Genomic DNA, 56,754 nt, shown 5'->3' with positions numbered 1-56,754 from the left:
TACTGTGGCAAGAGCGGCCTGCGCCTGCCCGCGCTGTCGCTGGGCCTGTGGCATAGCTTCGGCCACGTTCAGCCCCTTGATTCCCAGCGCGCGCTGCTGCGTAAAGCCTTCGACCTCGGTATTACCCATTTCGATCTTGCCAACAACTACGGACCGCCTGCGGGAAGCGCGGAAGAGAACTTTGGCCGCCTGCTGCGTGAGGACTTTGCCCGGTATCGCGACGAGCTGATTATCTCCACTAAAGCCGGTTACGACATGTGGCCAGGCCCGTACGGTTCAGGCGGCTCACGCAAGTATCTGCTCGCCAGTCTCGACCAGAGCCTGAAACGTATGGGCATCGAATACGTGGATATTTTCTATTCCCACCGCGTGGATGAAAATACGCCAATGGAAGAGACGGCCTCCGCGCTGGCTCATGCTGTTCAGAGTGGGAAAGCGCTGTACGTGGGCATTTCCTCCTACTCTACCGAGCGCACACAAAAAATGGCCGCGCTGCTGCACGAGTGGAAGATCCCGCTGCTGATCCACCAGCCGTCCTATAACCTGCTTAACCGCTGGGTCGATAAGACCGGCTTGCTGGATACGCTGGAAGCAAACGGCACGGGGTGTATTGCCTTTACCCCGCTGGCGCAGGGTCTGCTGACCGGAAAATACCTGAACGGTATTCCGGAAGGTTCTCGTATGCAGCGCGAGGGGAACAAAGTGCGCGGCCTGACGCAGAAAATGCTGACGGAAGCTAACCTGAACAGTCTTCGTCTGCTTAATGAGATGGCGCAGGCGCGCGGGCAGACAATGGCGCAGATGGCGCTGAGCTGGCTGCTGAAAGATGCTCGCGTGACGTCAGTGCTGATTGGCGCGAGCCGCCCGGAACAGCTGGAGGAGAACGTTCAGGCGCTGGGTAATCTGCGCTTTACGGAAGATGAACTGACGCGGATTGACCAGCACGTGGCGGACGGGGAACTGAATTTGTGGCAGGCGTCGTCGGATAAATAGTGTGGTTCGTTGCTTTCTCCCCTCACCCTAACCCTCTCCCCGGCAGAGGGTTAGGGTGAGGGGAGAAATGTGTACCTTATTTCTTACTGATCTTATCCAGATACCCCATCACAAACGCCGACAGCACAAACGTCAGGTGGATAATCACATACCACATCAGCTTATTATCCGGGACGTTTTTCGCGTCCATAAACACGCGCAACAGGTGGATAGAGGAGATTGCCACTATAGATGCCGCAACTTTATTCTTCAGCGACGAGGCGTCCATTTTCCCCAGCCAGCTGAGCTTTTCTTTATGCTCGGCGATATCAAGCTGAGAGACGAAGTTCTCATAACCGGAAAACATCACCATCACCAGTAAGCCGCCCACCAGCGTCATATCCACCAGCGACAGCAGAACCAGAATTAAATCAGCTTCCGCCACGGAGAAAATGTTAGGCAATACGTGGAAAATCTCCTGGAAGAACTTGATCGTCAGGGCGACCAGCGCCAGGGAAAGACCGAAATAGACGGGGGCGAGCAGCCAGCGAGAGGCATACATTGCGTTTTCAAAGAAGCGTTCCATAAAATCCTGTCTGCAAACGAAACCAGCGCTCAGTATATCTCAACGGCGCTGACTGTTTGCAAGAACTAACCAGTACGCCACTCAGACGTCGTCCGGGTTAACCTCAGGACGCGCATACTCCGGCCAGACCAGCACCACCAGCTCCGGGTAGGCTTCCAGGCTAAACTCGCGAAAACACTGGCGAAGGTTTAATACATCCAGGTCTGAATACGAGACCTTCTCACCGTTAAGACAGCGCTTTTTGATGTTGTCGTAATATTTATAAACCGCTGAATTCAGATCGCTACAGCGACGCTGCGCCTCAAACAGACCGGGCGTGTCATTAATTTCCGACATTTTCATGCGCTTAATTGTCGCGTGTAAGAAGTCGATATATTCATGATTCACCCGCCAGTACCAGACAGGCGTAACGGAGTTCATCAAAACAGAGAAATGATCTTCTCCTTCCTCTTTTGTCATCAGTTCAGGTTGTGGCGGTTCACTGGTGTCTTTCGACACTTTCGTTTTATTGAACTCCTGCATCAATAAAAGCACACCAGCGGTCAGTAATAGTAATGTGATGACCGTAAAAAAGATGCTGTTCATGGGTTGGCTCCATTTTTTTTGATTTTAAAATTGCCTCATGATATTGTCAACGAATCTCACGCCTTTACCAACCCCACCCTGTTGAAATTAAAGGAAATTAAAAATGCTGCCCGACTATCTCGTCCCGGCTAAGTACCACATTATGCCTGTGGAACAGCAACCGACGGAAGAAGAAAAAAAGGCCAGTTTCACTCAGGGGAAAAGAAAGCTCTCTGATTTCGAGCCTGATATATTAATTGGCGTTTCTCACACTGGCAAATCCCGTAATATGCTGCTGGAAGAGCACGATCGCCATATAAAAGACCGCTTATTTCGCGCTATAAAAATTGAAGCCTTCGTCCACCTGCTGAATGACCTGCAGGCAGAAGGCGAAATAGATGCCCAGAAACTAAGTCAAATAATGGCTGAAAAAACGAAGGAAATAAATGAGGCCGGCAATGAAATTTGGCTTAATCTAATTACGCGAGAAAAAAACAACCCTATTTTTTATACCCTGGGGGAAGATTAACGTGAAAGAAGTTAAAGACAATAACGTTTATTTGACTTTAGATGATAAAAAAAGTGATGAATTTATCTTAAAGCAAAATCTCGAAGCATTAAAAAAGAGTAAAAATGAAGAAATGACACGTATTACCCAGGATCTGGTATCGATCCCGGCCACGCTCGTGCGCCTGAAATGGCAGAACCGCCGCGAAATATACCCGTTACAGGTGAAAGAAGAGATCTACGGTGCCGTGATGAATGCCATCATTGAGCAGCGCCCGGAGCTGAAAGAGAAGCTTCTGGGACGTCTGGAGGCAAATTATCAGTATCTGCTGGCGAGAGAGACCGCGACGCTGCGCCTGACCTGTAAACTGTCTGAGGGGGATTATCACACCTCAAACGTCACCCACGTCGCGCTTGATGAAGACGCGCTGGCAACCCGCCCCCCCGAAACTAAAAGCTAAATACTCTTTTCTTCTTCCTGTTCGCAGAAAATCACAACTCCTGCGCGCTTGTTGTAATACGATTGCGCGCAGAAAAAATCACCGACTTAAATGATGTGTATCAATGTTCAAGGATTGATCATGGGTAAATATCCCCAAAAATCAAACTGCAAGGATGCAATTATGGCTGTACTGCCTCTCATGCCGACCAGAGGAACGAGCATTGTTTTAGACAACATGCGCGAAGCCAGCACGCATAGCGTGGGACGTAATATGGCGCTACCGCAAACCTATTACTGGTTTTATCAACAGGTCAGAAATCATGGTCCGTGGGATTACAAACAACAGCGCCGTGACCTGGCTAATTTTGGTAATTTTAATTATGGTGCTACCGGGTTTGCAGCGGGTATACCAGAAAAAATGCTTTATATGGGCGCAGGTTTCGCGCAAAGCAGGGCTGGAACATCAAACCCACAGTGGGGAGCATGGTACGGTGAACTACCTTATGGGGATGACCCGCACGACCAGTTTTGGATTAAACAAGGAATTGATTATGCCAGGCAGCACGGTTATTAAATGGTTGCATCGCGCGCTGACTGTCGCACTACTCGTTTTTGTGGTATTTCAGTATTACGCCAGCCAGCCGCCAGATGATGAACTTTATTCAGAACAACAAATTACATCTGATATGTATTTATACATCACTAAGTACAAGGGCGGAGGAGCGACGGTTTCAGACGTGTACCGCTATTATCTTGACGCTAAGCATCAGGTAAACCCGCTTAACCATCTGAAAAAGAGGACACCGTTTATGGTTGCTGATACCGGCAGCGCCAGAATCACTGGGTACGGTTCGCACGTCAACGCAACCATTACCGGACGTATTTATTCGTTTACTAATTCAGATCTCTTTTACGCCGGTAATGTGGCTATCATGCCCGTTATCAACCTCAACGCGACCGGAACACGTTGAGAGGAAACCATATACGCTATTACTCGTTAGATTGACCGTGCTCCCTCACACACAATGAAAAAAGCTGGCTTTCGCCAGCTTCCTTATCACTTCGCGGCCGCTTTTTCTTCGCCGACCAGACCAATCTTCAGGTACCCCGCCTGATGCAGCGTGTCCATTACCTTCATCATGGTTTCGTAGTCGACGGTTTTGTCCGCCCGGAAGAAGACGGTGGTGTCCTTCTTGCCGCCGGTCAGCTGGTCCAGCGCCGGAATAACGGAGGTATCCGTTACAGGGTCGTTCCCCAGGAACATGGATTTATCCGCTTTCACCGACAAATAAATTGGCTTTTCCGGACGCGGCTGCGGCTGGCTGGAGGAGGCAGGCAGATTCACCTTCACGTCGACCGTCGCCAGGGGTGCTGCCACCATGAAGATAATCAGCAGCACCAGCATGACGTCGATAAACGGCGTCACGTTGATTTCGTGCATTTCGCCGTTATCGTCCAGATTTTCGTTTAGACGCATTGCCATACAATCAACCTACGCGCAGTTTAGACGCCGCATGCACCGGCTTCACGGCGCTGGCATTCAGGTCGAGATCGCGGCTTTGCAGCAGCAGAACCTGAGCGGCAACGTCGCCGAGCGTGGCTTTGTAGTTGCCGATCATACGCGCGAAAATGTTGTAGATAACCACCGCCGGAATTGCCGCGACCAGACCGATTGCCGTCGCCAGCAGCGCTTCCGCGATACCCGGGGCAACTACCGCCAGGTTGGTGGTTTGGGTCTGGGCAATGCCGATAAAGCTGTTCATGATGCCCCAGACCGTACCGAAAAGACCGATGAACGGTGAAATCGCGCCGATGGTCGCCAGATACCCATTGCCGCGTCCCATGTGTCGGCCAACGGCCGCAACGCGACGCTCCAGACGGAAACCGGTACGCTCTTTAATACCTTCGTTATCTTCACTGCCGGCGGAGAGTTCCAGCTCGTTCTGAGCTTCATTCACTAACAGAGTGGTCAGGCTTTTCGGGTGGAAGGATGAGGTCATCTCAGAAGCCTGATCCAGAGAGCGGGCTTCTGCCAGCTGCTGCTGTTCCCGCTTGAGGCGACGCTTCTGCGAAAGCAGCTCGGCGCTTTTGCTGAAGAAGATAGCCCAGGTGACAACGGACGCCAGAATCAGGCCGATCATCACAATCTTAACCACGATGTCAGCATGATGATACATGCCCCAAACGGAGAGATCCGTCTGCATCAAATTATTACCCACTCTGTATCTCCAGGACGCAAATCACAAAATCTGAACGTAATAATATCAAAAAGCCGTCGAATTGATAGTCGTTCTCATTAGTATTTACATGGTGCCGTAATTTTCGCTCAGTTTCCTTGCGCTTACGCAGTAAAAATTTCTTATGCGCTTTTTTGCTAATATTTTCTGCTTATTCGATAAGCATGCGGGTGCAGTTTTTTACAATCATGGTAGTCTGGACGTCCAGACGTATAAAAACAGGGTTAGCGAACATGACGAAGAAGCATCTTGATACCACGCTGGTGCAGGCGGGACGCAGCAAGAAATACACTCAGGGATCGGTCAACAGCGTGATTCAACGCGCCTCCTCGCTGGTGTTTGATACCGTTGAGGAGAAAAAAATCGCCACGCGTAACCGCGCGAAAGGTGGGCTGTTCTACGGTCGCCGCGGCACGCTAACCCATTTTTCGCTGCAGGAAGCGATGTGCGAGCTGGAGGGGGGCGCGGGCTGCGCGTTGTTCCCGTGCGGTGCGGCGGCGGTCGCCAACACCATTCTGGCGTTTGTGGAACAGGGCGACCATATCCTGATGACCAACACCGCCTATGAACCCAGCCAGGATTTCTGCACCAAAATTCTCAGCAAGCTCGGCGTGACCACCAGCTGGTTTGACCCGCTGATTGGTGAAGGCATTGCTGAACTTATCCAGCCAAACACGCGCATTGTGTTCCTGGAATCTCCTGGCTCCATCACCATGGAAGTGCACGACGTTCCGGCTATCGTGAAGGCCGTGCGCAGCAAAGCGCCAGAGGCGATTATCATGATCGACAACACCTGGGCGGCAGGTGTACTGTTTAAGGCGCTGGAATTCGATATTGATATCTCGATTCAGGCGGCAACGAAATACCTGATTGGACACTCTGACGGGATGATTGGCACCGCGGTTTCCAACGCGCGCTGCTGGGACCAGCTGCGGGAAAATGCCTACCTGATGGGCCAGATGGTGGATGCAGACACGGCATACATGACCAGCCGGGGCGTTCGTACGCTCGGCGTGCGTCTGCGTCAGCATCATGAAAGTAGCCTGAAAATCGCTGAATGGCTGGCGCAGCATCCGCAGGTTGAGCGCGTGAACCATCCGGCGCTGCCGGGTAGTAAAGGCCATGAGTTCTGGCAACGTGACTTTACGGGCAGCAGCGGGCTGTTCTCGTTTGTGCTTAAAAAACGGCTGAGTAATGACGAACTGGCAAGCTATCTGGATAATTTTACCCTCTTCAGCATGGCCTACTCCTGGGGCGGTTTTGAATCTCTGATCCTGCCGAATCAGCCGGAGCAGATCGCGGCCCTGCGCCCCGGCGGAGAAGTGGACTTCAGCGGCACCCTCATTAGATTGCATATCGGTTTAGAAAATGTGGACGATTTAATTGCGGATTTATCTGCAGGCTTTGAACGTATCGTGTAGAGTGCGGGCTGAAAATGTACTCCCCGGACGCTTTTGTGAACACTGCATGCAGAAAAGTCTGCATGAGTTGCGCCTGCGATCAATCCCGACAGGTGAAATTGGGAGTACAATAGCGTTATCTCTGCTGTTCCACAGGAAAGTCCATGGCTGTTATTCAAGATATTATCGCGGCGCTCTGGCAACATGATTTTGCCGCCCTGGCGGATCCCCACGTTGTAGGCGTCGTCTATTTCGTGATGTTCGCGACGCTGTTTCTGGAAAATGGATTACTGCCAGCCTCGTTTTTACCCGGTGACAGTTTGCTTTTGCTTGCCGGGGCGTTGATCGGCAAAGGCGTCATGGACTTTACGCCAACGATGGTTATCCTTACCTCCGCCGCGAGCCTGGGCTGCTGGCTGAGCTATCTGCAGGGCCGCTGGCTGGGGAACACGCGCGTGGTGAAGGGCTGGCTGGCGCAGTTACCGCATAAATACCATCAGCGTGCGACCTGCATGTTTGACCGCCACGGCCTGCTGGCGCTGCTCGCCGGGCGTTTCCTGGCGTTTGTGCGCACCCTTCTGCCCACCATGGCGGGTATTTCCGGGCTGTCTAACCGCCGCTTCCAGTTCTTCAACTGGCTGAGCGCCCTGCTGTGGGTTGGCGTGGTCACCACCCTCGGCTACGCGCTGAACATGATCCCCTTTGTGAAGCACCATGAAGATCAGGTGATGACCTTCCTGATGATCCTGCCGATATTCCTGCTAGTTGCTGGGCTGGTGGGTACCATTGCAGTGGTGATTAAGAAAAAGTATTGCAGTGCATAAACAAAAGCCGGGTGGAGCTACTGCTTTCCCGGCCTACGTTTCCCCTCAGGCGCCCTGCATCGTTCTTATACGTGACGCATCCTCTCCCGGCGTGACGCCGAAATAGCGCTTAAACTCCCGACTGAACTGCGACGCACTTTCATAGCCGACGCGCATGGCCGCCGCGCTGGCCTTCATGCCGTCGTGGATCATCAACATCCGTGCCTTATGCAAACGGTAGGTTTTGAGGTACTGCAGCGGCGAGGTGCTGGTCACCGACTTAAAGTTGTGGTGAAAGGCCGAAACGCTCATGTTCGCTTCCGCCGCCAGCTGGTCAACGCTGAGGTTCTCCGTGTACTGGCTTTCAATACGCTTGAGCACGCGGCTGATCAGGCTGAAGTGGGTCTGTCGGCTCACCAGCGCGAGTAACGCCCCGCCGCCCGGCCCCAGCAGCACGTGATAAAGAATTTCGCGGATAATCTGCTTGCCGAGAATACGCGCGTCCAGCGGCCTTTCCATGACGTCCAGCAGGCGCTCAATGGCGCAGAGGATCTCTTCCGACAGCGTCGCCGAGTTAATCCCGCTGGAGGCCATCGACGGCTGGAAAAGCTCGTCTTCGCCAATCTCCATCAGCAGCTCCTGCAGCTGAAGAATATCGACGTTGACGCGAATACCCGCCAGCGGGACCGCCTCCGTCGCGAAGGTTTCACATTCGAAGGGTAAAGGTACCGTCAGGAGCAGATATTCATTGGTGTCGTAGCGGAACACCCGCTCGTTGATATAGCCAATCTTATGACCTGAAAAGAGAAAAACGATGCCCGGCTGGTACATCACCGGCGTGCGCGTCCCGGGCTGCGTGCCGTAGAGCAGGCGAATGTCCGGCAGCAGGTCGCCAACATTATTTTCTTTATCTATCAGCCTTTTAATCTGCGAGGTAAGCTGAAGGCAGATCGCTTCACGGTTCATTTTACGTTACTCCGGGTACGGTTTCCGACCCTCACAGTCTGCGCATTTTTACGAAGTTTCTCCAGCGCTCTGTAGAAATGGGCAAGACATCGGCAGGAATGTGCATTGAGAGCCTGGCCCCGGACGGCCACAATGAGCAGCATCAGGTAGCCATCAGCGCCACCACGGTTTTTCACCCACTAAAGGGAACGAGCAATGAACAACTTTAATCTTCACACCCCAACCCGCATTCTGTTTGGTAAAGACGCTATCGCCGACCTGCGCGCGCAGATCCCTGCTGACGCCCGCGTGCTAATCACTTACGGTGGCGGCAGCGTGAAAAAAACCGGCGTGCTGGATCAAGTTTACAGTGCTCTGGACGGACTGGACGTGCGTGAGTTCGGCGGCATTGAGCCAAACCCGTCTTACGAAACGCTGATGAACGCGGTGAAAATCGCCCGCGAAGAAAACATCACCTTCCTGCTGGCGGTCGGCGGCGGCTCCGTGTTGGACGGCACTAAATTCATCGCGGCAGCAGCGCACTACGCTGATGGAATCGATCCGTGGCACATCCTGGAAACCCGCGGCAGCGACATCAAAAGCGCGATCCCGATGGGATCCGTATTGACCCTGCCAGCGACGGGTTCTGAATCCAACAAGGGCGCGGTGATCTCCCGCAAAACCACCGGCGACAAGCAGGCCTTTATGAACGAACACGTTCAGCCTGTCTTTGCCATTCTGGATCCGGTTTACACCTATACCCTGCCCGCGCGTCAGGTGGCGAACGGCGTGGTCGACGCCTTTGTACACACCGTCGAGCAGTACGTGACCTACCCTGTTAATGCCAAAATTCAGGATCGCTTCGCGGAAGGCATTCTGCTGACGCTGATTGAAGACGGCCCGAAAGCGCTGAAAGAGCCGGAAAACTACGACGTGCGTGCCAACGTCATGTGGGCCGCGACGCAGGCGCTGAACGGCCTGATCGGCGCTGGCGTGCCGCAGGACTGGGCAACCCATATGCTGGGCCACGAGCTGACGGCGATGCACGGCCTGGACCACGCCCAGACGCTGGCCGTTGTGCTGCCTGCGCTGTGGAACGAAAAACGGGATACCAAGCGTGCCAAGCTACTGCAGTACGCCGAGCGCGTGTGGAACATCACCGAGGGTTCTGACGATGCGCGTATTGATGCCGCCATTGCAGCGACCCGTAACTTCTTTGAAAGCCTGGGCGTGCCAACGCGTCTGTCCGGCTACGGCCTGGACGGCAGCTCCATTCCTGCCCTGCTGGCAAAACTTGAAGAGCACGGCATGACCCAGCTGGGCGAGCACGGTGACATTACACTGGACGTCAGCCGTCGAATCTACGAAGCGGCACGCTAAGCGTTTTTGGCATCCTGACTTTCGTTTTTTGACATTTCGTCCAGACTTAATGCACACCCCATCGCCGGAGTCCCCCTCCGGCGATGCGCACCTGAAGGAGGAAAAATGGCAAACCAAACCGTAATCAAGCTGCAGGACGGCAACGTGATGCCCCAGCTGGGGCTAGGTGTATGGAAAGCCGGTAACGACGAGGTCGTCTCCGCCATTCATAAAGCACTCGAAGTCGGCTATCGGTCGATTGATACCGCCGCCGCGTACAAAAACGAGGACGGCGTGGGGACCGCGCTGGCCAGCGCCGGCGTCCCCCGCGATGAGCTGTTCATCACCACTAAACTGTGGAACGACGATCAAAAGCGCCCCCGCGAAGCATTGCAGGAGAGCCTGGAGAAACTCCAGCTTGATTTCGTCGAGCTGTACCTGATGCACTGGCCGGTTCCGGCCATCGACCATTACGTTGACGCCTGGAAAGGGATGATTGAACTGCAGAAAGAGGGGCTGGTGAAAAGCATCGGCGTCTGTAACTTCCAGGTGCATCACCTGCAGCGCCTGATTGACGAAACGGGCGTCGCTCCGGTGATTAACCAGATCGAGCTGCACCCGCTGCTGCAGCAGCGCCAGCTTCACGCCTGGAACGCCACCCACAAGATCCAGACCGAGTCCTGGAGCCCGCTGGCGCAGGGCGGTGAAGGCGTGTTCGATCAGAAAATCATCCGCGACCTGGCGGATAAATACGGCAAAACCCCGGCGCAGATCGTCATTCGCTGGCATCTGGACAACGGCCTGGTGGTGATCCCGAAATCGGTCACGCCGTCGCGCATTGCCGAGAACTTCGACGTCTGGGATTTCCGACTGGACAAAGACGAGCTGGGTGAAATTGCGAAGCTGGATAAAGGTAAGCGGCTTGGGCCGGACCCGGATCAGTTTGGCGGGTAATCGCGTTAAAACGCCGGGTGGCGGCTTCGCCTTACCCGACCTACAAAAAACCCCGGCAAGCCGGGGTTTTCTTTTACGCTTTACGCTTCACAGGTTTCTTCACACTGGAATTACCGTTCGAACGCTGATGCACAATCGGCGTATGTTTGGTCAGCGCCGGGCGCGTATTGCGGTTCTGGCGACGCGCTTCGCGCATCTCATCCAGCGTAGGAGCCGGAACCAGGCAGTCGCGGCGCGAGCCAATGAGGTGTTTTTTACCCATCTCTTCCAGCGCCTGGCGGATCAGCGGCCAGTTTTTCGGATCGTGGTAACGCAGCAGCGCCTTATGCAGACGACGCTGTTTATCCCCTTTCGGCACCACCACCTCTTCACTCTTGTAGCCAATCTTACTCAGCGGGTTTTTGCCGGTGTAATACATGGTCGTCGAGTTGGCGAGCGGTGAAGGATAGAAGTTCTGCACCTGATCCAGACGGAAGCGACGCTGCTTCAGCCACAGCGCCAGGTTCACCATGTCTTCATCGCGCGTGCCAGGGTGCGCGGAGATGAAGTACGGGATCAGATACTGCTCTTTGCCCGCCTGCTTCGAGTAGGTGTCGAACAGCTGCTTAAAGCGATCGTAGCTGCCCATGCCCGGCTTCATCATCTTCGACAGTGGGCCTTCTTCGGTGTGCTCCGGCGCAATCTTCAGATAACCGCCGACGTGGTGCGTCGCCAGCTCTTTGATATAGCGAGGATCTTCCACGGCGATGTCGTAACGCACCCCGGAGGCGATGAGGATCTTTTTGATGCCCTTCAGGTCGCGTGCGCGGCGGTAGAGGTTGATCGTCGGCTCGTGGTTAGTATCCATGTGCTCGCAAATGCTCGGGTAGACGCAGGAGAGACGACGGCAGGTCTGCTCCGCGCGCGGCGACTTGCAGCGCAGCATATACATGTTCGCGGTTGGGCCGCCGAGATCGGAGATCACGCCGGTAAAGCCCGGCACCGTGTCGCGAATGGCTTCGATCTCATTGATGATCGAATCCTCAGAGCGGCTCTGGATAATACGGCCTTCGTGTTCGGTAATGGAGCAGAAGGAGCAGCCGCCGAAGCAGCCGCGCATGATGTTGATCGAGAAGCGGATCATCTCATACGCCGGGATACGGGCGTTGCCGTACGCCGGGTGTGGCACGCGCTTGTACGGCAGCGCAAAGACGCTATCCATCTCTTCGGTGGAGAGCGGGATCGCCGGCGGGTTGATCCAGATGAAGCGCTCGCCGTGCTTCTGCATTAGCGCGCGGGCGCAACCCGGGTTGGTTTCATGGTGCAGAATACGGGACGCGTGCGCGTAGAGCACCTTGTCGGCTTTCACCTTCTCGTAGGACGGAAGCAGCACGTAGGTCTTTTCCCACGGCTTCGGGCGCGGCGGCTGCACAACGATAGCCTTCGCTTCCGCTTTCTTCGGCTCAACCGGCTTGTTATCGGCACACGGCAGATCTTCACCGTACGGGTGCGGGATCGGGTCGATTTTGCCCGGCATATCAATAATGCGGGAATCCACCCCGCTCCAGCCCGGCAGCGCCTCTTTCACCATGATCGCAGTATTGCGCACGTCGCGGATGCTGCTTACCGGCTCGCCCTGCGACAGACGGTGCGCCACTTCCACCAGCGGACGCTCGCCGTTACCGTAAATCAGCATGTCGGCCTTGGAGTCCACCAGCACCGAGCGGCGCACGGTATCTGACCAGTAGTCGTAGTGCGCGGTGCGGCGCAGGCTCGCCTCGATGCCGCCGAGGATCACCGGCACGTCTTTCCAGGCTTCTTTGCAGCGCTGGGTATAAACCAGGGTCGCGCGGTCCGGACGTTTGCCCGCCACGTTATCCGGCGTGTAGGCGTCGTCATGGCGCAGCTTACGGTCGGCGGTATAACGGTTGATCATCGAGTCCATATTGCCGGCGGTCACGCCGAAGAACAGGTTTGGTTTCCCCAGACGCATGAAGTCGTCTTTGCTGTTCCAGTCGGGCTGGGAGATGATCCCCACGCGGAAGCCCTGCGCTTCGAGCATACGGCCACAGATGGCCATGCCGAAGCTAGGGTGGTCAACGTAGGCATCGCCCGTGACCAGAATGATATCGCAGCTATCCCAGCCCAGTTGGTCCATCTCTTCCCGGGACATCGGCAGGAACGGCGCCGGTCCAAAGCAGGCCGCCCAGTACTGGGGCCAGGAGAAGAGGTCACGATCCGGCTGGATCAGGGAAATTGCGCTCATAGTGCTTCCGAAGAAAAAATAGACAAAAGGGCGGGGATTATACGCTGGAACATTGTGGGAAATGAAGGGGTATTATGCGGGCTGTTGCCCTCACCCCAACCCTCTCCCACAGGGAGAGGGAGAAAAGCACGTTACGGCGCCGGATTCACCAGCATCTGCCCCACGGAACCCCTGTCCATCATCTCCAGCGTCTGGCTGTGGAACAGGAACGGGAAGTGCGGCCACGAAGGCTGGCCGTAGTAGACGAGCAGTTCTACCTGGCCGTCCACCCACACGGTATCTTTCCAGCCGCGATCTTCCGAGAACGGCATCGCGCCGTTGACGTTGCGGATCAGGAATGACACACCTTCAATGTGGAAAGACTGTGGCATATCCGAACGCACCGTCCAGCGCTCCCACGTTCCCTGCTGAGCGGTGATATCAATGCGATTTACATCCCACAGCGCGCCGTTGATGCCCGGATCGTCGCCCAGGCTGATATCACGGCTGCGCACCGGCGAGCCGCTCATGATCTCCTGCGGCAGCAGGCGCATCGGCAGGCTATCGGTGACCAGCGGCAGCAGGCCGGTCGGGCGCAGAGTAAGCACCAGCGTGGAGACCAGAATGCTCGACGGCTCAAAGAACCCGCGAATACGGTCAACGATGCTCGCGGCTTCACCACAGGTGACGGAGACTTCGTCCCCGTTGGTCATATCCACCAGAATTTCACGGCGTTCACCCGGCGCCAGCGCCAGCTGTTTAACGGAGACCGGCGCGGGTAAAAAGCCCTGGTCGCCGGAGATCACGTGCAGTGGGCGGCCATCGCTCATCTGCAGCTGATAGCGACGCGAGTTAGAGGCGTTGAGCAGGCGCAGGCGCACCCAGCCGCGGGACACTTCCACGTACGGGCTCTGCGCGCCGTTAACCAGCAAGGTATCGCCGACAAAGCCACCGCTGCCCGGCTCGCTGTACTCGGGCGTGCCGAAGTTATCCAGACGTTTGTCCTGAATTATGACCGGGAAATCGTCCACGCCGTAGTGGTTCGGGATCGGCAGAGATTTACTGACCTCATCTTCCACCAGCCACATGCCGGCCAGACCGTTATAGACCTGCTGCGCCGTACGGTTAGGGGTATTGGCGTGATACCACAGGGTTGCCGCGCTCTGGCGAATCGGCAGGACGGGCGCCCAGTCGGCGTTGGGGGACATCATTCGCGCCGCGCCGCCAATCAAAGGGCCAGGAACCTGTAAGCCGCTGATGGTCATGGCGACATTTTCAGCCGTACGGTTGCTGTAAATGAGCTTAACGTCATCGCCGTTCCACACGCGGATGGTCGGCCCGAGGTAGCGCCCGTTAATGCCCCACACCGGCGCGCGCGTGCCCTGGGTAAAGGACCAGTGGCTGCGCTGAAGCGTGAGGAAAAGCGGCTGCCCGCGACGGGATTCAATCAACGGCGGAATGGGCAGCGGCTGCTGCTGCCCGGCGGCGCTGGCTGTCAGCGGCATCGCACCCGCACAAAGGGCAATCCCCGAAGCCTGAATAAACTGACGCCGACTGAGTGACATATAAGCTCCATCTGAAACGACTAACAACGCGGGAATTCTTTTTCCCTTTAACGCCGAATTAAACCTTACCGGCGGCTTCTCTTTCTGCGACTTCTTTATCCAGCAGCGCAATATGCTGAGCCATGAGCTCGCGGCAGTGTGCTGCCAGTTCGCGCACCTGGTCTTTACCGTATTTGCTGGTATCGACGGGTGGCAGCATTTCGACAATCACCAGACCATTATTCAGGCGGTTAAGATTAATCTTATTAGAAGTATTGGAAACGCACACGGGAATAATTGGAACACCTGCCGCAATTGCGGCATGAAACGCGCCGGTTTTAAACGGCAGCAGGCCGCGGCCGCGGCTACGCGTCCCTTCCGGGAACATCCAGATAGAGATCCGGCGCTTTTTAAAATGATTCACCACTTCTGCAATGGTGCCGTGCGCTTTTGCACGGTTGTTACGGTCGATCAGCAGGTTACCGGTCAGCCAGTACAGCTGGCCAAAAAACGGGATCCACAGCAGGCTTTTTTTCCCCACCGTCACGGTCGGAGGCAGAACAATATTGGAGGCCGTCACCATATCGTAGTTGTTCTGATGGTTGGCGATATAGATGGCGTTACCGAAGTTCTCCGCTCCTTCAGGCAGGCGTTTTTCAACCTTCAGACCAAACAGCGGCGCAAGGCGACCGAACATATGGCCAAAGGTGGCAACATGCTTCGGATTACGCGGGCTGAACAGGCAGTAAATAGAGCCGAAAATACAGACCAGAATGCAGTAAATAACGGTAAGAATGAGACGAACAATGTATAGCATAGCGACCTCTGAAGCCCTGACAGCTGACAATTATACTTCACCTGTGGCCAGGTAAGGACTTTATTACGAGCGCGTATTGTTAATCGCAACGCACGAATTAACAACGATTTTACGGGAAATTTTATTGAAATACCCCCTCCGGACAGAGGGGGTGTCATGACATTACTCTTCGCTGTCGCCCGCGCTGCTGCGCGCAGGCGAATCAATCTCCACGCGGTCGATACGCTGCAGGCCGCGCATCAGCGAACCGCGGCGACCGCGCTCGCCCACCACTTTCTGCAGCTCTTCCGGGCGAAGCTTGATTTTACGCTTGCCAACGTGGATAGTCAGCGTGCTCTGCGGCGGCAGCAGGAAGAGGTGCGCCAGGCCATCTTCACCTTTCGCGGCTTCCGCCGACGGGATGTTGATGATCTTGTTGCCCTTACCTTTAGACAGCTCCGGCAGGTCGCTGACCGGGAACATCAGCATGCGTCCGGCAGAGGTGATCGCCAGCAGCATGTCGCTCTCGTTCTCAATCACCAGCGGCGTCATCACGCGGGCATTGTCCGGCAGGCTGATCAGCGCTTTACCGGCACGGTTACGCGACACGAGGTCGTTAAAGGTACAGATAAAGCCGTAGCCCGCATCGGACGCCATCAGCAGCTTCTGGTCATCGGCCTCCATCAGCATGTGGTCAACCGTTGCGCCCGGCGGCAGCGTCAGCTTACCGGTGAGCGGTTCGCCCTGGCCGCGCGCGGAAGGCAACGTGATCGGGTCGATAGCGTAGCTGCGGCCCGTGGAGTCGATAAACGCCACCGGCTGGTTGCTCTTGCCTTTCACCGCCGCTTTAAAGCTGTCGCCCGCTTTGTAGCTCAGACCCGGCGCGTCGATATCGTGGCCTTTGGCGCTGCGCACCCAGCCGCTCTGCGACAGTACAATGGTCACCGGCTCGGACGGCTGCATGTCGTGCTCGTTCATCGCCTTCGCTTCTTCGCGCTCGTGCAGCGGAGAACGACGGTCGTCGCCGAAGGCATCGGCATCCGCCTGCAGCTCTTTCTTCAGCAGGGTGTTCATCTTGCGCTCGGAGGCGAGGATCGCCTGCAGCTGATCGCGCTCTTTTTCCAGCTCGCTTTGCTCGCCGCGGATCTTCATCTCTTCCAGCTTAGCGAGATGGCGCAGCTTCAGTTCGAGGATCGCTTCGGCCTGGGTTTCGCTGATGCCGAAGCGCGACATCAGCGCGGGCTTCGGCTCGTCCTCGGTACGGATGATCTCAATCACTTCGTCGATATTGAGGAACGCCACCAGCAAACCTTCGAGGATATGCAGGCGCTTAAGCACTTTCTCCAGACGATGGTTCAGACGACGGCGCACCGTATCGCGGCGGAACGTCAGCCACTCGCTGAGGATCTCCAGCAGGTTTTTCACCGCCGGACGACCGTCCAGACCAATCATGTTCAGGTTGATGCGGTAGCTTTTTTCCAGATCGGTAGTGGCGAACAGGTGGTTCATCACCTGCTCCATGTCCACGCGGTTAGAGCGCGGCACGATCACCAGACGGGTCGGGTTCTCGTGGTCCGATTCGTCGCGCAGATCGTCCACCATCGGCAGCTTTTTATTGCGCATCTGGGCGGCGATCTGCTCCAGCACTTTGGCACCAGAAACCTGGTGCGGCAGCGCGGTGATCACCACGGCGCCGTCCTCTTTATTCCACACCGCGCGCATGCGCACGGAGCCGCGACCGTTCTGGTAGATTTTGCGGATTTCTGCACGCGAGGTGATGATCTCGGCTTCGGTCGGGTAATCCGGCCCCTGCACGATATCCAGCAGCTCGTCCAGCGAGGTTTTTGGCTGCTCGATCAGGGTGATGGCGGCTTTCGCCACTTCACGCAGGTTGTGCGGCGGAATGTCCGTCGCCATGCCGACCGCAATACCGGTGGTGCCGTTCAGCAGGATGTTCGGCAGACGCGCAGGCAGCATCTTCGGCTCCTGCAGCGTACCGTCGAAGTTTGGCACCCAGTCAACGGTTCCCTGACCCAGCTCGCCCAGCAGCACTTCGGCGTATTTGGACAGGCGGGATTCGGTATAACGCATCGCTGCGAAGGATTTCGGATCGTCCGGCGCACCCCAGTTCCCCTGCCCGTCCACCAGCGGATATCGGTAAGAGAACGGCTGGGCCATCAGCACCATCGCTTCATAGCAGGCGCTGTCGCCGTGCGGATGGTATTTACCCAGTACGTCACCCACAGTACGGGCGGATTTCTTGAACTTGGCGGTGGCGTTCAACCCCAGTTCGGACATCGCATAGACGATGCGGCGCTGAACGGGCTTCAGGCCATCCCCGATAAACGGCAACGCCCTGTCCATGATGACGTACATGGAGTAGTTCAGGTAGGCGTTTTCCGTGAATTCATGTAGCGCGAGGCGCTCTGCCATATCGCTCATTACGTGTGATTCCTCAACTCAGAAACCGAAGGGTTTCAGGCAATATTGCCGCAGATACTACCTCATCTGACGAATTGAGTCACAAAGAAAAAGGGCCGCATAAGCGGCCCTTTTCGGGTTATTTGTTCAGCTTGATAACCTGCTTCACGTCGATTTCAAACTCGTTCCAGTCTTTGTCGACTTTACCCTGCAGCTCTACTTTATCCTGCGGGGTGACGGACACGCCGTTCCAGCGCTTGTGGTCAATCTCAACCACCACCGTGCCGGACTCGTCGCGGAAGGTGTAGCGGTCATCGGACAGGCGCTCGGTAATGTTCCCGCGCAGCTTCACCCAGGCATCGTCCTTCAGATCTTTCACTTTAGCCGCGGTGGTGAGGTTGGCGTTGTTATCGACAAAACCGCCCTGCTGGGTTTGCGTCTGGGTCTGTGTCGCAGATGGGCCAGTAAAGCCGCCCTGTGCAGCAAAGACCGGCGCGGTGGTCATCATCATGATGGCAGCAATTGCAGCGAATTTTTTCATCTTCATCTCTCCCTTTAATGTCGTTTCGCAGTCCATTAAACAGGGTAAACCTTAACAACTTCTTAAGGGGAAAATTTATTTATTTTTACTGTACAGCAGGCGCTTGCAGAGGGTTTACTGACGGCATCAAGGAGGGAACATGCGCATTTTACTGGTAGAAGACGACAGGTTAATTGGCGATGGCATCAAAGCAGGCTTAAGCAAACTGGGCTTTAGCGTGGACTGGTTTACCGACGGGAAAACCGGGCAGGCCGCGCTCGCCTCTGCGCCCTATGATGCCGTGGTGCTTGACCTGACCCTACCGGGAATTGACGGTCTGGTGATCCTGCGCGCCTGGCGCGAAAGCGGCCGCAGCGAACCGGTACTGATCCTGACCGCGCGGGATGCGCTGAACCAGCGCGTTGAAGGGCTGCGCCTCGGTGCGGACGATTATCTCTGTAAGCCGTTCGCGCTGATAGAAGTGGCCGCCCGTCTGGAAGCGCTGGTGCGCCGCAGCCACGGTCAGACCCGCAGCGAGCTGCGCCACGGCAAGGTGACGCTCGATCCGGCAAGCCTCGTCGCCACGCTGGAGGGCGAAACGCTGACGCTTAAACCCAAAGAGTTTGCCCTGCTGGAGCTGCTGATGCGCAACGCGGGCCGGGTGCTGCCGCGCAAGCTGATCGAGGAAAAGCTTTATACCTGGGACGATGACGTCTCCAGCAACGCCGTCGAAGTCCATGTCCATCATTTACGCCGCAAGCTCGGGAGCGAGTTTATCCGCACCGTGCACGGCATCGGCTACACCCTGGGTGACGCATGAAGCTGAGCCTGAAGCTGCGCCTGACGCTCCTCTTTTTAGCGCTGTCTCTGACGGCCTGGTTTGCCGCCAGCCTGGTGGCGTGGCAGCAGACCACCCACAAGCTCGATAAGCTGTTCGACACCCAGCAGATGCTGTTTGCCAAACGGCTGCTGACGATGGATCTGGACGAGATCCGCGCGCCGGAGCGCATGCGCGAGGTGCCGAAAAAGGCCAAACACGGGCATCTGGACGATGACGCGCTGGCCTTCGCTATTTACGCTTCAGACGGCACGATGATCCTTAACGACGGCGAAAACGGGCGCGATATCCCGTATCACTATCGTCGTGACGGCTTTGATGACGGACGGCTTCAGGATGACAACGATGAATGGCGCTTTTTATGGCTGACGTCGCCAGACGGAAAATACCGTGTCGTTGTCGGCCAGGAGTGGGAGTACCGGCAGGATATGGCGCTGGACGTGGTCAGCTCGCAGCTGACGCCGTGGCTGGTGGCGCTGCCGGTGATGCTACTGTTGCTGATCGTCCTGCTGAGCCGGGAGCTGAAGCCCCTGAAAAAGCTGGCCCAGACCCTGCGTTCGCGCTCGCCGGACGCCACCGACGCCCTGCCCACTCAGGGCGTGCCGGCGGAAGTGCGCCCCCTGCTCGACTCGCTGAACCATCTTTTTACCCGTACCCAGGAGATGATGACCCGCGAGCGCCGCTTTACCTCCGACGCCGCCCACGAGCTGCGCAGCCCGCTGGCGGCGCTGAAGGTGCAAACCGACGTGGCACAGCTTTCTCAGGACGATCCGCAGGCGCAGGAAAAAGCGCTGGCGCAGCTGCACGCGGGTATCGACCGCGCCTCCCGGCTGGTGGATCAGCTCCTCACCCTGTCGCGCCTGGACTCGCTGGAGAGCCTGGACGGCGTAGAACAGATACCGATGGCCGACCTGCTGCAGTCTGCGGTAATGGATATTTATCCTTCGGCACAGCAGGCGGGTATTGATATTCGCCTGCACATCAACGCGCCGGAGGTGACCCGCACGGGTCAGCAGCTGCTTCTGAGCCTGCTGGCGCGTAACCTGCTGGATAACGCCACCCGCTACAGCCCGCGCGGCAGCGTGGTAGACGTGACGCTGAACACCCGTAGCGTTACCGTGCGCGACAATGGCCCGGGCATTTCGCCCGATGCGCTGGCGCGTCTCGGCGAGCGCTTTTATCGTCCACCGGGTCAGGACGCCACGGGCAGCGGGCTGGGGCTATCCATTGTGAAACGCATTGCCGCGCTGCACGGCATGCGCGTCTCACTGGGCAATGCGCCACAAGGCGGCTTTGAAGTGAAGGTTAACTGGTAAGGGATTATTGCATTTAGCGCAAAAGACTTTGCACATTTTGCTTATTTTTCCGCTCCGTCCTCGCGCGTAGAATACCCGGCATACTCTCATCACCGAGGACAAATAATGAGCAATATTCTGATTATCAACGGCGCGAAAGAGTTCGCGCACTCTAAAGGCCAGCTGAATGACACCCTGACCGAGGTCGCGGACGGTTTCCTGCGCGACGCCGGGCATGATGTTAAGGTCGTGCGCGCGGACAGCAACTATGACGTGAAGGCCGAAGTGCAGAACTTCCTGTGGGCCGATGTGGTTGTCTGGCAGATGCCGGGCTGGTGGATGGGCGCGCCGTGGACCGTGAAAAAATACATGGACGACGTCTTCACCGAAGGTCACGGTTCGCTGTATGCCAGCGACGGACGCACCCGCTCAGATGCCTCTAAAAAATACGGCTCCGGCGGCCTGATTCAGGGCAAAAAATATATGCTCTCCCTGACCTGGAACGCCCCTCTGGAAGCTTTCACCGAAAAAGATCAGTTCTTCGAAGGCGTGGGCGTAGACGGCGCGTATCTGCCGTTCCACAAGGCGAACCAGTTCCTGGGGATGGATCCGCTGCCGACCTTTATCGTCAACGACGTGATTAAAATGCCTGACGTCCCGAGCTATATCGCAGAATATCGCAAGCATCTCGCGAAAATTTTTGCTTAACTGGTAGCCTGGAATTAAAGGAGTAGTAACCATGCTTACAGTAATCGCAGAAATCCGTACTCGTCCAGGTCAACATCACCGCCAGGCGGTGCTGGATCAGTTCGCGAAAATCATCCCAACCGTACTGAAAGAAGAAGGCTGCCACGGCTACGCGCCGATGGTGGACGCCGCTACCGACGCAAGCTTCCAGGCCACTGCGCCAGACTCCATTATCATGGTTGAGCAGTGGGAAACCGTCGCGCACCTTGAAGCACACCTGCAGACCGCGCACATGAAAGCGTGGAGCGATGCGGTGAAGGGTGACGTGCTGGAGACCCACATCCGTATTCTGGAGCAAGGGGTTTAAAACCTGCCTTCCCTCTCCTTCCGGGGAGGGAATTCTCTCTGACCTGCTATGCTTATTCTGACTTCATGATTAACAGGAGGATGGAATGGGTCTTTTTAACTTCGTGAAAGAAGCAGGCGAAAAGCTATGGGATAACCTGACCGACCACAAAGGTCAGAGCGACAAAATCACCGAGCACCTCAAGAAACTCAACATTCCCGGTTCAGACAAAGTTCAGGTTAACGTTACCGACGGCAAGGCCAGCGTGACGGGTGACGGGCTGACCCAGGAGCAGAAAGAAAAAATCCAGGTCGCCGTCGGCAACATCGCGGGCGTCAGCGAGGTGGAGAACAACATCACCACGACCGATGCCAAAGATGAAGCCACCTACTACACGGTAAAATCCGGCGACACCCTGAGCGCTATCTCCAAAACCGTGTACGGCGATGCCAACCAGTACAATAAGATTTTTGAGGCTAACCGCCCGATGCTCTCCAGCCCGGATAAAATCTACCCCGGCCAGACGCTGCGTATTCCTAAAGCGTGATCCGCGAGTCGGGGGTCGCCCCCCGACCGTTTTTACCAGTACAGTTTCCAGCTCTGCGTAAAGCGCACCAGCGCCTCCACGTAGAAGTAATCTCCCCAGCTCGCACACTCGTCCACCCCTTTGTTGCTCGCCAGGTGATAGACCGAGTGTTTCAGCAGCCCGGTACCCTTCTCCTCTTTGCCCATCAGGTAGTGCTTCGTCAGTGAAGACATAATGCCTTTGGCCCACTCCAGATAACGCTCCCGGTCCGGATCCGTCACGGGCAGGTGCTTCACCAGCTCCAGCAGCCCGCACACCGCAATCGCCGCCGAGGACGAATCGCGCAGCGCGTCGGTCCCCACCAGCGCCAGATCCCAGTGGCAGACGTAGTCTTCCGGGAGGCGGTTGAGGAAGTAGTTCGCCAGCCGCTTCGACAGGGCGATCATCGTCTCGTCGCCGGTATAGATATAGCTCAGCAGGAAGCCGTAAATCCCCCACGCCTGCCCGCGCGACCAGCAGGAGTCATCGGCATAGCCCTGCTGGGTATTGCCGTAGCGCGGCGCGCCGGTTACCACGTCCATATAATAGGTGTGGAACGTGGAGGCATCGTCGCGGATGAGATAGTTTGCCGCCTGCATGACGTGCGCTTTTGCGGCGTCAGCAAAGCGCGGATCCCCCGTCTGCTCCGTCGCCCAGTAGAGCAGCGGCAGGTTCATGTTGCAGTCGATGATCATCCGTCCGGCCTGCTCCGGGTCTGAAAGATCGCCCCACGCCTGAATGATTTTCGCCTTCTCATGAAAGCGCTCCAGCAGGGCTTCAGCCGCCAGCAGGGAGAAACCGCGCGCCTCGCGGCTGCCGGTAAGTCTCCACGCCGCCACGCAGGAGAGCGTGTACAGGAAGCCCAGATCGTGAGTGTTGGTGTCGCTGCGCCCGGCGATGCGCAGGCCGAAGGAGCGCACGTGTTTTTCCGCCATCGAGCGGAATTTCTCCTCGCCGCTCATCTCCCACGCCAGCCACAGCTGGCCGGTCCAGAAGCTGGTTGTCCACTCTACGTTGTCGGTCAGCGGGTAATAACCGTTCCGGCAGGTTTCCGCCGGGAACTGCTCTCCGAATGCCGTTAAATGACGGCTAATCAGCTCGAGGACGTGGCTACGCGCAGAGATCAGTTCATCGCTAAACAGGCGCGAGTCTACGGGAGCAGGAATGGCAGACAGGCGTTCCTCTCTGATACGACTTAACATATTTCGGTTCCTTGTGGTCAGCGTGATGAAGGTTCTGCTACGTTCAGCGGGCGGGGGCCGCGCCATTTGCTCTGGCAGGCGGATAACGTAAAGGCAGAAATAAAGGTAAAGATCAGCGCCGTCGCCCCCATGATGATATAGGTCTGTTCAAAGCCGATGCGGTCATACATATATCCGGCAGGCGAGGAAACCACCACGTTCCCCACGTACAGCATCGCCTGATAGCCCAGTAAATACATGGTGGCGTTCACGCGCTTGTCGAAATGCTCCGCTATATATTTAAAGACCGACACCAGCAGCAGGCAAATTTCTATACCGTATAGCGGCTTGAGCACGGAAATTAACAGATGCGAGTCGCACATCCCGGAAATAATCAAACGCGCCCCGACGATCAGCCCGACAATTAATAGCCCGCGCCTGGCGCCAATAAAGTTAACGAACAGTGGGACAACCATATACATGACGAATTCTATGCCCGACTGCACGGTGCCGAGATAACCAAACACCGCGTTGCCCTCATGAATATCGTCAAAGAAGGTAACGAAATAGCGCGAGAACTGCTGCTCGGCGATAAACATCATCCACGCCACGCCCGCCACGTACAGGCAAAAAGCCCAGAATTTACGGTTACGCAGCAGGGCGTACACATCTGCCGGGGCAATTTTCTCTTTGGTCAATACCGCATCGGCATGAACGGAGTTAGTGTTCACTTTCAGGCTGAGCAGGACAACCAGCATCACGATCGACGTCACGCTGCCCATAATGAAGTTATAGGTCGGTGAGAGGTTGAACAGCAGGCCGGAGAAGGACGATGCCACCGCCCAGCCGAGCGAGCCCCACATACGAATTTGCCCGAACTCCATGCCGTTTAAGCGGCTGAAGCGGTCGGAATAGGATTCACACGCCGCCACGCCTGCATACCAGGCAAAGCTTAAATAGAGCGCGCCGATAATAATCCCCAGCAAGGTACTGGACATTAACAGCGGCTGATAGACGTAAATAAAAAACGGCGCCATCAGGGCCGACATGGCGACCACAAAATAGAGCAGATATTTGCTCATGCCGATTTTATCGAGAATATAGCCGTAGATGGGTTTGAGGATAACGGAAAATATTCCGTTCACCGCGAACACGGTTCCAATTACCGTCCCGCTGAGATTCGCTTTTTGACCCAGCCAGATCGCCAGCAGGCCAATACTCGCGGACCAGGTAAAGAAATAGAGAAAAATAAAGCTGCTGATTTTGTAATATTCGGTTCTGTTGGTTGTCGATGTATTTTTCATACCATCCTCGCCGAGGTGTAGGGTCAGAATTTTTATAACGTGAACGACAGCAGACGTTCGCCTCCAGGATTGCGGATTACGACCCGGTTATGGTTCATATCCAGATGCGGCGCGGCCGCAACGTTCTGTTTTTCACTGGCAATGACGGCGCAGCAGAGCCAGCGCTCTCCCGGTTGGAGATCGGTTTTTAACAGCGGAATGGAGGCGCACTCCGGGAACATGATGCTGCTGTTCGGCGGCGTGACGATGCTGTCCGGGGTGCGTTCAATGAAAGGCGACAGATCGACAATCGCACTGCTGCCGTTCTCTGCCGCCAGATAGCTGCCGCGCGCGCGGGTTTGGTGCTCCGTTTTCATCACGGCGAAACCGCCCTCCGCCGTTTGCAGCGTGCGCGCGCTGTTGATGCGGTGCAGGCGCAAATGCCACTCGCCAAACGGGATTTGCCAGGTCTCGATGTGCACGTCGTGCCACGGCGACCAGCGTGAATAGATGTAGTTTTCATCTACCCGCACCGCGGCGCACTCGCGACGGCCGCGGAAATAGTTATCCCCGTCCGCCAGCAGCAGCATGGAATCACAGGCCGCATGCTTCAGGCCAAAGCGCCCGCGCTCAATGGTGAAGCCAAAGCGGCTGGAGTAGGCAAATTTGGTGTATTTCGCTTCGGTGTTGACGTAGTTGTTCAGCTCCAGCTGACCGGCGGTGAGCATGGTGACGTGCTGAGAGTTCGTCGAATGCATCAGGATCTGCTGCGCGTGCGGGATGACGTGCTTCTCCGCCAGCGTGGGCAGCGGCTGTTCTTCTGCCTGCCAGAACGGATGCGTCTCCGGCAGCGCCAGAATCAGGTAGCTTTTTAGCGCCCAGTAGGGTGAGCCGGGAGAGTTATAGTCCTCACACATGGCGAGGTTCGGACAGGCAAAACCGAGGGTCAGAATGCCGTCCCGGTCGGTAATCGTCCGCTGTTGCCACCAGCGGAGATGGCGCAGGATAATGCCCTTCACAATACCCGGCGTGAACACGTCAAGTTCAGAGAAGGCAACCGCGCTCCAGAAGGCGACCATCGCAAAGCGGTAGGTCAGGCTGCGGCCAAACGGTACCGACGCGCCGTCCGCGGCGGACCAGTAGATAAAGTCCTCCGCAAACAGACGCGAGCGCTCGCGCAGCACTTCTGCCCTCGCCTCATCGCCGCTTAAAGTGGCGTAAATCAGGCCGTAGAAGTGGAACGCCATGGAGATGTAATAATCTTTCGGGCAACCCGCGCCGTCGGAATACCAGCCGTCACCCAGGTAATAGGCCTCCATCAGCGCAAACCGATGGTCGATGGCGGCCTGGTCGTACGGCAGCCCGGCGCGTTTGAAGCCCAGCTGGACCATAATGGCAAAGTAGTTCCAGTTGCTGTCGGGCATCTGCGCGTCGGCAATCTGATTCAGCCACGCGTGCAGGTTCATCACCTCGCGCTCGCTGAAGCAATCGGTGAGTTTATTCCCCAGCAGGGAAAGCCCCAGACCGTAGGATGCCATCTCGACCAGACGCTGATCGTACGGAGCGGTTTCGCCCCAGTAGCCCGGGCTTTGCGGATCGGTGCCGATCCTGATGGCCTGCATGTACTTCTCGCTAAACGGCGAAGCATCGCCCGAAGCCAACAGCGGAAACAGCCCCCATAGCGCGCGGGAGAGCCCCTCCATCTGCGCGATATCCGTAGCGTAGTGCGCGCAGGTATCACCCAGCGAGAACCGCGAATGATTTACCGGAAACTGCTTATCCAGCGCGCCAAGTAAGGTATTCAGAGACGCCACGACGTCCTGGCGTGAAGACAACAGATTTGATTTTTCTTCGCTTTCCGCCCGCATAGTTCCACCCTCGTCATCAACTGCGGCCAAGCATAGTGAATGCGTAAGGTGGAGAAATGTTAGCCACGTCACAGGTGAGAACGTTCGATAAACCTGCGGTTGATAAAATTTAAAAAGGTGGTTTATAAATCTCTTCTGACGGGGAAAAGTTGAGTTTTATTGCACTATGCATGACGCGCCCATAACCGATCGTCTTGAGCTCATTACCTTAAACGACACCGTAGCGTCGTTCAGCCGCCTGTTTGCTAACACGGTGCGTTACCACCACTGGCATCAGTGTCTTGAAATTCTCTATGTGGAAGAAGGGTTTGGCGTCGCGATTGTCGATAACCGTCACTACACCATGCGCCCCGGACGCCTGTTTTTCTTTCCGCCGTTTACCCTGCATAAAGTCAGGGTAGACGAACAGGCGGAAGCGATTTACCGGCGCACGATTATTCACCTCGACCACCATGCGGTGCTGAAGTGTCTGCGTGATTTTCCGCACACGCAGCAGCGGCTGGAGAAACTCTCGCGTCGCGGCTCAGAGGCGTGGGTGGTTGACCTGGCACACTGCCACAGCCATGTCGATTATCTGTTCAGCTGTTATCCGCCGCCGATGAGCAGCGAAAGCATCGCCGGGCTGCTGATTAGCCTGTTTGCTATGTTGCCTGACGATCGTACCGGCGCACCGGGCAGCAGCACGGGGATCGCCAGCCAGGTGATGTTCTGGCTGGACGAGCATTATCAGGAGAAATTCCGCCTCGACGCGCTGGCAGCGGAACTGGGCAGATCGCGCAGCTACGTGTCGCGAAAATTTCATGCGGAGACGGGGGAGAAAATCCACCACTACCTGAACACGCTCCGCCTGCGTAAGGCGTGCGAATGCCTGCTGCACAGTGACGCGAGCGTGCGGGAGATTGCCGCGCGGGTGGGATTTTCTGACGTGACCTGGTTTATCAGCGCGTTTAAGAAGGGGATTGGTGAGACGCCGCTGCAGTACCGGAAGAACCATCGTGCGGTATGACACCCTCACCCGCCCCTCTCCCGCGGGAAGAGGGAGACAATCAACTGCTTTTCTTGCCCGGCTTTAGCCCACGGTGAAGCTCGTTGATGCGCTTCATCGACTTGATGGTGCGCTGCGGCTCGGTGGAGGCGACGGATAAAACAATCATCTCCAGGCACAGCAGCACCGTGCCGTGGAGCGGGATTTTGCCCTTCTCGCCGCCGCGCGGAACGTGGATCACCACGCTGGCCTCTTTGCTGAATCGGGAGTCGGTGGCATTGGTGAGCAAAATGGTGGGAATACCCAGCCGTTTCGCTTCGCGCAGCGTGGTCTGTCCTTCCCGATGCGCGGATTTTTGCGCCATCATGATCAGCACATCCCCGCGCTGGAGACCTATCAGCTGCTCGGCCAGCCCTATTCCGGTGCAGTTAAGCGGCGTGGCGGGTAGCCCCATCCGGCTGAACAGCCTGGCGGTGTAGTCGGCCAGAATCCCGGACGCGCCAATCCCAAATATGGCAACCTGCCTCGCCTGCGCCAGCAGCGAGACCGCCTGCGCCATCGCGAAGCGGTTGTGGGGTTCAGACAACACTTCACACGTATGCTGATGCCCCTCCAGCACGAAATCAATGCTCGCATTGACGTCGCTGGTCAGCGTATTCACCGTGGTGGAGATCTTTTCGCTGGAGGTCACGACCGGGCCAAACCACTGCTCCAGCGTCTGCTTGAGATCGCGCAGCCCGGCGAAACCCAGCGCCTGGATGGCGCGAACGACGGTAGCGTCCGACGTTTTCAGCAGCGTCGCGATCTCCATTGCCGTCTGCTCCATCACCGCTTCACGATTTTCATTGATATAGCGCGCCACCTGCAGCAGGCGCGGCGTGAGCTGGTGCGACCGGGAGCGGAGGCGGTCGCCGAAGAGATCAACTTTACGGCTCATCGTGACGCCTCCGGCAGCGGACGTCCGGCAATCTGCGACTGGACCTGCGCGGCCATCAGCCCTAACGAGGCGAACGAGTTCGAGATGGCCTCTTCACGCGAGATCAGCACGTAATGTCCGGTCCGACAGGCATTCAGGAACTGACACCAGCCCGGCATCACCGCATCCATCGCCGCCAGCTCATCCTGCGGTTTGCCGCCCGTATCCCCGCGCCAGGTGGCGAAAACGAAATCCGCATCCAGCTCCGGCAGCCGCTCGGCGCTGACGTCAATGCGTCCCCCTTCCGGGATAGACTCAATCAGCGGCGGGAAGGTGAACCCGGCATCACGCAGCACGCGGCCCAGCGAGTGATAGCTGTGCATGGCGTTGATTTTCCCCTGATTGGCCTGAATCACCGACACGCTCACTTTGCGGGTATCAATAGTCGCTTTCAGCGCCTTAATTTGCTCCTGATAGCGCCGCTCCAGAACCTTGAGCCGCGCCTGCGTGCCCGTCAGCTGCGCCAGCTTGCGGTAGATCTCCGGCGCGCCGCCGTCGAGATGATCGATACTCACCGTCGGGGCAATTTTCTCCAGCTGTTCCACCGGGGTATTTCGCGTCGGCTCGGTAATGATCAGGTCAGGCTTTGCGGCGGCGATGGCTTCAATGTCGATATCCGCAGTGCCGATAAACTTGATGTCGGAATTATCGAAGTCGACGCCGGTCAACATGCCGCTGGAGCGCAGAAAATGGCTGCCGTCCGGCCGGGTGCGGCCATGGCTCGCCACCGGCGGCACGCCAAGCTCAATCAGCGGAATAGTAATGTCCAGGTCGTGTAGCGAGACGATCCGTTTCGGATGCACCGGCACCACCACCTTACGGTTCAGATCGTCAGTAAACGTCTGCGTCGGCTCGGTCGCGCTCGCCGCAAACCCCACCAGCAACAGCAATGAAAACAGTATGCGCATGTTAATCCCCTAAAATCTGTCCCGACGCTGCCAGAGCAGCAGCAGGAAAAACGGTCCGCCAATCAGTGAAATCACAATTCCCGCCGGCAGCTGCAGCGGGAGGAATGCCAGCCGCCCGACGTTATCCGCGAGTAGCACCAGCAGCGCCCCCAGCACGGCGCTACCCGTCAGGAGCGCCGTTTGCCCGCCGCGGAGCAGCAGGCGCGCCATGTGCGGCGCAATCAGCCCGACAAAACCAATGCTGCCCACGCAGGAGACGCAGGCCGCCGTCAGCACTACCGGGGCGAGAACCCTGAGAAGCGCCAGCCGGTTTGTGCGCACGCCAAGGCCCGCTGCGGTGTGGTTACCAAGCAGCGCCACGTCCGCAGCGCGGGCGGTAAACAGCAGCAGCGCAAACGCCGGAAGCGCCCAGGCAGCGGCAATGCAGACCAGCGTCCAGTTTGCCGCGTGGAGGCTGCCCGCCAGCCACAGCATCGCCGTCTGCACGTCGCGCACGTCCGCCGTAGTCATAAAGACGCCCATTGCGGCGGCAAAGACCCACGACACGCCGATGCCGATCAGGATGAATCGCGGACGTGAGATATCGCGCGCCAGGGCCACCACCAGCAGCGCGGTGAGCAGCCCCCCGGCCATGCCAACCAGCGGCCGCCAGGCCAGGCCCAGCGCCGGGAACTGAAATATCAGCAGCAGTACCGCCGCGCTACAGCCCTCTTTCACCCCGATAAGCCCCGGATCGGCCAGGCCATTGCGGGTAATGGACTGCATTGCTGCCCCCGCCATGCCGAGCATCCCACCGCACAGCGCCGCCATCAGCAGGCGCGGCAGGCGGATATCCATCACGATGTAGCGCGTCTCTGACGTCAGGCTTTCTGGATAAAACAGCGCGCGCCCGATGGCGGAAGTGGGGATGGGCAGAGAGCCGTGCGTCAGGCCAAACCCCGTCAGCAGGCAGGCGGCCAGAGTCAGGATGACCAGACATACCAGCGCCTTTGGGCGGACCAGCGCCGAGAAGGTGCCAACGCGTAGCGCACGCAGTCCGGCGCGGTTCATTTAAACATCCTCGAGGCCATGAAGATAAAGACCGGGGCGCCAACCAGCGCGGTCATGATGCCGGTTGCCAGCTCCCAGGGCGAAAACAGCGTGCGGGCAGCGATATCCGCCAGCAGCAGAACCAGCGCCCCGCACAGGGCGGACAGCGGCACCATCACGCGCAGATCGACCGACACCAGACGGCGAACGAGCTGAGGCACCACGAGCCCGATAAAACCGATCGGCCCGGCGAGGGAGACTGCCGCACCGCAGAGCAGCGCGATAGCCATCAGGGCAAGCAGCCGCGTTTTCAGCAGCGATACGCCAAGCCCCTGCGCCATTCTGTCGCCCAGCGCCAGCATGTTGAGCGAGGGCGACAGCCAGAGCGCCAGCGCAAAGCCCACGCCAGCCACCCACAGGGCAGCGGCAATCGTTTCACCGCTGACCCCCGCTAAATCCCCCGCCAGCCAGGTGCGCATGGCGAGCAGCGTCTGTTCATCGAGGATGAGCACCGTGGCGGTAATCGACGATGCAAACGCCGACATCGCCACGCCGCACAGCGTGACCTTCATTGGCGTAAGCCCGGTGCGTCCGGACGAGGAGAACGTGAGCACCAGCAGAAACAGCGCCGCGGCTCCGGCGGCGGCAATCAGCGGGCGCCCAAACGGCAGCGTCATCCCCAGCGCACTCGTCAGCACCACAGCCAGCGCTGCCCCGGCGTTGAGCCCCAGAATATGCGGTTCGCCGAGCGGGTTGCGGATCGTGGATTGCAGCAGCACGCCCGCCACGCCGAGCGCGGCCCCCGCCACCATCGCGGCGCAGAGGCGCAGCAGTCTGAGCTTGATGATGATGTTATGGTCGAAATTGCGCGGATCGAAGTGGAGGATGGCCTCCACCACCGTTTGCGGGGCGATAAAGCGGGCGCCGATCCCCAGATGGGCAATCGCGCCCGTTGCCAGCAGCATGGCGAACATCAGGAAAGCCAGAGAGGTGCGCATCATGGCTGTTTTGCGTTCTGGCGAAACGGCATAAAGAACGGTTTACCGGTCAGCGGATTGATGGACATATGCACGTCGACATCAAACACCGCTTTAATCAGCTCCGGCGTGCAGGCGTCCCCTTCATGCAGTACGCCCTCGACTTTTCCCTGGCGTAAAAAGACCAGCGAATCGCCGTAGCTCACGGCGAAGTTGAGATCGTGCAGCACCACCACCACGGTACGTCCGTGCTCGCGCGTCAGCGTATGCAGCAGTTCGAGGATCTCCACCTGGTAGCGGAGATCGAGAAACGTGGTGGGTTCATCCAGCAGGATATAGGGCGTTTGCTGCGCCAGCGCCATGGCGATCCAGCAGCGCTGACGCTGGCCGCCGGACAGGCTTTCGACGGGCATGTGGGCAAACTCGGCCGTGCCGGTCAGGCGCAGGGCCTCCTCTACCGCCTGCTCGTCCTCGTCGCTCCACTGGCGCATAACGTTCTGCCAGGGAAAACGCCCGCGCGAGACCAGCTCAAAGACGGTTAACCCTTCCGGCAGCAGCGGAGACTGCGGCAGGATACCAAGCTGGCGGGCGACGGCTTTCGTCGGCTGCGCGTGGATCGCCTTGCCGTCGAGAACCGCCGCGCCGCCAAGCGGCTGAAGCAAACGCGCGATGGTACTCAGCAGCGTGGATTTTCCGCAGCCGTTCGCCCCCACCAGAACGGTGATTTTCTGCTGGGGGATCGCAAGGGAAATATCATCAACGATGATTTTTTTCTGATAACCGGCAGAAAGATTCTCCAGAACCAGACCCGGTTTTGTCGTGTTGTGAGCCACGTGCATGCCAACGTAATAAAAAAGGGAAACAAATATAAATAAAAATCATTCTCTTTTGAGAGTTTGAGGCCGCGCCATGTAGTAGTCAAGGGAAGAAACACCCTGAAAAAACCAGGGGTAACGGTGTGCTACTACACTGCCCGGTAAAACAATAAAGACTTAATTTTCAATTCATTAAGTGATTACCCCTGTGCTTTTCCGTTACGTTTCAGAGATGTAGCCGATTTTTAGCTTTTTTCATTTACTACTACATTTCCGCATGATTGAATGATTCTCAATTACATGTTCGATGCCAGTTCTGGCTAACGGGCAGACCATAAAGGGCAATGACTCACAGGTTCTTCCGTGAAGGTGCTTCACGGATATTTTGGGATAACAGTTGTAATGGCTACGTTCACACCTTCACTCTCTGGGATAAAAGGGCGCGCGCTCTTTTCACTGCTGTTTATGGCGCCGCTGTCACAGGCAGCAGACACCACGGCTAAAGACGGCGAAACGCTTACCGTCACCGCCGATCCAAATGCTACGGCGGAGGCCACCAACGGCTACCAGCCGCTGAATACCTCCACCGCCACGCTGACCAACATGCCGATGCTGGATATCCCGCAGGTGGTGAATACCGTCAGCGATAAGGTGCTGGCGGATCAGCACGCCACCACGCTCGATGAAGCGCTCTATAACGTCAGCAACGTGGTGCAGACCAACACCCTGGGCGGTACGCAGGATGCCTTCGTACGCCGCGGGTTTGGCGCAAACCGCGACGGCTCGATCATGACCAACGGCCTGCGCACCGTGCTGCCGCGCAGCTTTAACGCCGCAACCGAACGCGTGGAGGTGCTGAAAGGCCCGGCCTCAACGCTGTACGGCATTCTCGATCCGGGCGGCCTGATTAACGTCGTCACGAAGCGCCCGGAGAAAATCTTCGGTGGCTCGATTTCTGCCACCTCTTCCAGCTTTGGCGGCGGCACCGGACAGGTCGATGTCACCGGTCCGATTGAGGGCACGCGCCTGGCGTATCGCCTCACGGGCGAGTATCAGGACGAGGATTACTGGCGTAACTTCGGCAACGAACGCAGCACCTTTATCGCCCCGTCGCTGACCTGGTTCGGCGACGATGCCACCGTGAGCGTGCTCTATTCGCATCGCGACTATAAGACGCCGTTCGATCGCGGAACGATCTTCGATCTCAACACTAAAAAGGCCGTCGACGTCGATCGCAAAACCCGCTTTGACGAGCCGTTTAACGTGACCGACGGGCAGTCCGATCTCGCTCAGCTTAACGCGGAATACCACCTCAACAGCCAGTGGACCGCGAAGTTCGACTACAGCTACAGCCAGGATAAATACAGCGACAACCAGGCCCGCGTCATGGCCTACGATTCAAAAACCGGCACCCTGACCCGCCGGGTGGATGCAACCCAGGGCTCGACCCAGCGCATGCACAGCACCCGTGCGGATCTGCAGGGCAACGTGGATATCGCGGGCTTTTATAATGAGATCCTCACCGGCGTGTCGTATGAAAATTACGATCTGCTGCGCACGGACATGATGCGCTGTAAGAACGTCAAAGGTTTCAATATCTATAATCCGGTTTACGGCAAACTCGACGAGTGTACAACCGTCTCCGCCGCTGACAGCGACCAGACGCTCAAGCAGGAGAGCTACTCGGCCTACGCCCAGGATGCCCTGTACCTGACGGATAAATGGATCGCCGTCGCCGGGCTGCGCTACCAGTATTACACCCAGTACGCGGGCAAAGGTCGTCCGTTTAACGTCAATACCGATAGCCGCGACGAGCAGTGGACGCCGAAGCTGGGGCTGGTTTACAAACTGACGCCAGCAGTCTCGCTGTTTGCCAACTATTCGCAGACGTTTATGCCGCAGTCGTCCATTGCGAGCTACATTGGCGACCTGCCGCCGGAAACCTCAAACGCGTACGAAGTAGGGGCAAAGTTCGATCTATTCGACGGCATAACCGCCAATATCGCGCTGTTTGATATTCACAAGCGCAACGTGCTGTATACCGAAAGCGTGGGAGGTGAAACCATCGCCAAAACCGCGGGCCGCGTGCGCTCCCAGGGCGTGGAGGTGGATCTTGCCGGGTCACTGACCGAGAACACCAATATTATCGCCAGCTACGGCTATACCGACGCGAAGGTACTTGAAGACCCGGACTACGCGGGTAAACCGCTGCCGAACGTGCCGCGCCACACCGGCTCACTCTTCCTGACGTACGATATTCACAATGCGTTTGCCGGGAATACCCTGACGCTCGGCGGCGGCGGGCACGGCGTAAGCCGCCGCTCGGCGACCAACGGTGCGGATTATTATCTGCCGGGCTATTTCGTGGCGGATGCGTTTGCGGCGTATAAGATGAAGCTGCAGTATCCGGTGACGCTGCAGGTGAACGTGAAGAACCTGTTTGATAAGACCTACTACACGTCGTCGATTGCGACCAACAACCTGGGCAACCAGATTGGCGACCCGCGCGAAGTGCAGTTTACGGTGAAGATGGAGTTTTGATGTAAAAAAGCCCGGTGGCGCTAATGCTTACCGGGCCTACGATCCATTCCCTCTCCCTGTGGGAGAGGGTTAGGGTGAGGGCATCAGGCCTCAATATCCGCCATATCCCCTTTCTCCTGCAGCCAGTTACGTCGGTCTTCCGAACGTTTCTTGGCGAGGAGCATATCCATCACGGCGTTGGTTTGCTGTTCGTCTTCGTCGCTGATCGTCAGCTGCACCAGGCGGCGCGTGTTCGGATCCAGCGTCGTTTCGCGCAGCTGCATCGGGTTCATTTCGCCCAGCCCTTTAAAGCGCTGCACATTTGGTTTGCCCTTCTTACGCTTAAGCTGCTCCAGCACGCCCGCCTTCTCTTCTTCCGTCAGCGCGTAGTACACCTCTTTGCCGAGGTCGATACGGTAGAGCGGCGGTAGCGCCACGTGGACGTGACCGTTTTTCACCAGCGTGCGGAAGTGCTTCACAAACAGCGCGCACAGCAGCGTGGCGATGTGCAGACCATCGGAGTCCGCATCCGCGAGAATGCAGATCTTGCCGTAGCGCAGCTGGCTCAGATCCTCGCTGTCCGGATCGATGCCGATCGCAACGGAGATGTCGTGCACTTCCTGCGAGGCCAGCACTTCGTCTGAAGAGACTTCCCAGGTGTTCAGGATCTTACCCTTGAGTGGCATGATCGCCTGATATTCACGATCGCGCGCCTGTTTGGCCGACCCACCCGCCGAATCCCCTTCCACGAGGAACAGCTCGGTGCGGTTGAGATCCTGCGCGGTACAGTCCGCCAGCTTGCCCGGCAGCGCAGGGCCGCTGGTCAGCTTTTTACGCACCACTTTCTTCGCGGCACGCAGACGACGCTGGGCGCTGGAGATGGCCATTTCAGCCAGCATCTCAGCCGCCTGAACGTTCTGGTTCAGCCACAGGGTAAACGCATCTTTCACCACGCCGGAGACGAACGCCGCGCACTGGCGCGATGACAGACGCTCTTTGGTCTGACCGGCAAACTGCGGATCCTGCATCTTCACGGAGAGCACGTAGGCGCAGCGGTCCCAGATATCTTCCGCCGAGAGCTTCACGCCGCGCGGCAGAATGTTGCGGTATTCGCAGAACTCACGCATCGCGTCCAGCAGTCCCTGACGCAGGCCGTTGACGTGGGTACCGCCGAGCATGGTTGGGATCAGGTTGACGTAGCTTTCGGTCAGCAGCTCGCCGCCTTCCGGCAGCCACAGCAACGCCCAATCCACCGCTTCGGTATCGCCGCTAAAGTTACCGACAAACGGTTTTTCCGGCAGCGTTGGCAGGCCGTTTACCGCTTCGCACAGGTAGTCGTTCAGGCCATCGGCGTAGCACCAGGTCTGCTCGGTGTTGTTGACGTGATCTTTAAAGGTAATTTCCACGCCCGGGCACAGTACCGCTTTGGCTTTCAGCAGATGCGTCAGGCGAGAAACGGAAAAACGCGGGCTGTCGAAGAAGCTTTCGTCAGGCCAGAAGTGGACGCTCGTGCCGGTGTTGCGTTTAGCGCACGTGCCGACAACCTGCAGATCCTGCACCTTCTCGCCGTTTTCAAACGCGATGTTGTAGACCTGGCCGTCGCGACGGACGTTCACTTCCACGCGTTTGGACAGGGCGTTCACCACGGAAATCCCCACGCCGTGCAGACCACCAGAGAACTGATAGTTCTTGTTGGAGAACTTACCGCCCGCGTGCAGTCGGCAGAGAATCAGCTCAACGGCAGGCACGCCCTCTTCCGGGTGGATGTCCACCGGCATGCCGCGACCGTCGTCGATGACCTCCAGCGACTGATCGGCGTGCAGGATGACGTCAACGCGTTTGGCATGGCCCGCCAGCGCTTCGTCCACACTGTTATCAATAACTTCCTGGCCCAGATGGTTCGGGCGCGTCGTATCGGTATACATCCCCGGGCGGCGGCGAACCGGCTCAAGCCCGGTGAGTACCTCAATGGCATCAGCGTTATAGGTTTGCGTCATGATTTAAACTAGCAATTCGCATTGATTGTCAGTGGCTGTGCAGTCCAAGAAAATCGACAATCTGGGTGAAATGATCCTCAAAGCCCGTGAAAGCATGGTTTCCGCCCTCTTCTATAGTCTGGCGGCAGGAGGCGTAATACGCCACTGCCTGGCGGTAATCCAGCACTTCATCACCCGTCTGCTGCAGCAGCCAGATGAGATCCGGCGCTTCAAGCGGGTCGACCTGCATAACTTTGAGATCGTAAATATGGCGTGACTCTAGCACATATTGCTGCCCGGTGTAGGGGTTCTCGTTTTCGCCAAGAAAGTCCCTCAGCAGCTCAAATGGCCGTACCGCCGGATTAACCACAACGGCGGGCAGCATAAAGCATTGTGAGAGCCAGGTGGCATAGTACCCGCCCAGCGATGAGCCGACTACGCCAAAGGATTCACCGCCGTGTTCAAGCACTATCGATTCGAGCATTTCCGCCGCCTCCGCCGGGTACGGCGGCAGCTGCGGGATAATCATCTCAACGTGGGGGTGATGCTCGCTCAGCCACTGGCGAAACTGCGTCGCTTTTGCGGAGCGCGGCGAGCTGTTGAATCCGTGCAGATAAAGGAGCGTAGACATCAGTAGCCTTCTGAAGCGGTATCCGGGCGGAACTCTGCGCCTGCCAGACGGCAGACTTCCGTGGTCAGCGTGCCGTCGGCATGCAGTTCCAGCCAGCGCCAGCCTGGCGCGATGGTATCCAGCGTAAAGTTGGCGCAGTGCGGCTTAAACTGCACACAGGTTGACGGCGTCGCCAGCATGCGACGTCCGTTCCAGTCGAGATCCTGTTCCTGATGGATGTGTCCGCACAGCAGGTGTTTCACGCGCGGGTATTTCGCCAGCACGCTATCCAGCGCCGCGGAGTTACGCAGGCTGTGCTGATCCAGCCAGCTGCAGCCTGCCGGCAGCGGATGATGATGGAGCAACAGCAGCGTATGACGTTCAGGTTCGGCAGCCAGTTTGGTCTCCAGCCAGTCGAGTTGAAACTCGCTTAATTCACCGTGCGGGACGCCAAATACCTGGCTGTCCAGCAGCAGGATCTGCCACTGTTCACCCGCAAATACGCACTTCGCCGGAGAAATCCCCGCATCCTGAAGGGAGCTGTACATTGCGGGCTGGAAATCGTGGTTTCCGGGCAGCCAGACGCAAGGCACGCTAAAGCTCGCGATGCCTTCAGCAAAATGCTGGTAGGCCGCGGAGGACTGGTCCTGCGCCAGATCGCCCGTTGCGACAATCAGGTCGCAGTCGCGATGTTCAGCGTGAATGGCGCTCAGTACCGCCTGATAACTCTCCCAGGTATTAACCCCCAGCAAAGTTTCATGCTTTTCGGCAAAAAGGTGGGTATCGGTGATTTGTAATATCCTGACTGGCGCCCCACCAGCAACAGTCAGGTTCAACAGGCTTTCCAAATGGTGTCCTTAGGTAGGTTTATGACGCTAACAAACCGGAATCGCCATTGCTCCATGTGCTAAACAATATCTTAGCCAGTCGGCTAAAAACTGGTTAATTTGATGCTTTTCGTCGCGTTGATGCAACTTTTTATTCGGATAATCATACCGCGCCTTGAAGCGAAAGATCTGCTGACTTGAACACACTTCAGCGACCATCGCGTCATGATAGAGACGCACCGTCATCGACGGCAGGCTCCAGTAGCTGATGCTGGGCGCTGTTTGTTCTATTTCCACCAGCGTAGTGTAGCGCGTTGATTCTGTTATCGTTAACCGATACTGCGCGTTGCTCACCTGATAGCTTACCGTTTCGCCGGGTGCGTCGTTTCTCGGCAGCAGGCGGCGCAGCTGTGCGAAATTGGTTTCGCACAGGCGCATCATTTCTGGGAAGTCAGGCGTATAGCGCTTCATTTTTTCCACTCGTTTCGTAATGTCTGATAATGCAGCTGCAGCCATTGCAGGGCGATGACAGACGCTGCGTTGTCGATTTTCCCCTCTTCTACCCACTGATAAGCCTGTTCCCGGCTCACCACATGAACCCGAATATCTTCGTTTTCATCAGCCAGACCGTGAATACCTTCTGCGGTCGTGGCGTCCACTTCGCCCACCATAATGGATAAGCGTTCGCTGGTGCCACCCGGACTCGCCAGATAGCTCAACACCGGTTTTGTGCGGCCTACCTCCAGCCCGGCCTCTTCCAGCGCCTCGCGACGGGCGACGTCTTCAACCGACTCGCCCTCTTCGATCATCCCTGCCACCATCTCCAGCAGCCACGGGCTTTCACTGGTGTCATACGCGGCAATGCGGATCTGCTCCACCAGCACGACTTCGTCACGCACTGGGTCAAAGGGTAGCAAGACAGCCGCATGCCCGCGCTCAAAAATTTCACGTCTGATTTCGCCGCTCATTTCACCGTTGAACAGGCGATGCCTGAAACGGTAAAGATCCATCGAAAAAAAACCGCTATAAAGCGTTTCTCGTGCAATAATTTCTACATCGTTTTTGGCGAATGTCACGGGCAACTTTTCTGGTTTTTGCATGAGTCGAGTCCTGGTAGCAATGGTGATGAAATTGTGAATTTCAAGGCTGTTTGGCTGCCGTTTGTAAGGCTATATGGTAGATTGGTGCAAATTACCGCCAGATGGCACGTAACGCCAACCTTTTGGTGTGGATGATTCTGTTAGAATCGGCAATTATTTTTTAATTAGATCAGCGCTAATACTGCTTCACAACAAGGAATGCAAATGAAGAAATTGCTCCCCATCCTTATCGGCCTGAGCCTGACGGGCTTCAGTGCAATGAGCCAGGCGGAAAACCTGTTACAGGTCTACCAGCAGGCACGTCTGGGCAACCCTGATTTACGTAAATCAGCGGCCGATCGTGATGCTGCGTTTGAAAAGATTAACGAAGCGCGTAGCCCACTGCTGCCGCAGTTAGGTTTAGGTGCAGATTATACCTACAGCAACGGTTTCCGCGACGCTAACGGCGTTAACTCCAATGCTACCAGCGCCTCACTGCAATTAACACAGACGCTGTTTGATATGTCCAAATGGCGCGCCCTGACCCTGCAGGAAAAGAGCGCGGGCATCCAGGATATGACCTATCAGACCGACCAGCAAACGCTGATCCTGAATACTGCCACCGCGTACTTCAACGTGCTGAGCGCCATTGACGCGCTCTCCTACACCGAAGCGCAGAAACAGGCGATCTACCGTCAGTTAGATCAAACCACCCAGCGCTTCAACGTGGGTCTGGTGGCGATCACCGACGTGCAGAACGCCCGTTCACAGTACGACACCGTGCTGGCCAACGAAGTGACCGCGCGTAACAACCTCGACAACGCGCTGGAATCCCTGCGCCAGGTGACCGGGAATTACTATCCTGAGCTGGCTTCCCTGAACGTCGACAGCTTCAAAACGGATAAGCCGCAGGCCGTTAACGCCCTGCTGAAAGAGGCGGAAAACCGCAACCTGACGTTGCTGCAGGCGCGTCTGAGCCAGGACCTGGCCCGCGAGCAAATTCGTCAGGCGCAGGACGGCCATCTGCCAACCCTGAGCCTGAGCGCGTCCACCGGCGTTTCTGACACGAGCTACAGCGGCTCTAAAACCAATTCTGCCCAGTACGACGACAGCAATATGGGTCAGAACAAAGTGGGCCTGAGCTTCTCTCTGCCACTGTACCAGGGCGGTCAGGTAAACTCTCAGGTGAAACAGGCGCAGTACAACTTTGTTGGCGCGAGCGAGCAGCTGGAAAGCGCGCACCGCAACGTGGTGCAGACCGTGCGTTCGTCCTTCAACAACGTGAACGCGTCTATCAGTAGCATCAACGCCTATAAACAGGCCGTTGTGTCTGCACAGAGCTCCCTGGACGCGATGGAAGCGGGTTACTCGGTCGGTACACGTACTATCGTTGACGTGCTCGACGCGACCACCACGCTGTACAACGCGAAACAGCAGCTCTCCAGCGCGCGTTATCAGTACCTGATTAACCAGCTGAACATTAAGCAGGCTCTGGGTACGCTGAACGAGCAAGACCTGCAGATGCTGAACAGCGCGCTGGGCAAACCGGTCTCTACCTCCCCGGACAGCGTTGCACCGGAGAACCCGGAGCAGGTTGCCGCCGTTGATAACTTCAACGCTAACGGCAGCGCCCCTGCCGCACAGCCAGCGGCCGCGCGTAGCACGGCACCTGCAAGCAGCGGTTCTAACCCGTTCCGTAACTAAGAGTGTTATCACGCCCTCTCTCACCGGGAGAGGGCGCAGCTGAATCACACCCGAACGTAAGCCAACGTAAAGATCCCCCTGATTCCGCCCCTCTTCGCTTCATTTTCAACCACTCATCCACTATCCTGAGCGTTATTACCACTGGGTCCTGGAAGACAAACATGAAACGGACAAAAACGATTAACCACGCGTCGTTCCGCAAAAGCTGGAACGCACGTCATCTCACCCCTGTTGCGCTGGCAGTAACCGCAGTCTTTATGCTGGCAGGCTGTGAGAAAAACGACGAAACGGTTTCGCTGTATCAAAACGCGGACGACTGCTCCGCCGCAACCGGCCAGGCAGCAGAATGTAAAACCGCCTACACCAACGCCCTGAAAGAAGCGGAACGCACCGCGCCGAAATACGCCTCACGCGAAGACTGCGTGGCGGAATTTGGTGAAGGACAGTGTCAGCAGACGCCAGCTCAGGCAGGTACTGCGCCGGAAAATCAGGCGCAGGCGCAGTCCAGCGGCAGCTTCTGGATGCCATTAATGGCAGGCTACATGATGGGCCGCCTGATGGGCGGCGGTGCGGGCTATCAGCAGCAACCGCTGTTTAGCTCGAAAAACCCGGCCAGCCCGGCTTATGGTCAATATACCGATGCCAGCGGCAAAGGTTATGGCGCAGCGACCCCGGGCCGCACCGTGACCGTCCCGAAAACCGCGATGGCGCCGAAGCCTGCGACCACCAGCACCATCACCCGCGGTGGGTTCGGTGAGTCTGTGGCGAAACAGACCAGCATGCAGCGTAGTGCAACAGGCACTTCCACTCGCTCAATGGGCGGCTGATCATGGAACGAGTCGGTATTACCGAGCGCCCGGACTGGCGCGAAAAAGCCACTGAATACGGTTTTAACTTCCACACCATGTACGGCGAGCCGTACTGGTGTGAAGATGCTTACTACAAACTGACGCTCGACCAGGTGGAAAAACTGGAAGAGGTGACGGCCGAGCTGCACCAGATGTGCCTGAAGGTGGTGGATAAAGTCATCGACAGTGACGAGCTGATGACTAAATTCCGTATTCCGAAGCACACCTGGAGTTTCGTCCGTCAGTCGTGGAAAACGAATCAGCCTTCGCTTTACTCTCGCCTCGATCTGGCGTGGGATGGCGTGGGTGAGCCGAAGCTTTTAGAAAACAACGCGGATACGCCGACCTCTCTTTACGAAGCGGCATTCTTCCAGTGGATTTGGCTGGAAGATCAGATGAACGCCGGAAACCTGCCGGAAGGTAGCGACCAGTTCAACAGCCTGCAGGAAAAGCTGATTGAGCGTTTCGCCGAACTGCGGGAGCAGTTTGGCTTCAATCTGCTGCATCTTGCCTGCTGTCGCGACACGGAAGAAGACAGGGGCACGGTTCAGTATCTGCAGGACTGCGCGGCCGAAGCGGAAGTGGCGACTGAATTCCTTTATATCGAGGATATCGGCCTGGGGGAAAAAGGTCAGTTTACGGATATGCAGGATCAGGTGATCAGCAACCTGTTCAAGCTCTATCCGTGGGAATACATGCTGCGTGAAATGTTCTCCACCAAGCTGGAAGACGCGGGCGTGCGCTGGCTGGAACCGGCGTGGAAGAGCATTATCTCCAACAAAGCCCTGCTGCCGATGCTGTGGGAGATGTTCCCGAACCACCCTAACCTGTTGCCAGCTTACTTTGCCGAAGATGAGTTCCCGCCGATGGAGAAATACGTCGTTAAGCCTATCTTTTCCCGCGAAGGCGCGAACGTCTCCATTATCGAAAACGGTAAAACGCTGGAAGCGGTTGAAGGGCCATACGGTGAAGAAGGGATGATCGTCCAGGAGTTTTATCAACTGCCGAAATTTGGCGACAGCTATACGCTGATCGGCAGCTGGCTTATTAACGATCAACCTGCCGGGATCGGCATCCGCGAAGATCGCGCGTTGATTACGCAGGATCTGTCACGGTTCTATCCGCATATTTTTGTTGAATAAAACTTGCCCGGTGGCGCTACGCTTACCGGGCATGTTTTTACCCCACCTGCACCGACAGCATACTCAAACTGCCCATCTCAATGCCGTCAACCGGAATGGTAACCGGCTCCTGACCGTCCCATGCACCTAACACATACAGCAGCGGCAGGAAGTGTTCCGGCGTCGGGTTAGAGAGCGAACCGCCTTCGTGATCCAGATAGTTCACTAACGGATGCTTTTCAACCGGGCCTTGCCAGGTCAGGTTCGCTTTGACGTAGGCGTTAAAAGCGCTCGCCCACGGGTATGGCGTGTTCTCACCGTGCCAGCGCGCCGTACGCAGGTTATGCACCACGTTGCCGCTTGCCACCAGCATGATGCCCTCATCACGCAGGGTCGCCAGTTTGCGGCCCATTTCCAGATGCCAGGCCGCCGGTTTAGTGCTGTCGATACTTAACTGCACCATCGGAATATCTGCATCAGGGTACATCTTAATCAGCACGCCCCACGAGCCGTGGTCAAAGCCCCAGGCTTCTTTATCCAGCGCCACTGGAACAGGTGCGAGCAACTCTACCAGCCGCTGTGCCAGCGCAGGCGAGCCGGGAGCCGGATAATGCGTATCATACAGCGCCTGCGGGAAGCCGCCGAAATCATGAATGGTTTTAGGCGCTTCCATGGCCGTCACGCCGGTACCACGGGTAAACCAGTGCGCAGACACCACCACAATCGCCTTCGGACGCGGCAATGTCTCCCCCAGATGACGCCAGGCGCGGGTATAAACGTTGTCTTCCAGAACGTTCATTGGGCTGCCGTGGCCTAAAAACAGTGCAGGCATACGAGAAGAAGACATGGTGGTATCCTTAGAGAAGGTGTCAATTTGATGGTTCTACATTACGCGCATTCAGGTGAAGATAAACGCAGATAACCGTGAAGATCATCATCAGGAAATTTGAACGTAAGATATCGCTTAAGGAGAGTGCATGTCAGTACCCTTAATTTTGACCGTGCTTGCGGGTGCCGCGACCTTTATCGGTGCGTTCCTCGGCGTGCTCGGGCAAAAACCGTCTAATCGTCTTCTGGCGTTCTCGCTGGGCTTCGCCGCTGGCATCATGCTGCTTATCTCGCTGATGGAGATGCTGCCAGCAGCACTTCACACCGAGGGCATGTCTCTGGTTCTGGGCTACGGCATGTTCATCGTCGGCCTGCTGGGCTATTTTGCGCTCGACCGTATGCTGCCCCACGCCCACCCTCAGGATTTGATGCAAAAAAGCGTTACTCCAATCCCCGGCAACATCAAGCGCACGGCGATCCTGCTGACGCTGGGAATCAGCCTGCACAACTTCCCGGAAGGTGTCGCCACGTATGTCACGGCCAGCAGTAATCTGGAAATGGGATTTGGTGTCGCGCTGGCGGTAGCCTTACACAATATTCCTGAAGGACTTGCCGTGGCCGGGCCGGTTTATGCCGCAACGGGTTCAAAACGTACAGCCGTCTTCTGGGCGGGGATTTCCGGGATGGCCGAAATTCTCGGCGGCGTGCTGGCGTGGCTGATCCTTGGAAGCCTCGTCTCCCCTGTCGTGATGGCGGCGATTATGGCTGCCGTGGCCGGGATTATGGTTGCGCTCTCCGTAGATGAGCTGATGCCGCTGGCGAAAGAGATCGATCCTAACAATAATCCCAGCTACGGCGTGCTGTGCGGCATGTCGGTGATGGGGTTAAGCCTGGTTCTGCTGCAAACGGCAGGTATAGGCTGACACGGATGCCCTCATCGATGAGGGCAATTCTTTGATGCGCCCCAGCACAGCCGTTGCATTTTACACTGTCTGCGGCTCTGTATTTACAATTGGAAAATCAAAAGTTTTTATGGATATTTTTAAGTGCAATATTCCCCAATTAAATTGTGCTTAAAAAACCGCTGCTGCATGAAATATTAACCGGTTACGATAGTAATAAATTATATATTAACCTCCTCTAAAAATATCTTTAAGCCTCATTAATCGTAAAAGCCTCCCTCAACCCGTTATACTTTACGAGTATTCTGAAAATTAATATTCAGATTATGAATTCAATTGAAAAAGGATATTTTCATGTATATGGGTAAAAAAGTACTGTTAGCGGTTGCGATGGCTGCCATCGTTTCGGGTTCTGCTTTTGCTGATGACCAGGGTTCCGGCAAAATCAAATTCAAAGGCGTGGTCATTGATGCACCGTGCAGCATTGCACCAGACAGCGTTGATAAAGAAGTGGACCTCGGTGAAGTTACCACTGCCGTGATCAACGCTAACAAAAAGTCTACCGCTGTTCCGGTTGATATCAATCTGGAGAACTGCCAGCTTGACGATCCGGCGGACGAAACGGATACGCCAGTGACCAAAGTTGACGTGACCTTCACCAGCGCAGCAACTGACGCTACTGACACCAGCCTGATGAGCAACACCTATGCTAGCGGTGCTCAGAACGTCGGTGTTCGTCTGCTGGACAACAACGAAGCCAACATCACCCTGGGTTCGGCTCAAACGGTCGATCTACTGTCGGGTTCCACCACTCAGACTCTGCACTTCAAAGCATTAATGGAAGTTGCTCAGGGTAAAACTGCCACAGCGGGTCAGGTTGAAGCGACTGCCAACTATGTGCTGATGTACAAATAAGGTAATGCATCACGATAAAACCGGCTGGCATTATTTGCCAGCCGGTATGTGATATTATTTTGGTAACAGGATGATGACATATAAATTACAATCTAAAATCATCATTGCGTCCCTGTTAATGACGAAGATTGCCTCTGCCACCGAGTTTAATATCAATGCCATTGATAAAGACCAGCGGAGCAGCGTTGATCTCTCCCTTTTTAAAAATGAAATAGCGGTTACCCCTGGCAGCTATTTTGTTACCGTATCCATTAACGACACACCGCTGGCTAACGGCTGGCAGCTTAGCTGGAAAGAGGTAAATAACACGGTACAGGTGTGTATTCCTCCTGAACTGGCGGATACGTTTGCCCTGAAAGAGGAAGTCCGCGACGCCTTACCCGAAAAAGAGGGATGCGTCGACTTTTCCTCCAGACCGGATATCACCTTTAATTTTGAACAAGCGACCCAGACGCTGAAGGTCACCGTACCCCAGGCATGGTTGCAGTACCGCGCCGCCGACTGGATGCCACCCGCAACGTGGGACAATGGCGTACCGGGCGTGATTCTGGATTACAACCTGTTCGCCAGCCACTATCAGCCCAGCGACGGCAGCAGCACCAACAACGCCAACACCTATGGCACGGCAGGCGCGAATATGGGCGCATGGCGCCTGCGCAGTGATTATCAGTACAGCCAAACGCATACCGATGCAGGTTCGGATCATGACGGACGCTTTTCGCGCGTCTACATGTTCCGCCCTCTTCCTTCACTTGGTGCTAAGCTGACGCTGGGTGAAACGGACTTCCAGTCCTCAATCTTTGACGCTTTTACCTATACCGGCGCCTCCCTGATCAGCGATGAGCGCATGCTGCCCTGGTCGCTGCGTGGCTATGCGCCACAAATTACCGGTATCGCGCAAACCAACGCGACCGTCACCGTCAGCCTGTCCGATCGCGTAATTTATCAAAGTAAAGTTCCGCCTGGCCCCTTTGTTATTCAGGATCTTAACCAGTCCGTTCAGGGGACGCTGGACGTAAAAGTGACGGAGGAAGACGGGCGCGTCAGCACCTTCCAGGTCTCGGCGGAATCGGTGCCTTTTTTAACGCGTAAAGGGCAGGTTCGCTACAAGCTGGCGGCGGGTAAAGCGCGTAAAGACGCCTCTCATGACGTCGAAGACACCGGTTTTATGAGCGGTGAATTCTCATGGGGAATGCTGTCAAACACCTCGCTCTATGGCGGGACGCTTGCCGACGGGGATCATTACCGTTCCATTGCCGCCGGGATCGGGCAAAATATGGCGCATCTGGGTGCCCTCTCTTTTGACGTCACGCAGGCCACCAGCCAGCTCCCCTTCCAGGATAGCCAGACGGGTTACAGCTATCGTTTTAACTACAGTAAGCGTTTCGATACCACCGGCAGCCAGCTTACGCTTGCCAGCTACCGCTACTCCGATCGGAAATTCCTGAGCTATGCCCGCTTCCTTGATTATGACGACAACGATCGTCAGACAGAAAAGCAGACGCTGAGTGTAACCGCCAGCCAGTACATCAGCCCGTTATCGCTCAACCTCTACGTCAACGTACTGCGTCAGACCTGGTGGAACGAAGCCCCGTCCACGACCGGAAGCATTACCGCAGGCTATAACTTTGATCTGGGGCGCTGGAAAAACCTCGGCGTCACCCTCTCCTGGAGCAAGACGCATTACGAAGATGAAGACGACGATACGCAGTTTTACCTGTCCCTGAGCGTACCGATCGATCCGGATCATCGCCTCAGTTACGATCTGCACAACAGCGATAGCCTGAGCCAAAATGTCTCCTGGTACGACACGTCCGATCGCAATAATACCTGGGGCGTCTCCGCGGGGACGGAGAGTGAACACGCGGACGCGGGCGCACAGATGAGCGGCAACTATCAGCATTATTCACCGTTTGGCGATCTGAATATCTCCGGAAGTTATAAAGCTGATGAATATAACTCCCTGAGCGCCAGCTGGAATGGCTCGTTTACCTCAACGGCCAAAGGCGCGGCGCTGCACCGTCGCAGCTACGGAAACGAACCGCGCGTGATGGTCAGCACCGACGGCGTCGGCAACATTCCGCTGAATATGTCGCGGGATGAAACCAACCGCTTTGGTATCGGCGTTTTACCGTCGGTTTCCAGTTACTCTCCCGCCAGCGTACAGGTCAATCTGGATAACCTGCCTGACGGCGTCGATGTGGACAACCGCATCACGACCACCACCTGGACCGAGGGGGCGATTGGCTACCGCCAGATTGCCACGCGCGCTGGCAACGATATTGCCGGCATTATCCGTACGCCAGCCGGCACTCCGCCGCTGGGCGCGATTGTTCACCTGCTGGAAAGTGACCAGCAAATCGGCATGGTCGCCGACGAAGGCCACGTCTGGCTGGGAGCAGTCGAGCCTGAACAACAATTCCGGGTAACGTGGGGTGACAATCAGCAGTGTCGCTTCTCGCTGCCTTCACACCTTGAAAACAGTATGCAGTTGATACTGCCATGCCAGTAAGAAACCATGATGAAACTGACCTCATTCACTAGCCTGTGCCTGATGTTAATCGGCACCGCATTTACCACCCACGCCGCCGTTAACCTGGACCGCACCCGTATTGTGTTTCCGGAAAGCGATAAGGCCAGCAGCCTCAAGATTGATAACCAGAGCAAAACGTTGCCTTATCTGGCGCTCTCCTGGATAGAAGATGAAAACGGACGCAAGGAGGACAGCCATTTTATGGCGCTTCCGCCGATTCAACGTCTTGAAGCGGGCGCCTCGTCTCAGGTCCGGATTGTGAAGCAGGCCGCGACCGCCCGGTTGCCGAAAGACCGGGAATCGCTGTTTTATTTCAACCTGCGCGAGGTGCCGCCGAAAAGTTCCAGCGCGAGCGAGGAACGCAGCGTAATGCAGGTCGCGATGCAGAGCAGGATCAAACTGTTCTGGCGTCCCAAAGCGATCGCCAAAAAGGCAGGCGATCAGGCAGAAATGCGTATGGAAGTCACCGCAAACGCGAAAGGGCTCACCGTGCATAACCCTACGCCTTATTACATCACGCTGGCGTGGCTGAGCAAAAATGCGAAAACCATGCTGCCCGGTTTTGACAGCCTGATGATCGCCCCGTTTGCGACGGCAACAACCTCTACCGGTGACTATCACGGCAGCTACTACAGCATCGGCTACATCGATGATTACGGTGCGCTGAAAAAGGTCGACGCGCAATGTTCAGGCACGGCGAAATGTACGCTCAGCGAACATAAGGTCGATAAAGATGCGCAAGCTCGCTAATCTGCTGTTCCTGCTGCTGATATCCGCTCTGCCCGTAAGAGAAGCGCTGGCGCTGGACTGCTATCTTGGTGCTTCAGGCGGGCCGGTTGAAGAGACAAAAACCATCTCGCCCTTTGCTATCCCCAGCAACGCGCAGGTGGGGCAGAAAATCTGGGAATCAGATGACATTAAAATCCCGGTTACCTGCGATCACAACGTCACCAGCGGCTTTCAGCCGGAAGACGTTTACGCCTGGGTCAACCCTTACCCGGCCGCAACGGACCCTTACTATGAGCTTGGCGTAACCTACGAAGGTGTGGACTACGATGCCACGGGCCAGCCGAATGGCGTGGATACCCGCCAGTGTCTCGATAACAAGAACATCCTCATCTATACCCCGGCTCAGATCCGGCAGATGGGCTGGGAAAACCTGATCTGCTCCGGTAACCCGGATGACGTCCATACGACACGCACGTTTATTGCCCGCTTTCGCCTGTTTGTAAAAATTAAGGCGATTCCGCCTCACGGCTACGTGAGTTCGCTCGGCGATTACATCGTGGTGCAGTTTGACGGTAAAGGCGGGGTCAACCAGATGGCCGACGCGAAAAACCTGAAGTATCACATCAACGGCTTGCAAAACATTACCGTTCTGGACTGCGGGGCAACCTTCAGCATCTACCCTGAAAACCAGGAGATCGATTTTGGCACCTTCAGCGCTCGCGACATTGTGAACCAGAAAACGCGCGTTCGTGAATTTACGGTTAAAACCACCAAGGTGCAGGACGCGCAGTGCTCTGATGGATTCAAAATGGACTCGTCATTCTACACGAACGAAAAGCTCAGCGCTGACGATACGGCGCTGTTGATTGGCAACGGGCTAAAACTGCGTATTCTGAACGGAACGGATCCGTTTACCTTCAACCACTATCAGGAGTATGCCGACTTCACCGGGAGTACGTTGCAGTATGAGCAAAAGTACACGGCAGAGCTGTCGTGGGATGAGGGAAAAGCGATCCAGTCCGGACCGTTTGAAACTGTGGTGCTGTTTAAAATTAACTACCACTAGCGACAAAAAAGCCGGGTTTCCCCGGCTTTTTCACATTAGCTGTCTCAGCTGGCCTTACGCTCGTGCGCCTGGCGGTACTCCACCAGATCTTCAATTGTGACAACCGGCATGTTGTGCAGACGCGCAAAGGTGATGCACTCTGGCGCGCGGGCCATGGTGCCGTCATCGTTGGTCAGTTCACACAGCACGCCCGCAGGCTTAAAGCCCGCCAGTGTCACCAGGTCGATCGTCGCTTCGGTGTGACCGCCACGGGTCAGCACGCCGCCCGCCTGCGCGCGCAGCGGGAAGACGTGGCCTGGACGATGCAGATCGGAGGGTTTCGCATCATCAGCAATGGCGGCACGCACGGTGGTCAGGCGGTCAGCCGCCGATACACCGGTAGTCACGCCATGCGCCGCTTCAATGGTCACGGTAAAGCCGGTACCAAAGGCGCTGGTGTTGTTCTCAACCATCATCGGCAGCTCAAGCTGCTTACGACGATCTTCGGTAATACACAGGCATACGATGCCGCTGCCGTGACGGATGGTCAGCGCCATCTGTTCAACGGTCATGTTTTCGGCGGCGAAAATCATGTCGCCTTCGTTTTCACGGTTTTCATCGTCAAGCACCATCACACCGCGGCCTTCGCGCAGTGCATCCAGTGCATGTTCAACACGTTGAGTTGAAGTGCCAAAAGAGGAAAGTAGCGTCTGATTCATGGTAAAAAAACCTCATTAACAATATGGTTACCAGAATCAGGGCAGTCTTAGGAGCGCCGTATAAGCGGCAAAAAGATAACGTGAGCGGGCCCATGCCCGACTGGATCGTTACTCTCTCCCATCCGGACTTTAACCGTCGGCCCCGGAATTACACCGGATCTGCTGACCTTTGAGAATTCACCCAAAGCGCTCGCGGGCTTTCAGCGTTAAGCTGATTTACCGCCGGTGGGGAATTTCGCCCCGCCCTGAGAATAAGCGAGATAACTATAACGCTATTGATTAACCTGGGCAATGCATAAGCTTCAAACAAATCTGCTTTATCCTGGGTCATGACGCGCTACAATGTTCATCAACACCGACTTATCAAGGGAAGCCATTATGATTGACCCGAAAAAAATTGAGCAGATCGCGCGTCAGGTTCATGAGTCCATGCCAAAGGGCATTCGTGAATTTGGTGATGACGTTGAGAAGAAAATCCGCCAGACGCTGCAGGCGCAGTTGGTTCGCCTTGATTTAGTCAGCCGCGAAGAGTTCGACGTGCAGACCCAGGTTCTGCTGCGCACCCGCGAGAAGCTGGCGCTGCTGGAACAGCGTCTGAGCGAGCTGGAAAACCGCAATGCGCCGGAAGAAGTGAAGCCGGCACCGGCCATTCCACCGGTGGACGATCAGGAGTAAGTGCGGCCTGATGCCCTCTCCCACAGGGAGAGGGTGAAAAAAACGGGCCAACTGGCCCGTTTTTTACTGACTGTCTTTCTGGATCTTCTTGATGATGTTGGTGGTTGAACACCCGTCCTCAAAATTGAGCACCATCACCTCACCGCCGTTGGCCCAGACCTCTTCGCTACCTGCGATTTGCTCTGGCTTGTAATCGCCGCCCTTCACCAGCAGGTCTGGCAGGATCCCGGCAATCAGACGCTGCGGGGTATCTTCTTCAAACGACACCACCCAGTCCACCGCTTCCAGCGCGCCAAGCACAATCATACGTTGCTCGAGCGGGTTCACCGGACGCGTTTCGCCTTTCAGACGTTTGGTCGACGCATCGCTGTTGACCGCCACAATCAGGCGATCGCCCAGCTTGCGCGCGTTCGCCAGATACGACACATGGCCCGCATGCAGGATGTCGAACACGCCGTTGGTCATCACCACTTTTTCACCGCGCTTGCGCGCGGCGGCAACGGCCACCTTCAGCTCGTCTTCGGTCATCACGCCAAAACCGGTATCCGCACGCCCGCGCACCGCGTTTTCCAGCTCGATGGGCGAAACGGTTGAAGTACCCAATTTACCGACGACAACGCCCGCCGCGGCGTTCGCGAAGTAGCACGCCTCTTCCAGGGAGTTACCCGCCGCCAGCGTTGCCGCCAGCACGCCGATCACCGTATCACCGGCACCGGTCACGTCGTACACTTCCTGCGCCTGGGTTGGCATATGCAGCGGCGCCTTGCCCGGCTGCAGCAGCGTCATCCCCTGCTCGGAGCGGGTGACCAGCAGCGCGGACAGCTCGAAATCAGCAATGATCTTCATGCCGCGCTCAACCAGTTCTTCCTCGGTTTTGCACTTGCCCGCCACCGCTTCGAACTCAGAAAGGTTTGGCGTCAGCAGGGTTGCGCCGCGATAGCGCTCAAAATCGGTGCCTTTCGGATCGATCAGCACCGGTACGCTGGCTTTACGCGCCAGCTGAATCATCGTTTGCACGCTCGCCAGCGCGCCTTTGGCGTAGTCAGACAGCACCAGCGCGCCAATGTTGCCCAGCGCCTGGTTAATGCGCTCGTGCAGCGGCTCAGGATCAACGCCTTCGAACCCTTCTTCAAAATCGAGGCGGATCAGCTGCTGGTTACGCGACAGCACGCGCAGCTTGGTGATGGTTGGGTGTGTCGGAACAGAAACGAAGTCGCACTTCACGTTCACGTCCGCCAGCGACTTGCTCAGCGCACGCGCCGCATCGTCAATGCCGGTCAGGCCCACCAGACGCGAATGCGCGCCCAGCGAGGCTATGTTCATCGCCACGTTTGCCGCGCCACCTGGACGCTCTTCAATGGTGTCGACCTTAACCACCGGTACCGGCGCTTCAGGAGAGATGCGGCTGGTCGGCCCATACCAGTAGCGATCCAGCATCACATCCCCGACAACCATTACTCCAGCACGTTCAAACTCTGGCAGTGTTACTTTCATTCCTGACTCCAGAAAGATTCACAATTTGCGCGCGATAATATCACACTTGTTTTGTTACGCACGGCTCCACCAGCCATTTCTGCCAGCTTGCCGTCACCTGGGCGCGCTCTGCGGTAAAACAGTCCAGCGCCACGTGGCCCGGCTGTTCCTGCAATGCCAGGTGATGAAGTTCATCGCGCAGCGTGGTGTAGGCGCGGGTTAAGGCCTGCGCCTCCTGCTCGTCCATAATGTCGTTTTGCGCCAGCAGTTCCAGAATGCGCACGTTATCGGACCAGCGCGTCAGCTTCGGCTTGTCGTGGGCATGCAGTAGCACCAGGTATTGAGTGATGAACTCGATATCGGTAATCCCGCCCTCATCGGCTTTGATATCAAAGCGATCGCGATGTTTGTTACCCAAATGCGCGCGCATTTTCTCACGCATTTCGCGCACTTCAGTTTGCAGGGTGCTGCCCTCGCGCGGGGTCGTCATGACTGACTTGCGGATCGCATCGAACTGCGTTTTGAGCTGCGGATCGCCATACACCACGCGGGCACGCACTAACGCCTGATGTTCCCACGTCCAGGCTTCGTTCTTCTGATAATCGGCAAACGCGTCCGTCGAGGTGACCAGCATGCCTGCCGCGCCGGACGGGCGCAGGCGCGCGTCCACCTCGTACAGAATGCCCGACGAAGTGCGGGTGCTGAACAGGTGCATGATGCGCTGGGCCAGGCGCAGGTAGAACTGCCGCCCGTCGATCTCACGTTCGCCGTCGGTCATCACGTCAACCGGGCAGTCGTGCAGGAAAATCAGATCCAGATCGGAGCTGTAGCCCAGCTCCCAGCCGCCCAGCTTGCCGTAACCGACCACGGCAAACCCTCGCCCCTCGCGGTCAGCAAGATGCTTCGGCTGGCCATAGCGGGCCACCATCTGCACCCACGCCTGGTGGACTACCGCGTCGATGATCGCCTCCGCCAGCCAGGTTAAGTGATCGCTCACTTTCATTACCGGCAGCGTACCCGCGATATCCGCTGCCGCTACGCGCAGCATCTGCGCCTGCTTAAACTGACGCAGCGCCTCCAGCTGCTGCTCTTCGTCCTCTTCCGGCACGCGCAGCAAATACTGGCGCAACTCGTCGCGGTAAGCGTCCGTCGCCGTCGGCTGATAGAGCGTGTTCGGGTCAAGCAGTTCGTCCAGCAGCAGTGGGTATCGCGCCAGCTTGTTGGCCACCATCGGCGACGCGGCGCAGAGGGAAATCAGGTGTTTCAGCGCCCCCGGAAACTCGCTCAGCAGTTCAAGATAGGTGGTACGCGTGATAATCCCGCTCAGCAGCGGCATCATGCGCGACAGCGGCACCGGCGCATCCTCGCGGGAGCAGACGTCGCTCAGCAGATGCGGCATCAGATGATCCAGCACCTGCCGACCGCGCGGGCCAATGGCGCGCTTGTTCAGCTCAAGGCGGAAATCGGCAATCAAGGCCACCACGCGATGGCGGGCATCGTCGCTTAAGTGCGCCAGCACCGGCGTGGTGTCATCTTCCTGGAGCGCGTCCTGCCACAGCTCGCGCCAGTGCTCGGAGAGCGCATCGTCCGGCGATTCACTTTCGTCGTCGCCAATCAGATCGTTAAAGATGCGGCGAACGCCTGCCATATGGGCATCCAGCCGTTCGGTCAACGTTGACCAGTCATCCACCCGCATGCCCCAGGCCAGGCGCGCCCGGTTAAGGTCATCGCCCGGCAGGGTCTGGGTCTGTTCGTCGTTGATGCTTTGCAACAGGTTTTCCAGACGACGCAGGAACAGATAGGCCTCGCGCAGGGTTTGCGCGTCACCGTCCGGCAGCAAATGCAGTTGCTCAATGGCGCTCAGCGTCGGCAGCAGCGAGCGGGACTGCAGCGACGGCTCGCGCCCGCCGCGGATCAGCTGGAAGACCTGAACGATAAATTCGATTTCGCGGATGCCGCCCGCGCCAAGCTTGATGTTGTCCTTCAGACCGCGACGGCGCACCTCGCGGGCGATCATCCCTTTCATATTGCGCAGGGACTGGATCACGCTAAAGTCGATGTAACGGCGGAACACGAACGGGCGCAGCATGGCGCGCAGCTCATTGGCGTAAGCGTCGTCGCTGTCGCCCATGATCCGCGCTTTGACCATCGCGTAACGCTCCCAGTCGCGCCCCTGCTCCTGGTAATAATCTTCCAGCGCGGCGAAGCTCAGCACCAGCGGGCCGCTGTCGCCAAACGGGCGCAGGCGCATGTCCACGCGGTAAACAAAGCCGTCCTGCGTAGGCTGGTCCAGCGCCTTAATCAGACGCTGCCCGAGTCGGGTAAAGAACTGGGCGTTATCCAGCTCGCGACGACCGCCTCGCGTGGCACCATTCTCCGGCCAGGCAAAGATCAGGTCGATATCCGAGGAGAAGTTCAGCTCGCAGCCGCCCAGCTTGCCCATCCCCAGAATCAACAGCGGCTGCGGAACCCCTTCTTCGCTGCACGGCGTGCCCCACTCTTTACAGCAGGCGGCGTAGAGCCAGTCCCGCGCGGCGACAATCAGCGTCTGTGCCAGCTCGCTCAGCTGCTGCAAGGTGCTCTCTTCACTCACCAGCTCCAGCGCCTGCGCCCAGGCAATGCGCACCATCACCCGGCGGCGGAACTGACGCAGAACGCGCATCAGCGTGGCTTCATCCGCCACCTCTGCCAGCGCGGTTTGCAGCCAGCCAGCATAGTGCCGCCACTCGTCAGCCTGCGGCGGCGCGCTTTCCAGCTCTGCCAGCCAGTCAGGATTGGCGCTGACGCTCTCCTGCACAAAATCACTGAACGTGAGCACGCTTTTCGCCTGCTCGCTTAACGATGACGCGGGTAACGACTCGGGCAGACGTTCGCAAACGGTTTGCCAGTGCTGCTGTAACTGCGAAGAAAGCGGCATATCAGGGGTTCCTTGCCAGAATTAACGTTTTCCGCTGTGCAGCCAGTATGGATCCTGCGAAATGGCTTCGTTGCGGAAATGCTCGATCTCAATCTGCTGACGGGTCTCAATGGCATGCTTAAGCCCCTGCCAGTTCTCCAGCCAGGCCTGCGCCTTCACGCCCTCGTACGCTCCCGACAGAAGCAACATGCTGTCGATATTACGCGCCAGGCGGGGAAGCTGGTCGCCATACTGGTCGCCCAGCGGATGCGCGAAGGTGGTTCTCAGCTCGGCGGCGTGGCGGGAAAGATGGATATCCGCGAAGCGTTTAAAGTTGTCCGCGATTTTGGTCTGCGCTTTTGCATCGAGGAAGACGCGCCAGCCGCGCGTCACCAGAAACTCGGTCAGCGCCAGTTTTGCCGCGGCATTTTGCGGGCTATAAAGCGCGGTTTGCGCCGACACGTCGGAAAGCAGCAGCGTTTCGGTCTGGGTCAGCAGATCGCGTAAGTGAGCGCTAGCTTTACGCGGTACGATACCACCAAACAGCGTCAGGGTATGACGCACCAGTCCGATAGCGGCCAGCACCTGTTTTTTGGCATTTTTGACGTTACGCGCCCACAATTCTTCATGGTACTGCCATTGGGAGAGCGCCAGCTCCAGCGCCGCTTCCATGCCCTGCTCAATGCTGGCTTTCGGGACGACGCGCAAAATCGGAGTCTCTCTCAGCACGCGTGGCGCATTTCCGGCAGCCAGGTGGTAGCCGCGCGCCGCTTTGCTCAAGCTGCCCTGACGTAAACCCGGCTGGCTTACCAGCTTGCGCGCCAGCTTCAGCACGTCGCTCGCATCTCCTTCCAGAAGTTCCAGCTCCAGCTCGCAGATCGGTTCCTGGAACTCACCCGCCTTCACCTCGCCTAAATCCAGCGCGATTTCAATGCGGCTCTTGCCTTCCGTCACCAGCCATTTCTCACGAGCGAAATCGGTGCTGAACAGCGGCTGCACCTGCCCTGCCAGCGTGGCGGGCAGTTCGCCTTCCGGCCAGACTTCCGCCGGGAAACGTTCCAGCTCAAGTTCTGGCTTACTGATGTCGATATTGTATTCCGGGCGCTGATGCAAACCGCCGACCACGCGGCCGGCGATTTTCATCGTCATCTCGTAGCGTCCGTTCGCGCCGCGGATGCGCAGCCCCATATCGTGGTTGCGCAGCCAGTTGTCCGGCGTTTCGTAGTAGATGTTGAGCAACGGTACGGGTTCATGGTGCTCGCCGGAGAGCGTATTCAGATGCTGACGGAGCGCGTCAACGCTGTCTTTTTCGACGATAAATTTTAAT

At 57.0% G+C, this 56,754-nt stretch carries 53 protein-coding genes and 1 riboswitch (2 of these 54 only partly in view); of the genes, 25 read left to right on the top strand and 28 right to left on the bottom strand.

What is annotated here, in order from left to right; all coding sequences use genetic code 11:
* On the top strand, window positions 1–993 hold the 3' portion of the coding sequence (locus tag HBA26_RS03735) for an aldo/keto reductase (RefSeq protein ID WP_047367399.1). The gene continues 48 nt to the left of window position 1, outside the view; the window shows 993 of its 1,041 coding nt (coding positions 49–1,041); its start codon lies off the left edge, out of view; its stop codon occupies window positions 991–993.
* A 76-nt stretch (window positions 994–1,069) separates the two neighbouring features.
* Here the strand turns inward: HBA26_RS03735 and HBA26_RS03730 are convergent, their stop codons facing one another.
* Complete coding sequence (locus HBA26_RS03730) at window positions 1,070–1,558, bottom strand: TIGR00645 family protein (RefSeq protein WP_003862473.1); 489 nt, start codon at window positions 1,556–1,558, stop codon at window positions 1,070–1,072.
* Window positions 1,559–1,639: 81 nt separating this feature from the next.
* Window positions 1,640–2,143: a hypothetical protein gene (locus HBA26_RS03725; protein ID WP_041908140.1), complete on the bottom strand. Its 504-nt coding sequence runs from the start codon at window positions 2,141–2,143 to the stop codon at window positions 1,640–1,642.
* 103 nt (window positions 2,144–2,246) lie between these two features.
* Here HBA26_RS03725 and HBA26_RS03720 point away from each other — a divergent pair, with 103 nt between their 5' ends.
* From HBA26_RS03720 to HBA26_RS03705, 4 genes are all read left to right on the top strand, one after another.
* Window positions 2,247–2,651, top strand: a complete 405-nt coding sequence (locus tag HBA26_RS03720) for a hypothetical protein (RefSeq protein WP_126344901.1) — start codon at window positions 2,247–2,249, stop codon at window positions 2,649–2,651.
* Between the two features lies 1 nt (window position 2,652).
* On the top strand, window positions 2,653–3,090 hold the full coding sequence (locus HBA26_RS03715; RefSeq protein ID WP_126344900.1) for a cytoplasmic protein: 438 nt from the start codon (window positions 2,653–2,655) through the stop codon (window positions 3,088–3,090).
* 120 nt (window positions 3,091–3,210) lie between these two features.
* Window positions 3,211–3,645, top strand: a complete 435-nt coding sequence (locus HBA26_RS03710) for a polymorphic toxin type 44 domain-containing protein (protein ID WP_224066002.1) — start codon at window positions 3,211–3,213, stop codon at window positions 3,643–3,645.
* On the top strand, window positions 3,623–4,042 hold the full coding sequence (locus HBA26_RS03705; protein ID WP_028014415.1) for a hypothetical protein: 420 nt from the start codon (window positions 3,623–3,625) through the stop codon (window positions 4,040–4,042). Before HBA26_RS03710 ends, HBA26_RS03705 begins: the two co-directional genes overlap by 23 nt.
* 86 nt (window positions 4,043–4,128) lie before the next feature.
* On the opposite strand, the gene exbD is transcribed toward HBA26_RS03705, so the two are convergent.
* Together exbD and exbB are read right to left on the bottom strand one after the other, a co-directional pair.
* Complete coding sequence (gene exbD / locus HBA26_RS03700; protein ID WP_100170866.1) at window positions 4,129–4,554, bottom strand: TonB system transport protein ExbD; 426 nt, start codon at window positions 4,552–4,554, stop codon at window positions 4,129–4,131.
* Window positions 4,555–4,558: 4 nt separating this feature from the next.
* A complete protein-coding gene (gene exbB, locus HBA26_RS03695) occupies window positions 4,559–5,290 on the bottom strand; it encodes a tol-pal system-associated acyl-CoA thioesterase (RefSeq protein WP_028014417.1) in 732 nt (243 codons plus the stop codon).
* A gap of 251 nt (window positions 5,291–5,541) precedes the next feature.
* Here exbB and metC point away from each other — a divergent pair, with 251 nt between their 5' ends.
* Together metC and yghB are read left to right on the top strand one after the other, a co-directional pair.
* Window positions 5,542–6,729 carry a cystathionine beta-lyase gene (gene metC, locus HBA26_RS03690; protein WP_126344899.1) on the top strand — a complete coding sequence of 396 codons (1,188 nt, stop codon included), beginning with the start codon at window positions 5,542–5,544 and terminating at the stop codon, window positions 6,727–6,729.
* Window positions 6,730–6,872: 143 nt separating this feature from the next.
* On the top strand, window positions 6,873–7,532 hold the full coding sequence (yghB, locus tag HBA26_RS03685; RefSeq protein WP_028014419.1) for a DedA family general envelope maintenance protein YghB: 660 nt from the start codon (window positions 6,873–6,875) through the stop codon (window positions 7,530–7,532).
* Window positions 7,533–7,577: 45 nt separating this feature from the next.
* Here yghB and HBA26_RS03680 read toward each other — a convergent pair whose 3' ends face one another.
* Window positions 7,578–8,477 carry an AraC family transcriptional regulator gene (locus HBA26_RS03680; RefSeq protein ID WP_047367392.1) on the bottom strand — a complete coding sequence of 300 codons (900 nt, stop codon included), beginning with the start codon at window positions 8,475–8,477 and terminating at the stop codon, window positions 7,578–7,580.
* 195 nt (window positions 8,478–8,672) lie between these two features.
* Between HBA26_RS03680 and yqhD the strand changes: the two genes are divergently transcribed.
* The gene (gene yqhD, locus HBA26_RS03675) at window positions 8,673–9,836 is read left to right on the top strand and encodes an alcohol dehydrogenase (protein ID WP_041908132.1); all 1,164 of its coding nucleotides are present in this window, start codon (window positions 8,673–8,675) and stop codon (window positions 9,834–9,836) included.
* A 105-nt stretch (window positions 9,837–9,941) separates the two neighbouring features.
* Window positions 9,942–10,769: a 2,5-didehydrogluconate reductase DkgA gene (gene dkgA / locus HBA26_RS03670; RefSeq protein ID WP_126344898.1), complete on the top strand. Its 828-nt coding sequence runs from the start codon at window positions 9,942–9,944 to the stop codon at window positions 10,767–10,769.
* Between the two features lie 73 nt (window positions 10,770–10,842).
* Here the strand turns inward: dkgA and HBA26_RS03665 are convergent, their stop codons facing one another.
* From HBA26_RS03665 to HBA26_RS03645, 5 genes are all read right to left on the bottom strand, one after another.
* Window positions 10,843–13,014: a YgiQ family radical SAM protein gene (locus HBA26_RS03665; protein ID WP_048959528.1), complete on the bottom strand. Its 2,172-nt coding sequence runs from the start codon at window positions 13,012–13,014 to the stop codon at window positions 10,843–10,845.
* A gap of 131 nt (window positions 13,015–13,145) precedes the next feature.
* Entirely contained in the window at window positions 13,146–14,558 is a 1,413-nt protein-coding gene (gene ftsP, locus HBA26_RS03660) for a cell division protein FtsP (RefSeq protein WP_126344897.1), read from the bottom strand.
* 58 nt (window positions 14,559–14,616) lie between these two features.
* Window positions 14,617–15,354 carry a 1-acylglycerol-3-phosphate O-acyltransferase gene (plsC, locus tag HBA26_RS03655; RefSeq protein WP_028014424.1) on the bottom strand — a complete coding sequence of 246 codons (738 nt, stop codon included), beginning with the start codon at window positions 15,352–15,354 and terminating at the stop codon, window positions 14,617–14,619.
* Between the two features lie 162 nt (window positions 15,355–15,516).
* A complete protein-coding gene (gene parC, locus HBA26_RS03650; protein WP_041908127.1) occupies window positions 15,517–17,775 on the bottom strand; it encodes a DNA topoisomerase IV subunit A in 2,259 nt (752 codons plus the stop codon).
* 118 nt (window positions 17,776–17,893) lie between these two features.
* Window positions 17,894–18,295: a NirD/YgiW/YdeI family stress tolerance protein gene (locus HBA26_RS03645; protein ID WP_126344896.1), complete on the bottom strand. Its 402-nt coding sequence runs from the start codon at window positions 18,293–18,295 to the stop codon at window positions 17,894–17,896.
* Window positions 18,296–18,434: 139 nt separating this feature from the next.
* Here HBA26_RS03645 and qseB point away from each other — a divergent pair, with 139 nt between their 5' ends.
* From qseB to lysM, 5 genes are all read left to right on the top strand, one after another.
* Window positions 18,435–19,094: a quorum sensing response regulator transcription factor QseB gene (gene qseB, locus HBA26_RS03640; RefSeq protein ID WP_126344895.1), complete on the top strand. Its 660-nt coding sequence runs from the start codon at window positions 18,435–18,437 to the stop codon at window positions 19,092–19,094.
* Entirely contained in the window at window positions 19,091–20,428 is a 1,338-nt protein-coding gene (gene qseC, locus HBA26_RS03635) for a quorum sensing histidine kinase QseC (RefSeq protein WP_166720805.1), read from the top strand. The genes qseB and qseC overlap by 4 nt, the downstream gene beginning before the upstream one ends.
* A 105-nt stretch (window positions 20,429–20,533) precedes the next feature.
* Window positions 20,534–21,115, top strand: a complete 582-nt coding sequence (locus HBA26_RS03630) for an NAD(P)H-dependent oxidoreductase (protein WP_041908121.1) — start codon at window positions 20,534–20,536, stop codon at window positions 21,113–21,115.
* A gap of 31 nt (window positions 21,116–21,146) precedes the next feature.
* A complete protein-coding gene (locus HBA26_RS03625; RefSeq protein ID WP_008502984.1) occupies window positions 21,147–21,461 on the top strand; it encodes a putative quinol monooxygenase in 315 nt (104 codons plus the stop codon).
* 85 nt (window positions 21,462–21,546) lie between these two features.
* A complete protein-coding gene (gene lysM / locus HBA26_RS03620; RefSeq protein WP_028014428.1) occupies window positions 21,547–21,987 on the top strand; it encodes a peptidoglycan-binding protein LysM in 441 nt (146 codons plus the stop codon).
* A 32-nt stretch (window positions 21,988–22,019) separates the two neighbouring features.
* On the opposite strand, the gene HBA26_RS03615 is transcribed toward lysM, so the two are convergent.
* The 3 genes from HBA26_RS03615 to HBA26_RS03605 are packed head-to-tail and all read right to left on the bottom strand — an operon-like array spanning window position 22,020 to window position 26,337.
* Entirely contained in the window at window positions 22,020–23,207 is a 1,188-nt protein-coding gene (locus HBA26_RS03615; protein WP_041908119.1) for a glycoside hydrolase family 88 protein, read from the bottom strand.
* A 17-nt stretch (window positions 23,208–23,224) separates the two neighbouring features.
* Window positions 23,225–24,490 carry an oligosaccharide MFS transporter gene (locus tag HBA26_RS03610; protein ID WP_048959951.1) on the bottom strand — a complete coding sequence of 422 codons (1,266 nt, stop codon included), beginning with the start codon at window positions 24,488–24,490 and terminating at the stop codon, window positions 23,225–23,227.
* A 32-nt stretch (window positions 24,491–24,522) separates the two neighbouring features.
* A complete protein-coding gene (locus HBA26_RS03605) occupies window positions 24,523–26,337 on the bottom strand; it encodes a DUF2264 domain-containing protein (RefSeq protein WP_126344893.1) in 1,815 nt (604 codons plus the stop codon).
* A gap of 166 nt (window positions 26,338–26,503) precedes the next feature.
* Between HBA26_RS03605 and HBA26_RS03600 the strand changes: the two genes are divergently transcribed.
* A complete protein-coding gene (locus HBA26_RS03600) occupies window positions 26,504–27,343 on the top strand; it encodes an AraC family transcriptional regulator (RefSeq protein ID WP_063943077.1) in 840 nt (279 codons plus the stop codon).
* Window positions 27,344–27,383: 40 nt separating this feature from the next.
* On the opposite strand, the gene HBA26_RS03595 is transcribed toward HBA26_RS03600, so the two are convergent.
* The 5 genes from HBA26_RS03595 to HBA26_RS03575 are packed head-to-tail and all read right to left on the bottom strand — an operon-like array spanning window position 27,384 to window position 32,045.
* Window positions 27,384–28,259 carry a MurR/RpiR family transcriptional regulator gene (locus HBA26_RS03595; protein ID WP_166720804.1) on the bottom strand — a complete coding sequence of 292 codons (876 nt, stop codon included), beginning with the start codon at window positions 28,257–28,259 and terminating at the stop codon, window positions 27,384–27,386.
* Window positions 28,256–29,206, bottom strand: coding sequence for an iron-siderophore ABC transporter substrate-binding protein (locus tag HBA26_RS03590; RefSeq protein ID WP_048959954.1), 951 nt, complete (start codon window positions 29,204–29,206; stop codon window positions 28,256–28,258). The genes HBA26_RS03595 and HBA26_RS03590 overlap by 4 nt, the downstream gene beginning before the upstream one ends.
* A gap of 9 nt (window positions 29,207–29,215) precedes the next feature.
* The gene (locus HBA26_RS03585; RefSeq protein WP_100170875.1) at window positions 29,216–30,256 is read right to left on the bottom strand and encodes an iron ABC transporter permease; all 1,041 of its coding nucleotides are present in this window, start codon (window positions 30,254–30,256) and stop codon (window positions 29,216–29,218) included.
* Complete coding sequence (locus tag HBA26_RS03580; RefSeq protein WP_126344892.1) at window positions 30,253–31,236, bottom strand: iron ABC transporter permease; 984 nt, start codon at window positions 31,234–31,236, stop codon at window positions 30,253–30,255. The genes HBA26_RS03585 and HBA26_RS03580 overlap by 4 nt, the downstream gene beginning before the upstream one ends.
* Window positions 31,233–32,045 (bottom strand): ABC transporter ATP-binding protein, encoded by an 813-nt coding sequence (locus tag HBA26_RS03575; RefSeq protein ID WP_126344891.1) that lies wholly within the window; start codon window positions 32,043–32,045, stop codon window positions 31,233–31,235. Before HBA26_RS03575 ends, HBA26_RS03580 begins: the two co-directional genes overlap by 4 nt.
* Window positions 32,046–32,429: 384 nt before the next feature.
* Here HBA26_RS03575 and HBA26_RS03570 point away from each other — a divergent pair, with 384 nt between their 5' ends.
* Entirely contained in the window at window positions 32,430–34,568 is a 2,139-nt protein-coding gene (locus HBA26_RS03570) for a TonB-dependent siderophore receptor (RefSeq protein WP_126344890.1), read from the top strand.
* 83 nt (window positions 34,569–34,651) lie between these two features.
* Here HBA26_RS03570 and parE read toward each other — a convergent pair whose 3' ends face one another.
* From parE to nudF, 5 genes are read right to left on the bottom strand one after another with little or no spacing between them, the layout of a single operon-like run.
* A complete protein-coding gene (gene parE, locus HBA26_RS03565) occupies window positions 34,652–36,544 on the bottom strand; it encodes a DNA topoisomerase IV subunit B (RefSeq protein WP_028014439.1) in 1,893 nt (630 codons plus the stop codon).
* A gap of 28 nt (window positions 36,545–36,572) precedes the next feature.
* Window positions 36,573–37,154 (bottom strand): esterase YqiA, encoded by a 582-nt coding sequence (gene yqiA / locus HBA26_RS03560; protein WP_041908103.1) that lies wholly within the window; start codon window positions 37,152–37,154, stop codon window positions 36,573–36,575.
* Window positions 37,154–37,981, bottom strand: coding sequence for a 3',5'-cyclic-AMP phosphodiesterase (cpdA, locus tag HBA26_RS03555; protein ID WP_028014441.1), 828 nt, complete (start codon window positions 37,979–37,981; stop codon window positions 37,154–37,156). The genes yqiA and cpdA overlap by 1 nt, the downstream gene beginning before the upstream one ends.
* Window positions 37,982–38,008: 27 nt before the next feature.
* Window positions 38,009–38,431: a DUF1249 family protein gene (locus tag HBA26_RS03550; RefSeq protein ID WP_003862516.1), complete on the bottom strand. Its 423-nt coding sequence runs from the start codon at window positions 38,429–38,431 to the stop codon at window positions 38,009–38,011.
* Window positions 38,428–39,060: an ADP-ribose diphosphatase gene (nudF, locus tag HBA26_RS03545; RefSeq protein ID WP_126344889.1), complete on the bottom strand. Its 633-nt coding sequence runs from the start codon at window positions 39,058–39,060 to the stop codon at window positions 38,428–38,430. Before nudF ends, HBA26_RS03550 begins: the two co-directional genes overlap by 4 nt.
* A gap of 204 nt (window positions 39,061–39,264) precedes the next feature.
* On the opposite strand from nudF, the gene tolC reads away from it, so the two are divergent.
* From tolC to HBA26_RS03530, 3 genes are all read left to right on the top strand, one after another.
* Entirely contained in the window at window positions 39,265–40,743 is a 1,479-nt protein-coding gene (gene tolC, locus HBA26_RS03540; RefSeq protein ID WP_166720803.1) for an outer membrane channel protein TolC, read from the top strand.
* Window positions 40,744–40,904: 161 nt separating this feature from the next.
* Window positions 40,905–41,570 carry a DUF1190 family protein gene (locus tag HBA26_RS03535; RefSeq protein ID WP_028014445.1) on the top strand — a complete coding sequence of 222 codons (666 nt, stop codon included), beginning with the start codon at window positions 40,905–40,907 and terminating at the stop codon, window positions 41,568–41,570.
* Window positions 41,571–41,572: 2 nt separating this feature from the next.
* Window positions 41,573–42,733 carry a glutathionylspermidine synthase family protein gene (locus HBA26_RS03530; protein WP_047364600.1) on the top strand — a complete coding sequence of 387 codons (1,161 nt, stop codon included), beginning with the start codon at window positions 41,573–41,575 and terminating at the stop codon, window positions 42,731–42,733.
* 37 nt (window positions 42,734–42,770) lie between these two features.
* Here HBA26_RS03530 and ygiD read toward each other — a convergent pair whose 3' ends face one another.
* Window positions 42,771–43,559 (bottom strand): 4,5-DOPA dioxygenase extradiol, encoded by a 789-nt coding sequence (gene ygiD / locus HBA26_RS03525; protein WP_048959959.1) that lies wholly within the window; start codon window positions 43,557–43,559, stop codon window positions 42,771–42,773.
* 130 nt (window positions 43,560–43,689) lie between these two features.
* Between ygiD and zupT the strand changes: the two genes are divergently transcribed.
* From zupT to HBA26_RS03500, 5 genes are all read left to right on the top strand, one after another.
* Window positions 43,690–44,463: a zinc transporter ZupT gene (gene zupT, locus HBA26_RS03520; protein WP_126344888.1), complete on the top strand. Its 774-nt coding sequence runs from the start codon at window positions 43,690–43,692 to the stop codon at window positions 44,461–44,463.
* 333 nt (window positions 44,464–44,796) lie between these two features.
* On the top strand, window positions 44,797–45,357 hold the full coding sequence (locus tag HBA26_RS03515; RefSeq protein ID WP_126344887.1) for a fimbrial protein: 561 nt from the start codon (window positions 44,797–44,799) through the stop codon (window positions 45,355–45,357).
* Between the two features lie 73 nt (window positions 45,358–45,430).
* A complete protein-coding gene (locus HBA26_RS03510; RefSeq protein WP_126345021.1) occupies window positions 45,431–47,869 on the top strand; it encodes a fimbria/pilus outer membrane usher protein in 2,439 nt (812 codons plus the stop codon).
* Window positions 47,870–47,878: 9 nt separating this feature from the next.
* Window positions 47,879–48,640 carry a molecular chaperone gene (locus HBA26_RS03505; RefSeq protein ID WP_045261133.1) on the top strand — a complete coding sequence of 254 codons (762 nt, stop codon included), beginning with the start codon at window positions 47,879–47,881 and terminating at the stop codon, window positions 48,638–48,640.
* Entirely contained in the window at window positions 48,624–49,685 is a 1,062-nt protein-coding gene (locus HBA26_RS03500; protein WP_028014452.1) for a hypothetical protein, read from the top strand. Before HBA26_RS03505 ends, HBA26_RS03500 begins: the two co-directional genes overlap by 17 nt.
* Before the next feature lie 44 nt (window positions 49,686–49,729).
* Here the strand turns inward: HBA26_RS03500 and ribB are convergent, their stop codons facing one another.
* Window positions 49,730–50,383: a 3,4-dihydroxy-2-butanone-4-phosphate synthase gene (ribB, locus tag HBA26_RS03495; RefSeq protein WP_028017147.1), complete on the bottom strand. Its 654-nt coding sequence runs from the start codon at window positions 50,381–50,383 to the stop codon at window positions 49,730–49,732.
* A 106-nt stretch (window positions 50,384–50,489) separates the two neighbouring features.
* Window positions 50,490–50,640, bottom strand: a riboswitch (FMN riboswitch).
* 121 nt (window positions 50,641–50,761) lie between these two features.
* On the opposite strand from ribB, the gene ubiK reads away from it, so the two are divergent.
* The gene (ubiK, locus tag HBA26_RS03490) at window positions 50,762–51,058 is read left to right on the top strand and encodes a ubiquinone biosynthesis accessory factor UbiK (protein ID WP_028014454.1); all 297 of its coding nucleotides are present in this window, start codon (window positions 50,762–50,764) and stop codon (window positions 51,056–51,058) included.
* 63 nt (window positions 51,059–51,121) lie between these two features.
* On the opposite strand, the gene hldE is transcribed toward ubiK, so the two are convergent.
* The 3 genes in view from hldE to HBA26_RS03475 are tightly spaced (at most 40 nt apart) and all read right to left on the bottom strand, a layout consistent with a single transcriptional unit that may run on beyond the window.
* Complete coding sequence (hldE, locus tag HBA26_RS03485) at window positions 51,122–52,552, bottom strand: bifunctional D-glycero-beta-D-manno-heptose-7-phosphate kinase/D-glycero-beta-D-manno-heptose 1-phosphate adenylyltransferase HldE (protein ID WP_003862540.1); 1,431 nt, start codon at window positions 52,550–52,552, stop codon at window positions 51,122–51,124.
* 40 nt (window positions 52,553–52,592) lie between these two features.
* Entirely contained in the window at window positions 52,593–55,448 is a 2,856-nt protein-coding gene (gene glnE, locus HBA26_RS03480) for a bifunctional [glutamate--ammonia ligase]-adenylyl-L-tyrosine phosphorylase/[glutamate--ammonia-ligase] adenylyltransferase (RefSeq protein ID WP_049138350.1), read from the bottom strand.
* A gap of 21 nt (window positions 55,449–55,469) precedes the next feature.
* Window positions 55,470–56,754: the 3' portion of an inorganic triphosphatase gene (locus HBA26_RS03475; RefSeq protein ID WP_028014456.1), read on the bottom strand. Its footprint extends 17 nt past the window's final position; the window shows 1,285 of its 1,302 coding nt (coding positions 18–1,302); the start codon falls outside the window, past its right edge; the stop codon is at window positions 55,470–55,472.

It is taken from the genome of Enterobacter sp. 725m/11 (assembly GCF_011683705.1).
Taxonomy (GTDB): domain Bacteria; phylum Pseudomonadota; class Gammaproteobacteria; order Enterobacterales; family Enterobacteriaceae; genus Enterobacter; species Enterobacter bugandensis.
This window is presented reverse-complemented; position numbering and strand designations above follow the sequence as displayed.

What these genes read in the sequence shown, in the direction of transcription:
- HBA26_RS03730 (WP_003862473.1), bottom strand. Translation starts at nt 1,558, where the DNA reads ATGGAACGCTTCTTTGAAAACGCAATGTATGCCTCTCGCTGGCTGCTC.
- HBA26_RS03725 (WP_041908140.1), bottom strand. Translation starts at nt 2,143, where the DNA reads ATGAACAGCATCTTTTTTACGGTCATCACATTACTATTACTGACCGCT.
- HBA26_RS03720 (WP_126344901.1), top strand. Translation starts at nt 2,247, where the DNA reads ATGCTGCCCGACTATCTCGTCCCGGCTAAGTACCACATTATGCCTGTG.
- HBA26_RS03710 (WP_224066002.1), top strand. Translation starts at nt 3,211, where the DNA reads ATGGGTAAATATCCCCAAAAATCAAACTGCAAGGATGCAATTATGGCT.
- HBA26_RS03705 (WP_028014415.1), top strand. Translation starts at nt 3,623, where the DNA reads ATGCCAGGCAGCACGGTTATTAAATGGTTGCATCGCGCGCTGACTGTC.
- exbD (WP_100170866.1), bottom strand. Translation starts at nt 4,554, where the DNA reads ATGGCAATGCGTCTAAACGAAAATCTGGACGATAACGGCGAAATGCAC.
- metC (WP_126344899.1), top strand. Translation starts at nt 5,542, where the DNA reads ATGACGAAGAAGCATCTTGATACCACGCTGGTGCAGGCGGGACGCAGC.
- yghB (WP_028014419.1), top strand. Translation starts at nt 6,873, where the DNA reads ATGGCTGTTATTCAAGATATTATCGCGGCGCTCTGGCAACATGATTTT.
- HBA26_RS03680 (WP_047367392.1), bottom strand. Translation starts at nt 8,477, where the DNA reads ATGAACCGTGAAGCGATCTGCCTTCAGCTTACCTCGCAGATTAAAAGG.
- yqhD (WP_041908132.1), top strand. Translation starts at nt 8,673, where the DNA reads ATGAACAACTTTAATCTTCACACCCCAACCCGCATTCTGTTTGGTAAA.
- dkgA (WP_126344898.1), top strand. Translation starts at nt 9,942, where the DNA reads ATGGCAAACCAAACCGTAATCAAGCTGCAGGACGGCAACGTGATGCCC.
- HBA26_RS03665 (WP_048959528.1), bottom strand. Translation starts at nt 13,014, where the DNA reads ATGAGCGCAATTTCCCTGATCCAGCCGGATCGTGACCTCTTCTCCTGG.
- ftsP (WP_126344897.1), bottom strand. Translation starts at nt 14,558, where the DNA reads ATGTCACTCAGTCGGCGTCAGTTTATTCAGGCTTCGGGGATTGCCCTT.
- plsC (WP_028014424.1), bottom strand. Translation starts at nt 15,354, where the DNA reads ATGCTATACATTGTTCGTCTCATTCTTACCGTTATTTACTGCATTCTG.
- parC (WP_041908127.1), bottom strand. Translation starts at nt 17,775, where the DNA reads ATGAGCGATATGGCAGAGCGCCTCGCGCTACATGAATTCACGGAAAAC.
- HBA26_RS03645 (WP_126344896.1), bottom strand. Translation starts at nt 18,295, where the DNA reads ATGAAAAAATTCGCTGCAATTGCTGCCATCATGATGATGACCACCGCG.
- qseB (WP_126344895.1), top strand. Translation starts at nt 18,435, where the DNA reads ATGCGCATTTTACTGGTAGAAGACGACAGGTTAATTGGCGATGGCATC.
- qseC (WP_166720805.1), top strand. Translation starts at nt 19,091, where the DNA reads ATGAAGCTGAGCCTGAAGCTGCGCCTGACGCTCCTCTTTTTAGCGCTG.
- HBA26_RS03630 (WP_041908121.1), top strand. Translation starts at nt 20,534, where the DNA reads ATGAGCAATATTCTGATTATCAACGGCGCGAAAGAGTTCGCGCACTCT.
- HBA26_RS03625 (WP_008502984.1), top strand. Translation starts at nt 21,147, where the DNA reads ATGCTTACAGTAATCGCAGAAATCCGTACTCGTCCAGGTCAACATCAC.
- lysM (WP_028014428.1), top strand. Translation starts at nt 21,547, where the DNA reads ATGGGTCTTTTTAACTTCGTGAAAGAAGCAGGCGAAAAGCTATGGGAT.
- HBA26_RS03615 (WP_041908119.1), bottom strand. Translation starts at nt 23,207, where the DNA reads ATGTTAAGTCGTATCAGAGAGGAACGCCTGTCTGCCATTCCTGCTCCC.
- HBA26_RS03610 (WP_048959951.1), bottom strand. Translation starts at nt 24,490, where the DNA reads ATGAAAAATACATCGACAACCAACAGAACCGAATATTACAAAATCAGC.
- HBA26_RS03605 (WP_126344893.1), bottom strand. Translation starts at nt 26,337, where the DNA reads ATGCGGGCGGAAAGCGAAGAAAAATCAAATCTGTTGTCTTCACGCCAG.
- HBA26_RS03600 (WP_063943077.1), top strand. Translation starts at nt 26,504, where the DNA reads ATGCATGACGCGCCCATAACCGATCGTCTTGAGCTCATTACCTTAAAC.
- HBA26_RS03595 (WP_166720804.1), bottom strand. Translation starts at nt 28,259, where the DNA reads ATGAGCCGTAAAGTTGATCTCTTCGGCGACCGCCTCCGCTCCCGGTCG.
- HBA26_RS03590 (WP_048959954.1), bottom strand. Translation starts at nt 29,206, where the DNA reads ATGCGCATACTGTTTTCATTGCTGTTGCTGGTGGGGTTTGCGGCGAGC.
- HBA26_RS03585 (WP_100170875.1), bottom strand. Translation starts at nt 30,256, where the DNA reads ATGAACCGCGCCGGACTGCGTGCGCTACGCGTTGGCACCTTCTCGGCG.
- HBA26_RS03580 (WP_126344892.1), bottom strand. Translation starts at nt 31,236, where the DNA reads ATGATGCGCACCTCTCTGGCTTTCCTGATGTTCGCCATGCTGCTGGCA.
- HBA26_RS03570 (WP_126344890.1), top strand. Translation starts at nt 32,430, where the DNA reads ATGGCTACGTTCACACCTTCACTCTCTGGGATAAAAGGGCGCGCGCTC.
- parE (WP_028014439.1), bottom strand. Translation starts at nt 36,544, where the DNA reads ATGACGCAAACCTATAACGCTGATGCCATTGAGGTACTCACCGGGCTT.
- yqiA (WP_041908103.1), bottom strand. Translation starts at nt 37,154, where the DNA reads ATGTCTACGCTCCTTTATCTGCACGGATTCAACAGCTCGCCGCGCTCC.
- HBA26_RS03550 (WP_003862516.1), bottom strand. Translation starts at nt 38,431, where the DNA reads ATGAAGCGCTATACGCCTGACTTCCCAGAAATGATGCGCCTGTGCGAA.
- nudF (WP_126344889.1), bottom strand. Translation starts at nt 39,060, where the DNA reads ATGCAAAAACCAGAAAAGTTGCCCGTGACATTCGCCAAAAACGATGTA.
- tolC (WP_166720803.1), top strand. Translation starts at nt 39,265, where the DNA reads ATGAAGAAATTGCTCCCCATCCTTATCGGCCTGAGCCTGACGGGCTTC.
- HBA26_RS03535 (WP_028014445.1), top strand. Translation starts at nt 40,905, where the DNA reads ATGAAACGGACAAAAACGATTAACCACGCGTCGTTCCGCAAAAGCTGG.
- HBA26_RS03530 (WP_047364600.1), top strand. Translation starts at nt 41,573, where the DNA reads ATGGAACGAGTCGGTATTACCGAGCGCCCGGACTGGCGCGAAAAAGCC.
- ygiD (WP_048959959.1), bottom strand. Translation starts at nt 43,559, where the DNA reads ATGTCTTCTTCTCGTATGCCTGCACTGTTTTTAGGCCACGGCAGCCCA.
- zupT (WP_126344888.1), top strand. Translation starts at nt 43,690, where the DNA reads ATGTCAGTACCCTTAATTTTGACCGTGCTTGCGGGTGCCGCGACCTTT.
- HBA26_RS03515 (WP_126344887.1), top strand. Translation starts at nt 44,797, where the DNA reads ATGTATATGGGTAAAAAAGTACTGTTAGCGGTTGCGATGGCTGCCATC.
- HBA26_RS03510 (WP_126345021.1), top strand. Translation starts at nt 45,431, where the DNA reads ATGACATATAAATTACAATCTAAAATCATCATTGCGTCCCTGTTAATG.
- HBA26_RS03505 (WP_045261133.1), top strand. Translation starts at nt 47,879, where the DNA reads ATGAAACTGACCTCATTCACTAGCCTGTGCCTGATGTTAATCGGCACC.
- HBA26_RS03500 (WP_028014452.1), top strand. Translation starts at nt 48,624, where the DNA reads ATGCGCAAGCTCGCTAATCTGCTGTTCCTGCTGCTGATATCCGCTCTG.
- ribB (WP_028017147.1), bottom strand. Translation starts at nt 50,383, where the DNA reads ATGAATCAGACGCTACTTTCCTCTTTTGGCACTTCAACTCAACGTGTT.
- ubiK (WP_028014454.1), top strand. Translation starts at nt 50,762, where the DNA reads ATGATTGACCCGAAAAAAATTGAGCAGATCGCGCGTCAGGTTCATGAG.
- hldE (WP_003862540.1), bottom strand. Translation starts at nt 52,552, where the DNA reads ATGAAAGTAACACTGCCAGAGTTTGAACGTGCTGGAGTAATGGTTGTC.
- glnE (WP_049138350.1), bottom strand. Translation starts at nt 55,448, where the DNA reads ATGCCGCTTTCTTCGCAGTTACAGCAGCACTGGCAAACCGTTTGCGAA.